42 protein-coding genes and 3 tRNA genes are annotated in these 56,350 nt (G+C 66.0%); 17 read left to right on the top strand and 28 right to left on the bottom strand.

The window, feature by feature from the left end; translation table 11 throughout:
* Positions 1-220: 220 nt before the first annotated feature.
* From ntrC to dusB, 3 genes are read right to left on the bottom strand one after another with little or no spacing between them, the layout of a single operon-like run.
* On the bottom strand, positions 221-1,663 hold the full coding sequence (ntrC, locus tag D4Q52_RS20065) for a nitrogen regulation protein NR(I) (RefSeq protein WP_119858336.1): 1,443 nt from the start codon (positions 1,661-1,663) through the stop codon (positions 221-223).
* Between the two features lie 10 nt (positions 1,664-1,673).
* Positions 1,674-2,843 (bottom strand): two-component system sensor histidine kinase NtrB, encoded by a 1,170-nt coding sequence (locus D4Q52_RS20060; RefSeq protein ID WP_119858335.1) that lies wholly within the window; start codon positions 2,841-2,843, stop codon positions 1,674-1,676.
* Positions 2,840-3,841: a tRNA dihydrouridine synthase DusB gene (gene dusB, locus D4Q52_RS20055; RefSeq protein WP_119858334.1), complete on the bottom strand. Its 1,002-nt coding sequence runs from the start codon at positions 3,839-3,841 to the stop codon at positions 2,840-2,842. Before dusB ends, D4Q52_RS20060 begins: the two co-directional genes overlap by 4 nt.
* A gap of 263 nt (positions 3,842-4,104) precedes the next feature.
* On the opposite strand from dusB, the gene D4Q52_RS20050 reads away from it, so the two are divergent.
* Together D4Q52_RS20050 and D4Q52_RS20045 are read left to right on the top strand one after the other, a co-directional pair.
* Positions 4,105-5,301, top strand: coding sequence for a bifunctional 2-C-methyl-D-erythritol 4-phosphate cytidylyltransferase/2-C-methyl-D-erythritol 2,4-cyclodiphosphate synthase (locus tag D4Q52_RS20050; protein ID WP_119858333.1), 1,197 nt, complete (start codon positions 4,105-4,107; stop codon positions 5,299-5,301).
* A gap of 1 nt (position 5,302) precedes the next feature.
* Positions 5,303-5,926 carry a CinA family protein gene (locus tag D4Q52_RS20045; protein WP_119858332.1) on the top strand — a complete coding sequence of 208 codons (624 nt, stop codon included), beginning with the start codon at positions 5,303-5,305 and terminating at the stop codon, positions 5,924-5,926.
* Between the two features lie 316 nt (positions 5,927-6,242).
* On the opposite strand, the gene D4Q52_RS20040 is transcribed toward D4Q52_RS20045, so the two are convergent.
* Positions 6,243-6,716 carry a type II toxin-antitoxin system RatA family toxin gene (locus D4Q52_RS20040; protein WP_119858331.1) on the bottom strand — a complete coding sequence of 158 codons (474 nt, stop codon included), beginning with the start codon at positions 6,714-6,716 and terminating at the stop codon, positions 6,243-6,245.
* Positions 6,717-6,723: 7 nt separating this feature from the next.
* Positions 6,724-7,683: a lipoyl synthase gene (gene lipA, locus D4Q52_RS20035; protein WP_119858330.1), complete on the bottom strand. Its 960-nt coding sequence runs from the start codon at positions 7,681-7,683 to the stop codon at positions 6,724-6,726.
* Between the two features lie 152 nt (positions 7,684-7,835).
* On the opposite strand from lipA, the gene D4Q52_RS20030 reads away from it, so the two are divergent.
* A complete protein-coding gene (locus D4Q52_RS20030) occupies positions 7,836-8,450 on the top strand; it encodes a DNA-3-methyladenine glycosylase (RefSeq protein WP_119858350.1) in 615 nt (204 codons plus the stop codon).
* 167 nt (positions 8,451-8,617) lie between these two features.
* On the opposite strand, the gene D4Q52_RS20025 is transcribed toward D4Q52_RS20030, so the two are convergent.
* From D4Q52_RS20025 to D4Q52_RS20010, 4 genes are all read right to left on the bottom strand, one after another.
* Positions 8,618-11,488, bottom strand: coding sequence for a valine--tRNA ligase (locus D4Q52_RS20025; RefSeq protein WP_119858349.1), 2,871 nt, complete (start codon positions 11,486-11,488; stop codon positions 8,618-8,620).
* 178 nt (positions 11,489-11,666) lie between these two features.
* Entirely contained in the window at positions 11,667-12,473 is an 807-nt protein-coding gene (locus D4Q52_RS20020) for a PopZ family protein (protein WP_119858329.1), read from the bottom strand.
* A gap of 353 nt (positions 12,474-12,826) precedes the next feature.
* Entirely contained in the window at positions 12,827-14,218 is a 1,392-nt protein-coding gene (locus D4Q52_RS20015) for a TolC family outer membrane protein (RefSeq protein WP_119858328.1), read from the bottom strand.
* A gap of 271 nt (positions 14,219-14,489) precedes the next feature.
* Entirely contained in the window at positions 14,490-15,155 is a 666-nt protein-coding gene (locus D4Q52_RS20010; RefSeq protein ID WP_119858348.1) for a protein-L-isoaspartate O-methyltransferase family protein, read from the bottom strand.
* Positions 15,156-15,397: 242 nt separating this feature from the next.
* Between D4Q52_RS20010 and D4Q52_RS20005 the strand changes: the two genes are divergently transcribed.
* Positions 15,398-15,472: transfer RNA gene (locus tag D4Q52_RS20005), tRNA-Asn, on the top strand.
* A 231-nt stretch (positions 15,473-15,703) separates the two neighbouring features.
* On the opposite strand, the gene D4Q52_RS20000 is transcribed toward D4Q52_RS20005, so the two are convergent.
* Both D4Q52_RS20000 and D4Q52_RS19995 read right to left on the bottom strand, forming a co-directional pair.
* Complete coding sequence (locus D4Q52_RS20000; RefSeq protein ID WP_234831264.1) at positions 15,704-16,717, bottom strand: RlpA-like double-psi beta-barrel domain-containing protein; 1,014 nt, start codon at positions 16,715-16,717, stop codon at positions 15,704-15,706.
* Positions 16,718-16,881: 164 nt separating this feature from the next.
* Positions 16,882-18,087 (bottom strand): hypothetical protein, encoded by a 1,206-nt coding sequence (locus D4Q52_RS19995; RefSeq protein ID WP_119858326.1) that lies wholly within the window; start codon positions 18,085-18,087, stop codon positions 16,882-16,884.
* Between the two features lie 552 nt (positions 18,088-18,639).
* Between D4Q52_RS19995 and D4Q52_RS19985 the strand changes: the two genes are divergently transcribed.
* The 5 genes from D4Q52_RS19985 (at position 18,640) to D4Q52_RS19970 (ending at position 21,219) form a co-directional block, all read left to right on the top strand.
* A complete protein-coding gene (locus tag D4Q52_RS19985) occupies positions 18,640-19,080 on the top strand; it encodes a hypothetical protein (RefSeq protein WP_119858347.1) in 441 nt (146 codons plus the stop codon).
* Between the two features lie 271 nt (positions 19,081-19,351).
* Positions 19,352-19,525 carry a hypothetical protein gene (locus D4Q52_RS26555; protein ID WP_182915375.1) on the top strand — a complete coding sequence of 58 codons (174 nt, stop codon included), beginning with the start codon at positions 19,352-19,354 and terminating at the stop codon, positions 19,523-19,525.
* Between the two features lie 113 nt (positions 19,526-19,638).
* Positions 19,639-19,712: transfer RNA gene (locus D4Q52_RS19980), tRNA-Cys, on the top strand.
* A gap of 158 nt (positions 19,713-19,870) precedes the next feature.
* Complete coding sequence (locus D4Q52_RS19975; protein ID WP_119858346.1) at positions 19,871-20,875, top strand: L,D-transpeptidase; 1,005 nt, start codon at positions 19,871-19,873, stop codon at positions 20,873-20,875.
* Positions 20,875-21,219, top strand: coding sequence for a hypothetical protein (locus D4Q52_RS19970; RefSeq protein WP_119858324.1), 345 nt, complete (start codon positions 20,875-20,877; stop codon positions 21,217-21,219). Before D4Q52_RS19975 ends, D4Q52_RS19970 begins: the two co-directional genes overlap by 1 nt.
* A 131-nt stretch (positions 21,220-21,350) precedes the next feature.
* On the opposite strand, the gene D4Q52_RS19965 is transcribed toward D4Q52_RS19970, so the two are convergent.
* From D4Q52_RS19965 to D4Q52_RS19945, 5 genes are read right to left on the bottom strand one after another with little or no spacing between them, the layout of a single operon-like run.
* A complete protein-coding gene (locus D4Q52_RS19965; RefSeq protein ID WP_119858323.1) occupies positions 21,351-22,079 on the bottom strand; it encodes a tRNA-uridine aminocarboxypropyltransferase in 729 nt (242 codons plus the stop codon).
* 5 nt (positions 22,080-22,084) lie between these two features.
* Complete coding sequence (locus D4Q52_RS19960; RefSeq protein WP_119858322.1) at positions 22,085-25,189, bottom strand: efflux RND transporter permease subunit; 3,105 nt, start codon at positions 25,187-25,189, stop codon at positions 22,085-22,087.
* Positions 25,189-28,320, bottom strand: a complete 3,132-nt coding sequence (locus D4Q52_RS19955; protein ID WP_119858321.1) for an efflux RND transporter permease subunit — start codon at positions 28,318-28,320, stop codon at positions 25,189-25,191. Before D4Q52_RS19955 ends, D4Q52_RS19960 begins: the two co-directional genes overlap by 1 nt.
* A 52-nt stretch (positions 28,321-28,372) precedes the next feature.
* Complete coding sequence (locus tag D4Q52_RS19950) at positions 28,373-29,773, bottom strand: efflux RND transporter periplasmic adaptor subunit (RefSeq protein WP_119858320.1); 1,401 nt, start codon at positions 29,771-29,773, stop codon at positions 28,373-28,375.
* A complete protein-coding gene (locus tag D4Q52_RS19945; RefSeq protein ID WP_119858319.1) occupies positions 29,763-31,211 on the bottom strand; it encodes an efflux transporter outer membrane subunit in 1,449 nt (482 codons plus the stop codon). Before D4Q52_RS19945 ends, D4Q52_RS19950 begins: the two co-directional genes overlap by 11 nt.
* Positions 31,212-31,620: 409 nt before the next feature.
* Between D4Q52_RS19945 and D4Q52_RS19940 the strand changes: the two genes are divergently transcribed.
* The 5 genes from D4Q52_RS19940 (at position 31,621) to D4Q52_RS19920 (ending at position 36,991) form a co-directional block, all read left to right on the top strand.
* Positions 31,621-32,934 (top strand): NAD(P)/FAD-dependent oxidoreductase, encoded by a 1,314-nt coding sequence (locus D4Q52_RS19940; RefSeq protein ID WP_119858318.1) that lies wholly within the window; start codon positions 31,621-31,623, stop codon positions 32,932-32,934.
* Between the two features lie 2 nt (positions 32,935-32,936).
* Positions 32,937-33,773 (top strand): DUF1365 domain-containing protein, encoded by an 837-nt coding sequence (locus D4Q52_RS19935; protein ID WP_119858317.1) that lies wholly within the window; start codon positions 32,937-32,939, stop codon positions 33,771-33,773.
* 54 nt (positions 33,774-33,827) lie between these two features.
* Entirely contained in the window at positions 33,828-35,057 is a 1,230-nt protein-coding gene (locus D4Q52_RS19930) for an SAM-dependent methyltransferase (protein ID WP_119858316.1), read from the top strand.
* A 116-nt stretch (positions 35,058-35,173) separates the two neighbouring features.
* The gene (locus D4Q52_RS19925) at positions 35,174-36,211 is read left to right on the top strand and encodes a cysteine synthase A (RefSeq protein ID WP_119858315.1); all 1,038 of its coding nucleotides are present in this window, start codon (positions 35,174-35,176) and stop codon (positions 36,209-36,211) included.
* Positions 36,212-36,712: 501 nt separating this feature from the next.
* On the top strand, positions 36,713-36,991 hold the full coding sequence (locus tag D4Q52_RS19920; protein WP_119858314.1) for a hypothetical protein: 279 nt from the start codon (positions 36,713-36,715) through the stop codon (positions 36,989-36,991).
* A 27-nt stretch (positions 36,992-37,018) separates the two neighbouring features.
* On the opposite strand, the gene D4Q52_RS19915 is transcribed toward D4Q52_RS19920, so the two are convergent.
* From D4Q52_RS19915 to D4Q52_RS19900, 4 genes are read right to left on the bottom strand one after another with little or no spacing between them, the layout of a single operon-like run.
* The gene (locus D4Q52_RS19915; protein WP_119858313.1) at positions 37,019-37,759 is read right to left on the bottom strand and encodes an amino acid ABC transporter ATP-binding protein; all 741 of its coding nucleotides are present in this window, start codon (positions 37,757-37,759) and stop codon (positions 37,019-37,021) included.
* A 13-nt stretch (positions 37,760-37,772) separates the two neighbouring features.
* Positions 37,773-39,299: an amino acid ABC transporter permease gene (locus D4Q52_RS19910; RefSeq protein ID WP_119858312.1), complete on the bottom strand. Its 1,527-nt coding sequence runs from the start codon at positions 39,297-39,299 to the stop codon at positions 37,773-37,775.
* Entirely contained in the window at positions 39,296-40,501 is a 1,206-nt protein-coding gene (locus tag D4Q52_RS19905) for an amino acid ABC transporter permease (RefSeq protein ID WP_119858311.1), read from the bottom strand. The genes D4Q52_RS19910 and D4Q52_RS19905 overlap by 4 nt, the downstream gene beginning before the upstream one ends.
* Before the next feature lie 14 nt (positions 40,502-40,515).
* A complete protein-coding gene (locus D4Q52_RS19900; protein WP_119858310.1) occupies positions 40,516-41,529 on the bottom strand; it encodes an amino acid ABC transporter substrate-binding protein in 1,014 nt (337 codons plus the stop codon).
* Positions 41,530-41,860: 331 nt separating this feature from the next.
* Here D4Q52_RS19900 and metC point away from each other — a divergent pair, with 331 nt between their 5' ends.
* Entirely contained in the window at positions 41,861-43,057 is a 1,197-nt protein-coding gene (metC, locus tag D4Q52_RS19895; RefSeq protein WP_119858309.1) for a cystathionine beta-lyase, read from the top strand.
* Between the two features lie 240 nt (positions 43,058-43,297).
* Here the strand turns inward: metC and D4Q52_RS19890 are convergent, their stop codons facing one another.
* The 5 genes from D4Q52_RS19890 to pbpC are packed head-to-tail and all read right to left on the bottom strand — an operon-like array spanning position 43,298 to position 49,032.
* Positions 43,298-43,636 carry a lipid-A-disaccharide synthase N-terminal domain-containing protein gene (locus tag D4Q52_RS19890; RefSeq protein ID WP_119858308.1) on the bottom strand — a complete coding sequence of 113 codons (339 nt, stop codon included), beginning with the start codon at positions 43,634-43,636 and terminating at the stop codon, positions 43,298-43,300.
* Entirely contained in the window at positions 43,636-44,388 is a 753-nt protein-coding gene (locus tag D4Q52_RS19885) for a glycosyltransferase family 2 protein (protein WP_119858307.1), read from the bottom strand. Before D4Q52_RS19885 ends, D4Q52_RS19890 begins: the two co-directional genes overlap by 1 nt.
* Before the next feature lie 59 nt (positions 44,389-44,447).
* Complete coding sequence (locus tag D4Q52_RS19880; protein WP_119858306.1) at positions 44,448-45,290, bottom strand: phosphatase PAP2 family protein; 843 nt, start codon at positions 45,288-45,290, stop codon at positions 44,448-44,450.
* Position 45,291: 1 nt separating this feature from the next.
* Positions 45,292-47,034 carry an ArnT family glycosyltransferase gene (locus tag D4Q52_RS19875; protein WP_119858345.1) on the bottom strand — a complete coding sequence of 581 codons (1,743 nt, stop codon included), beginning with the start codon at positions 47,032-47,034 and terminating at the stop codon, positions 45,292-45,294.
* Between the two features lie 51 nt (positions 47,035-47,085).
* Positions 47,086-49,032 carry a penicillin-binding protein 1C gene (pbpC, locus tag D4Q52_RS19870; protein WP_234831263.1) on the bottom strand — a complete coding sequence of 649 codons (1,947 nt, stop codon included), beginning with the start codon at positions 49,030-49,032 and terminating at the stop codon, positions 47,086-47,088.
* On the opposite strand from pbpC, the gene D4Q52_RS26825 reads away from it, so the two are divergent.
* Positions 49,012-49,245, top strand: coding sequence for a hypothetical protein (locus D4Q52_RS26825; protein WP_234831262.1), 234 nt, complete (start codon positions 49,012-49,014; stop codon positions 49,243-49,245). The two genes, pbpC and D4Q52_RS26825, sit on opposite strands and share 21 nt — an antisense overlap.
* 59 nt (positions 49,246-49,304) lie before the next feature.
* Here D4Q52_RS26825 and D4Q52_RS19865 read toward each other — a convergent pair whose 3' ends face one another.
* On the bottom strand, positions 49,305-54,518 hold the full coding sequence (locus D4Q52_RS19865) for an alpha-2-macroglobulin family protein (RefSeq protein ID WP_119858304.1): 5,214 nt from the start codon (positions 54,516-54,518) through the stop codon (positions 49,305-49,307).
* A 298-nt stretch (positions 54,519-54,816) separates the two neighbouring features.
* On the opposite strand from D4Q52_RS19865, the gene D4Q52_RS19860 reads away from it, so the two are divergent.
* Positions 54,817-54,893, top strand: a tRNA-Arg gene (locus D4Q52_RS19860).
* Positions 54,894-54,898: 5 nt separating this feature from the next.
* Here the strand turns inward: D4Q52_RS19860 and D4Q52_RS19855 are convergent.
* Entirely contained in the window at positions 54,899-55,996 is a 1,098-nt protein-coding gene (locus D4Q52_RS19855; RefSeq protein ID WP_182915374.1) for a tyrosine-type recombinase/integrase, read from the bottom strand.
* A complete protein-coding gene (locus tag D4Q52_RS19850) occupies positions 55,993-56,175 on the bottom strand; it encodes a hypothetical protein (protein ID WP_119858302.1) in 183 nt (60 codons plus the stop codon). The genes D4Q52_RS19855 and D4Q52_RS19850 overlap by 4 nt, the downstream gene beginning before the upstream one ends.
* Positions 56,176-56,350 lie beyond the last annotated feature (175 nt).

Here is a 56,350-nt window from a genome sequence, read left to right as displayed (position 1 = left end):
ATTTGGGGCTTCAATTGGCAAACGTTTTTTCTAAACCGGTAAGCCGGGGCCCTGTTCCGGGGATCCACGCGTTTGTTTCGGAAATTCCTTCAAGGGGTGGTTTGGGGGGTAAATCCTGGCCATTTCGCCCCCCCCCCCCCGAGAACCGCCTCATTTGCAACGCAACTCAGAGCTCACCACTTTCAGGGTGACGCCAGAACGCTATCGGCGGCGGGAACGCTCACCCCCCTGTGCGGTACACCTGAATATCGAGATCCCGGATCTTCTTCCGCAGCGTGTTGCGGTTGAGGCCGAGCAGATCGGCGGCGCGGATCTGGTTGCCGCGGGTGGCGGCCAGCGCGGCGGTCAGCAACGGCACTTCAATCTCGCGCAGCACCCGGTGATAGAGGCCCGGCGGCGGCACGCCGTTGGGGAAGCCGGAGAAGTGCGACGACAGATACATCTCGACCGCACCGCCCAGATTGTCGACGGTGTGTGACACGCTGCCGCCGGAAACCACCGCAGGCGGCGCCAGCTCGCCGTCGATCACCGAGGCGGTGATGACGTCCTGCGGATACAGCGCCGCGAGCCTGCGGGCGAGATTCTCGAGTTCGCGGACGTTGCCGGGCCAGCGATGCTGCTTCATCCGCTCCAGTGCTGCGGCGTCGAGCTTCTTGGCGGGCAGCCCGTCCTTCTCGGCCAGCGAGAAGAAATGCCGCACAAGATCGGGCAGATCCTCGATGTGCTCGCGCAGCGGCGGCAGCCGCAGCGGCACGACGTTGAGCCGGAAGAACAGATCCTCCCGGAACAGCCCCTGCTGGATCAGGATGCGCAGATCCTTGTTGGACGCGGCGACGATGCGCACGTCGGTCTTGATCGGGGTGCGGCCGCCGACCGTGGTGTACTCGCCCTGCTGCAGCACGCGCAGCAGCCGGGTCTGCGCCTCCATCGGCATGTCGCCGATTTCGTCAAGAAACAGCGTGCCGCCTTCGGCTTGCTCGAACCGGCCCGAGGCGCGGGTGTTGGCGCCGGTGAACGCGCCGCGCTCGTGACCGAACAGTTCGGATTCGATCAGGTCGCGCGGGATCGCCGCCATGTTGACCGCCACGAACGGACCGTTGCGGCGCTTGCCGTAGTCGTGCAGCGCACGCGCCACCAGCTCCTTGCCGGTGCCAGACTCGCCGGAGATCATCACCGTGAGATCGGTCTGCATCAGCCGCGCCAGCACGCGGTAGATCTCCTGCATCGCCGGCGAGCGGCCGACCAGCGGGATCGAGTCGAACTCGCCTTCGTCGTTCGAGTTGCTGGCCCGTTCCTTCGGCTCGGCCAGCGCGCGGCCGACGATTGCGATCAACTCCTTGAGGTCGAACGGCTTCGGCAGATATTCGTAAGCGCCCTTCTCCGACGCACGGATCGCCGTCATGAAGGTGTTCTGCGCGCTCATCACGATGACCGGCAGATTGGGCCGCATCTTCTTGATACGTGGCAACAGATCGAACGCGTTTTCGTCCGGCATCACCACGTCGGTGATCACCAGATCGCCCTCGCCCTGGCTGACCCAGCGCCATAGCGTCGCCGCATTGCCGGTCAGCCGCACCTCGTATCCGGCGCGCGACAGCGCCTGATTGAGCACCGTGCGAATGGCGGTGTCGTCGTCCGCGACGAGAATACTACCTGCAGGCATTAGTTAGTCCTCATCTTGCGTTCTGTGAGGGAGACGACGCCGGTTCGTCCTCGCCGTTACTCGAATTCAGGGCTTTCGCCGTGTTGTACATCGGCAGCAGCACGCGGAACGTGGTCTTGCGCGGCTGCGACTCGCATTCGATGATTCCGCCGTGGTCGCCGACGATCTTGGCGACCAGCGCGAGCCCGAGGCCCGAGCCCGATGCCTTGGTGGTGACAAACGGGTCGAACAGGTTCGGCAGCAGGTCTTCCGGTACGCCCGGACCGTTGTCCTTGACGCAGAACTCCAGCGGCAACGACACCCGGGTCTTCTTGCCGGGCACCGACAGCCGCACGCCGGGACGGAACGCCGTGGTGAGCTGGATCTCGCCCTCGGAGCCGAGATCGACCAACGCTTCGGCGGCGTTCTTGACCAGATTCAGAAACACCTGAATCAGCTGATCCTGATTGGCCAAAACCGGCGGCAGCGACGGGTCGTAGTCCTCGACGAATTTGATATTCCGCGCGAAGCCGGACTGCGCCAGCCGCTTCACATGATCGAGCACCGAATGGATGTTGACCGGCCCGCGGGCCACCGGGCGGTCGTCTCCGAACACCTCCATGCGGTCGACGAGCGTGACGATGCGGTCGGCCTCGTCGCAGATCAGCCGCGTCAGCATGCGGTCTTCGGACGACGCCTGCTGTTCGAGCAGTTGCGCGGCGCCGCGGATGCCGGACAGCGGGTTCTTGATCTCGTGAGCCAGCATCGCCGCCAGGGCGATCACCGAGCGCGCGGCGCTGCGATGGGTGAGCTGGCGGTCCATCTTGTCGGCGATGGTGCGCTCCTGCAGCATCACCACGATGTGGCCCGGCCGCTCATTGAGCGGCGCAACGTGCAGGTCGACCTGACGGTCGGCGCCGATCCGCGGCGTGCCGAGATCGACCTTGTACTCGTTGACCGGCGAGTTGCCGCTACGCACCTGCTCGATCAGCGCCAGCAGCGGACTGCCGAACGGCACCAGCTCAGTCAGCGACTGCCGTCGGAGTAACTGCGTCGAGATTTCAAAGAACGATTCCGCCGCCATGTTGGCATCGATGATCTTGCCGTCGGGGCCGACCAGCAGCACCGGATTCGGCAATGCGTTGAGGATCGCATCGCTCTCGTTCGGCTTGGCGGCACGCGGTTCGAGGACGGCGTTCATGCTGCGGCTCTCCAGGCGAAGTCGTCGTAAGCATCGGCGAGCGCGCGATGCACACGGGCCGGATTGGTGTCGGTGAGGATTTCGGTTCTCCAGTGTTTCAGCGTGTCGGCCGGCGCGCCGCTGCTGGCTGCGGCGACGTCGAGCGACCAGCCGAGATGTTTGCGCGCATGGCGCAGGCCGATGCGTTCGCCGTAGAGGCCGAGCACGCCGTCGTAGAGTTCGCGCAAGTAAGCGAGCTGATCGGCGAGCGACGGTACCGCTTCCGGAGCGCCGCCTTCGAGCCGGCGGCCGATCTGGCCGGGCAGCCACGGCTGGCCCTGCGCGCCGCGGCCGATCATCACCGCGTCGGCGCCGGACTGATCCAGCGCCGTGACGGCGTCCTGATAGGTGGTGATATCGCCGTTGACGACGAGCGGGATGCTGATTGCTTCACGCACCGCGCGGACCGCGGCCCAATCGGCTTCGCCCTTATAGAACTGGCAGCGGGTGCGGCCGTGCACCGTCACGAGTTGCACGCCGGCATCCTGCGCGCGCCGCGCCAGCTCCGGCGCGTTGAGCGAAGTGTCGTCCCAGCCGAGCCGCATCTTCAGCGTCACCGGCACGCGCACCGCGCCGATCGTCGCGTCGATCAGCGTCAGGGCGTGATCGAGATCACGCATCAGAGCCGAGCCCGACTGGCCACCAGTGACGTGCCGCGCCGGGCAGCCCATGTTGATGTCGATGATATCGGCGCCGCCGGCTTCGGCGATCCGCGCACCTTCCGCCATCCATTGCGGCGCGCAGCCGGCGAGCTGGACGACATGCGGCCCGCCCTCGATCGCGTCACAGCGGCGGATCGACATCGCACGGCCGTTCACCAGATCCTGGCTGGCAGTCATCTCGGAGACGACCAGTCCGGCACCGAGCGCTGCGACTTGTTTGCGAAAAGGCGCGTCGGTAATCCCGGACATCGGCGCCAGCAGCACCCGATTGGCCACCGCAATATTGCCGATTTTCAAAGGCGGCGAACCTGTTACTGTGGAGCGGGTCACAAGCTGCTCATTTGGTCGCCAGGGCGTCATTGCTCTGGTCTAGCTCAATGTTTGAGCATTATAGGCTATTGCCTACAGTTTAGCCAGTTATAACAGACATGCAAGTGCGTTGCAGCATTGATCCCCATTCGCCTTATGCAGAAGCATACTGAATCGAAGCTGAGGCGTGTTATGGGCTTGCGCGTTTGCCGACGACGCCCCCTGCCCACCACGAGTTGACCCCAACAGCGATGTCGAAATCTCCCCGTACCGCCGCCATCATCGTCGCCGCCGGCCGAGGCCTGCGTGCCGGTGCTGGCGGTCCCAAGCAATACCGCACGCTCGCCGGACGCCCCGTCATTGCGCGGTCTTTGGAGCCTTTCTGCACACATCCAGACATCTTTGCTGTGCAGCCCGTGACCAACCCGGATGATACCGCGCTGTTCAACGAGGCGGTCGCCGGCCTCAATTTCCAGCCCGCGGTCGGCGGTGGCGCCACCCGGCAGGCCTCGGTGCGCGCTGGGCTCGAGGCGCTGGCCGAGCTTGCGCCGGACATCGTCCTGATCCACGACGCGGCGCGTCCCTTTGTCACGCCTGGGCTGATCTCCCGCGCGATCGTCGCCGCCGGCCGGACCGGCGCGGCACTGCCGGTGGTGGCGATTAACGACACGGTCAAGCAGATCAACGCTGCTGGCGAAGTGGAGGCGACGCCAGACCGCGCCACGCTGCGAATCGCCCAGACGCCGCAGGCGTTCCGCTACGACGTCATTCTCGACGCGCATCGCCGTGCGGCGCGCGACGGCCGCGATGACTTCACCGACGATGCCGCGATCGCCGAATGGGCGGGATTGACGGTTGCAACTTTCGAGGGCGATGCTGCCAACATGAAACTGACCACGCCGGACGATTTTGCCCGCGAAGAAAGCCGCCTCACCGCGCTGCTCGGTGATATCCGCACCGGCACCGGCTACGACGTCCATGCCTTCGGCGACGGCGACCACGTCTGGCTGTGCGGACTCAAGGTGCCGCACAATCGCGGCTTCCTGGCGCATTCCGACGGCGACGTCGGGCTTCACGCGCTGGTCGACGCGATCCTCGGCGCGCTGGCCGACGGCGACATCGGATCGCACTTCCCGCCGACCGATCCGCAATGGAAGGGTGCGGCCTCGGACAAATTCCTCAAATACGCAGTCGATCGTGTCGCTGCGCGCGGCGGCCGCATCGCCAATCTCGAAGTCACGATGATCTGCGAGCGGCCGAAGATCGGCCCGCTGCGCGATCCGATGCGTCAGCGCATTGCCGAGATCACCGGCCTGCCGGTGTCGAGGATCGCCGTGAAGGCGACCACCAGCGAGCGGCTCGGCTTCACCGGCCGTGAGGAAGGCATCGCCGCCACTGCCAGCGCCACCATCCGGCTGCCCTGGGGCGCCGACGGATTGGCCGGCTGAGATGAGCAGCAGCAACGCTCGCACCCTCGCCCGCGCGTTGCTCGACCTGTGCCGTTCGCGCAAGCTGATGATCGCGACGGCTGAATCCTGCACCGGCGGTCTGGTCGCCGGCGCCCTCACTGACATCCCCGGCTCGTCCGACGTCATCGACCGCGGCTTCGTCACTTATTCCAATGCCGCCAAGCACGAGCTGCTCGGCGTCGAGACCGCGACGCTGACGACGTTCGGCGCAGTCAGCAAGGAAACCGCGATCGCGATGGCGGTCGGCGCGCTGGAGAAGGCCGACGTCGACCTCGCGGTGTCGATCACCGGCATCGCCGGCCCCGGTGGCGCGGTGCCGGGCAAGCCGGTTGGCCTGGTGCATTTCGGCGCCGCCGCCCGTGACGGCCGCATCATCCACCGCGAACAGCGGTTCGGCGCGATCGGCCGCAGCAATGTGCGTCAGCGCTCGGTGGTCGAAGCGTTGCGAATGCTGCTGGAGCTCGCCCGCGGCCCGAAGCCGCCGGTGAAACCGAAACCCACGCCGGCAACCGGCGTCCACAAACGCGTCGCCCGCACCCCCCGCCGCGCCGCCGCCGGCAAACGCGTCGCGCCGAAGCGGCCGGTGAAGCCGAAGAAGAGTTAGCGACGAAGCTCGTTGCCGCGACTTGAGGTCGTTGCGGCTAAATCAGATGCACTGCGCAGCCCCACCACAGACGTCACCCTCCGCGAAAGCGGAGGGCCCAGTATCCCAGAGCGCTTGTTACTTAGCCGCAGCCGCTCTGGAATACTGGGTCGCCCGGTCGAGCCGGGCGATGACCGCAGCGTGTGTGGATGACCGAGTACACACCCTCACCGTCATTGCGAGCGAAGCGAAGCAATCCAGCGCCGTGCACTGAGCTGGATTGCTTCGTCGCTTCGCTCCTCGCAATGACGCGAAGCTGATGACGGTGAGAAACTAGCTACGCCCGCGACAGCTTCGGCGCGCCGCCATAGACTTGGTCGGCCCGCGTCTCAAACGCGGCGGCGAAGCGGTGGAAGGCGGTGTCGAACATCGCACCCATCAGGGTCGCGAGCATCCGGCTCCTGAATTCGTAAGACAAGAAAAATCCGACCTCGCAGGCGCGCTCGGTCTTCGGCACGAAGGTCCAGCGGTTCTCCAGGTTGGAGAACGGGCCCTTCAAATACTCGACCAGAATTTTCAGATTGGCGCGATCGAGCGTGACGCGGCTGGTGAAGGTCTCCTGCACCAGCTTGAACGACACCGTCATGTCGGCGATCACCACTTCGGTGCCGTCCGGCTGAACGTTGCGCTCGCGGATCCTCAGCGCCTTACACAGCGGCACGAATTGCGGATAGCGCTCGACGTCGGCGACGAGGTCGAACATCTGCTGGGCGCTGTGCGGCACGCGGCGCTTGCTGGAAAACTGCGGCATGGCCAGCTCAGCGCGCGAGCGCGGCGCGGGCCGCCTTCAGCTTGGCAAAGTCCTCGCCGGCGTGATGCGACGAGCGCGTCAGCGGCGTCGCCGACACCATCAGGAAGCCCTTGGCGTAAGCGGTCGTCTGATAGCCGGCGAACTCGTCCGGCGTGACGAAGCGCATCACCGCGTGATGCTTGCGGGTCGGCTGCAGATACTGGCCGATGGTCAGGAAATCGACGTCCGCCGAGCGCAGATCGTCCATCACCTGCAGCACCTCGTGGCGTTCCTCACCGAGCCCGACCATGATGCCGGATTTGGTGAAGATAGTCGGGTCGAGTTCCTTGACCCGCTGCAGCAACCGGATCGAATGGAAGTAGCGCGCGCCCGGCCGCACCGACAGATAGCGCGACGGCACGGTTTCGAGATTGTGGTTGAACACGTCGGGCTTGGCCGCGACGACGACTTCGAGCGCGCCATCCTTGCGCAGGAAGTCGGGCGTCAGGATCTCGATCGTCGTGGTCGGACAGGCCTCGCGCACCGCGCGGATGGTGGCGGCGAAATGCGCCGCGCCGCCATCGGCGAGGTCATCGCGGTCGACCGAGGTGATGACGAGATGCTGCAGGCCAAGCTTACGGGTCGCCTCGGCGACGTAAGCCGGCTCGTTGGCATCGAGCGCGCCGGGCATGCCGGTCTTGACGTTGCAGAACGCGCAGGCCCGGGTGCAGGTATCCCCCATGATCATGAAGGTGGCGTGCTTCTTGTCCCAGCACTCGCCGATATTCGGGCAACCGGCTTCCTCGCACACCGTGACGAGGCCGTTCTCCTTGACGATGCCCCTGGTCTCGCCGTAGCCGCGCGAGGTCGGCGCGCGGACGCGGATCCAGTCCGGCTTCTTCGGCGACAGCGCATCCGGCCGCGCCGCCTTCTCCGGATGCCGGGGACGGACGGGAGTTGCGGAGACGGTATCGACAAGAACGACCATGCGGGCCCCGGATTGGATGCGTCGACCCTACCTAATGCCCCTGCCGACGTCCCGCAACCCGCTGCGCTTGCAGGCGGTTATCCCTTGGAATAATGCTCGATTTGGCGGCAGATGATGCTGCCGACGCCTGCCCGTCCTCGCACAACCGCATCATGGCTCGTCCCCGCCTTCCCGCCGTTGCCGCGGCCCGTCTTGGCAAATTGCTGACCAAGCGCTTCTTCGCCCGCAGCGTCCACGAGGTCGCGCCGGAGCTGATCGGCGCGACGCTGCTTTATGACGGCCTTGGCGGGGTGATCGTCGAGGTCGAGGCCTATCACCACACCGACCCGGCGGCCCATTCGTTCGGCGGGCAGACAGAGCGCAACGCGGTGATGTTCGGTCCGCCCGGCTACGCTTACGTTTATCGCTCTTACGGCATCCACTGGTGCGTGAATTTCGTCTGCGAGGCCGAAGGCTCCGCCAGCGCCGTGCTGATCCGCGCGCTGGAGCCGACTCACGGTCTCGACGCGATGCGGGCGCGGCGCGGGCTCGAGGATCCGCGAATGCTCTGCTCCGGCCCCGGCAAGCTCACCCAGGCGCTCGGCATCACGCTCACCGCCAACGCGTTGCCGCTCGACGCGCCGCCGTTCGCGATCCACCGCCGTCTCGCAGAGCCTGACATCGTCACCGGCCCGCGCATCGGCATCACCAAGGCGGCGGACTATCCGTGGCGGTTCGGGCTGAAGGGCTCACGATTTTTGAGCAAGCCATTTCCGCGATCAATTTGATCGAAGCTGGCCCTCAAAAAAGCCCGTCATCGCCCGGCTCGACCGGGCGACCCAGTATTCCAGAGCGCCGCCGCTAAGTAAGGGACGCTCTGGAATACTGAGCCCTCCGCTTTCGCGGAGGGTGACGTTTGTTAGTTGGGAGAGGCCCGATAAACGCGAAGCAGCGCTTACGACGCGTTCTTGATCCGCAGCAGCGCTTCCAGAATCTTCATCTTGCGGGCGATTGCGGCTTCGCGTTTTTCGCGTTCTTCCTCGACCACTTCCTCGGCGGCGTTGGCGACGAACTTCTCGTTCGCCAGCTTGGCCTCGGCGCGCTTGATGTCGGCTTCGGCCTTGGCGAGTTCCTTTTCGAGCCGTGCCTGTTCGACCGCGAAGTCGATCACGCCCTTCAGCGGCAGCGCCGCGACGTCGCCGCGGACCAGCAGCTGCACAGCGCCCTGCGGCGCGGCATCGGCGAAGCTGATCTCACCGACCCGCGCCAGTCGCTTGATCACGTCGCTCCAGCGCTCGGCGCGGAGCTGAGTCTCAGCGGGCACGCCGGCGAGCACCAGCGGCGTCAGCGTCGATGGCGCGATGTTCATCTCGGCGCGCACCGAGCGGATTGCGGTGACGAGATCGACCACCCAGCCGATCTCCGCTTCTGCTGCGTCATCGGTGAAGTCCGGCTGCTCGGTCGGGATGTTGAGCAGCGCCGGCGCGACCATCGGATCGCTCGCCGCCGAGGCGGTCATCACCGCAAGCTGCTCCTCGCTGATGCCGGCCTTGCGCGGCCATGGCGCCAGCACCAACAGACCGTCGCGCGGTGCCGTCACCGCCCACAGCTCCTCGGTGATGAACGGCATGAACGGATGCAGCAGCTTGAGGATCTCGTCGCGCGCCCACGCCACCATCGCGCGGGTCTCGGCCTTGGCCGGACTCTCCTCGCCCATCAGCACAGGCTTGGCGAGTTCGAGATACCAGTCGCAATACACGTTCCAGACGAACCGATAGGCGGCGCCGGCGGCGTCGTTGAACCGGTAGGTCTCGATCGCTTCTGTCACCTCGCGCACCGCCCGCACCGTCTCGTGCGCGATCCAGCGGTTCAGCGTCTCCTTGGCCGAGGTGTAGTCGAAGCCGGCCGGCGCGGCGCAGCCGTTCATCTCGGCGAAGCGGCAGGCGTTCCACAGCTTGGTGGCGAAGTTGCGATAGCCTTCGACACGGCTCGAGGCGAGCTTGATATCGCGGCCCTGCGCCGCCATCGCGGCCAGCGTGAAACGCAGCGCGTCGGCGCCGTACTGATCGATCAGATTGAGCGGATCGATGACGTTGCCCTTCGACTTCGACATCTTGGCGCCCTTCTCGTCGCGGACGAGGGCGTGGATGTAGACGGTCGGGAACGGCACGTCGTCCATGAAGTGCAGGCCCATCATCATCATCCGGGCGACCCAGAAGAAAATGATATCGAAGCCGGTGACCAGCACGTTTGTCGGGTAGTAGCGCGCGATCTCCGGCGCCTCGTCCGGCCAGCCGAGCGTTGAGAACGGCCACAGCGCGGAGGAGAACCAGGTGTCGAGCACGTCCTCGTCGCGGGTGATGAAGCCCTCGCGCTTGGCCGGATCTTCGGCCATGTCGTGCGCCTGCTCGGGCGTCAGCACTTCCTGCTCGACATAGTAGCCGAGCGCGTTGCCGACCGCCTCTTCCTCGGTCTCGGCGACGAACACCTTGCCGTCCGGGCCGTACCAGGCCGGGATCTGATGGCCCCACCACAGCTGGCGCGAGATGCACCAGGGCTGGATGTTCTCCATCCACTCGAAGTACGTCTTCTCCCAATTCTTCGGCACGAACGTCGTCGCACCCGAGCGCACAGCGGCGATCGCCGGCTGCGCCATGGTCTTGGCGTCGACGTACCATTGGTCGGTCAGGAACGGCTCGATCACCACGCCCGAACGGTCGCCATGCGGCACCATGTGGACGTTGGGCTCGATCTTCTCCAGGAAGCCGAAATCGTCGAGCCGCTGCACGATGATTTTTCGCGCGGCGAAGCGGTCGGTGCCTTCCATCTCGTCGGCGAATTCATGCGCGCCTTCGGGGAGGCCTTCGAGATACGCACTGTTGTCGGCGATCGAGATATTGCCCTCGATGTCGAGCACGCTGATCTGCGGCAGATGGTGACGCTTGCCGACCTCGAAGTCGTTGAAGTCGTGCGCCGGCGTGATCTTCACCGCGCCCGAGCCCTTCTCGGGATCGGAGTACTCGTCGCCGACGATCGGAATCCGGCGGCCGACCAGCGGCAGGATAACGTGCTTGCCGATCAGGTGCGTGTAGCGCTCGTCTTCCGGGTTCACCGCCACCGCGGTGTCGCCCAGCATCGTCTCGGGCCGCGTGGTGGCGACGACGATGAAGCTCGACGGATCGGCCGGATTGAAGGTCTTGCCTTCGATCGGATAGCGCAGGTGCCAGAGATTGCCCTTCACTTCGATCTGCTGAACTTCGAGATCGGAGATCGCAGTCAGCAGCTTCGGGTCCCAATTGACCAGCCGCTTGTCCTTGTAGATCAGGCCCTGGCGGTGCAGCTCGACGAACACCTTGACGACGGCGCGCGACAGCCCCTCGTCCATGGTGAAGCGCTCGCGCGACCAGTCGCACGACGCACCCAGCCGCTTGAGCTGGTTGACGATGACGCCGCCGCTCTCGGCCTTCCACTGCCAGACGCGCTCGAGAAACTTGGCGCGGCCCATATCGCGGCGACCCGGCTCCTGCCGCTCCATCAGCTGGCGCTCGACCACCATCTGGGTGGCGATGCCGGCGTGGTCCGTGCCGGGCTGCCACAGCACGTCGCGGCCTCGCATCCGCTCGAACCGGCACAGGATGTCCTGCAGCGTGTTATTGAGGGCGTGGCCCATGTGCAGCGAGCCGGTGACGTTCGGCGGCGGGATCACGATCGAATACGGTTCGGCATCGCGGCGGTCGGGCCGCCCGGCCTTGAAGGCGTCGGCTTCGTCCCAGGCGCGCGCGATACGGCCTTCGATGTCGGCGGGCTGGTAGGTTTTCTCGATCATGGCCATGCAATCAAAATTGGCGCGTGCCGGCAGCGGACGCGTCTGGTAGCGGCTAGAAACCTTTCGGAGCGCCGCAAGTCAACGGCGCAGGTCAACCGCGCAGGCTCGCAGCACAGGACGAAGCCGCCGGCTGGCCGATGGGCGGCCCCGGCAATCTTCGCAACAGTGACGCTCTCGCCTAGCGGCCGCGCGAAACCCGCTCGATTTCCCGGCGGACAATCCGCTCGACCAAGGTCGGCAGATTGTCGTCGAGCCAGGACTTCAGCATCGGCCGGAGCATCTCCTTGACGAGATCCTCGAGCGTGCGGGCATTGTTGCTGAGCACGGTGTTGGCGAGCGAATTGAAGGCGGATTCGACAGCCGACATGGTGGCGTTCGACATGATCGGGGTCTGTGGCTCCTCGGACCATGCGGCCTGCGGCGAGAGGTTCTGATTCACAGGCTCGGGGGTGCGAGGTTCGGGTTGGCGCTGATCCTGCGGGCGCTGTTCCTGAGCACGCGGCTTCGGCGCGGCTTCGGCGAATTCAAGATCGTCGGCGAGCGGCTTGTGGAATTGCGCGTGCGGCAGCGGCGTCGGCGCGGGAACCGGTTCAGGCTCGGGCAAAGCCATCTCGTCGGTCAATTCCAGCACATCGCCGTCCGGCCGCGGCGGGCGCACCTCTTCTTCCGAGGTTGCCGCATCGAGACCGGCGAGCAGCGCGTCGATATCATCTTGGCTATTGCTTTCGGCAGCCGGCGGCGGAGCGGGCACGGGCTTCGGCGCAGTCGGCTTCGGCGCAACGACTTGCGGGGGGGCTGGTGGTGGGGTCATGGCCGCGGGCTTGCTCGGCGGAGGAGCCGCTTTCGGCGGCTCGGGCTTCGGAGCGACAGCGGCGACCGGCTTCACCGTGTTCGCAGGCTTGGCTTCGTCATCCGCGATGATTCGGCGGATCGACGCGAGAATCTCCTCCATCGAGGGCTCTTGGGCCTTTGCAGGCTGCGACATCTCCGACTCCACATCATCACGCCGTTGTCGGCGTTGTACACCAAGCGCTGCAGGATTGCCCAATTCCGGATCGACGCGCGCGACTTTCAATCACGAACGCCCGAGTTGTCCCCAGCAGAAGTGCCTGCCGCGGACATCCTCGTTCGTCAGCAATTGGCCTGCAATGCGAATGCGCAGTAACGCGAATCGCCCGCAATCATCGATGATACGCTACGGCACAGCGCGAACGGCTGGCAAGGAACGGATAGCTTGAACAAAGAAGTCCGGGACGCCGACGGCAAAACAAACGATGCCGAAAAACCAGCGCAGTTCACCCGGCCGATGCGCCGATCGGCGCATCGCCACCGAACCGATCAGCGGCCGTCCGGCGTGCGCACACCGATCCAGGAGTCGCGGACCTGATGATAGTGGACGCTGGGGTCGTAGACCTCGGTCTTGAGGTTGAGGACCTGCGGCGACAGCCGGCCGACCGCGTTCAGCACCGCGTAGGACGCGACGACACGGTCGTGCTGCGCGGTGACCAGCGATACCCGGGCATTCACCAGGGCCTGCTGCGCGTTCAGCACGTCGAGCGTGGTGCGCTGCCCTGCCCGCGCCTCTTCGCGCACGCCATTGAGCGCGATCTCAGAGGCCTTCACCTGCGCCTGGGCAGAAGCCACCTGCGCGCGGCCGGCCTGCAACTGGCCCCAGGCCTGCACGACCGTGGCGCGAGCCTGATCCCGGACCTGTTCGAGGTTGAGACGCTGCTGTGCCAACGACTCTTTCGACTGCCGGATCAGCGCGTATTCGGCGCCCCCCTGATAGATCGGCACCGTGACCTGGGCGAGCGCCGAAGCGGTGAACTGACGCGGCGTGGTGATGGACTGCTCGTAGCCCTGCTGGGCATTGGCCTGCAGCGTCACCACCGGGAACAGCGCGCCCTCATTGATCTTCACGTTGAGAAAGCTGACGTCGATGCCGAACATTGCCGCGGTGACGTTCGGATTTTGCGTCAGGCCGAGTTCAACGGCCTGCGCCAGAGTGGACGGCAGGAACCGGTCGACCGGCGAACCCGGCGCCAGCGCGGTCGGCTCGCTGCCGATGATGCGCCGGAAGTTTGCCCGCGTGGTGGTGAGATTGGATTCGGCGGTGAGCAGCTGGGTGTTGCCGGCCGCAAGCTGCGCCTGCGACTGCGCGACGTCGGTGCGGGTAACCTCGCCGACATTGAAGCGATCGTTGGTCTGCTTCAGGGTCTGTTCGAGCACGCGGACGTTGGACTTTTGCACCTCGACCGTGGCCGAGTCGCGCAGATAGTCCATGTAGACCGTCGCGGCAGCGAGCAACACCGATTGCTCGAGCACGCGCAACCCCTCACGCGCCGATGACACCTGACTCTCGGCCGCGCGGGTGCGGTTGGCTGTCTGATTGCCGTTGAACAGCGTCTGCGACGCGGTGATGCCGACGGCACGAGGATAGTTGCTGCCGTTGAGATGGATGTTGTTACCGCCGACCACCGAATTGACGTCGGTGTACTGATAGCCGCCGCTCGCTGTGATCGATACCTTCGGCCGATAGCCGGACAGCGCCTGCGGCACCGACTCGTCGGTCGAGCGGACCGAGGCGCGTTGGGCATTGAGTTGCGGATTGGTCTGGTAAGCGCGGATCAGCGCCGCTTCGATGGTATCGGCCAGCACGGGCACCGGTCCCAGACACGCCAGAATAAGCCCGGCGGTGGCGAGGCCCGAGAAGCGCTTCATCCGATTCATACTCGAGGTCCAATCTGCATTTACTAAGCCGAACGGCCTGCGCCATACAACGCGACGTGCAGGGGCCGACGTGAGTCCACGCTCACCATAAGGCAGCCCAAGCGGCTAAGGAACCACCCGCTGGATCAGGATGAGCGAAACTTATTCGCTGGGACCTCTAAGCCACACTTCTGATATGACACGCAAAAATGGCCCCGGCGGAACGCCGTGAGGGTCGTGTTCGGGCGGACTGCCCGAGCCAGGGAGGGCCGCTTGTTGTGGGCGGGCGGCCTTAAAATACGAACGCCGGCGCGCGATGCAGGCCCGGCAACACCGGCACCGATGTGTCAAACAGCACACGAGGACCGAAATCGTGGGGTGACCGGGTGACAACGGTAGCCTTCTGCGGGCGGGTCATTGCGAACACCCCGACCAGGCGACCACCTGGCTTGAGCTGCTCATACAGCCTCACCGGCTCGATCTCGGTCGCACCATTCAGCATGATGACGTCGTACGGGCCGTCAGCGGGAACCCCGTCCGTGTTCGGCGCGACCCGCACGGAAATGTCGCCGAGGCCGAGCGCGTTAAGCGTTTCGCTGGCACGCGCGGCGATCTCCGGGTCGTCGACGGTCGTGACAACCGAGGCGCCGAGCTTAGCCACCAGGGCCGCCATATAGCCGGTCGCGCCGCCCACGATCAGCACACGGTCGCCCTGCGCGATATTCGCTTCCTGCAGCATCCGGGCCGTGACGGTTGGATTGAGGATGACGTGGCGGTAGTCGCCCTTGCCGCCAAGATCGATGTCCTGATCGAGGTAGGCCAGCGACTGCTGCCCCTCACCGACGAACAGCTCGCGCGGAACCAGCCGCATCGCGTCGATGATCCGCCAGTCGGTCACGCTGTGCGGCCGAATCTGACCATCGACCATGTTCAGGCGAGCGCGCGCGAAATCCGACATCAGTGTTTCCTTGGAGTGAAGCCGCGCCATCCATGATGCAACGCGGCTGAAAACGCAACATCCGGGGAGCCCGCGACCACCGTGCTCAATCCCCTTTCTATTCGGCAATCCACGCTGCCCCCGCAAGATATGGTGCCGCGGCCGACAAAGCTGTCGTCCGCCATTCACGAAGCGTGGATTTCCCCTTCCCATCCCCGAATGGCTTTGTTATACGCACCCCGCGAAGCAAGCTTCGCGCTCGTTCCCTGGTAGCTCAGTGGTAGAGCAACCGGCTGTTAACCGGTTGGTCGCTGGTTCGAATCCGGCCCGGGGAGCCATTTAATTTTCGGCCGTCAGCGGCCGGTTCACCTTCCACCTCATTCACATCGAACAATCGCCGGAGATGCGACCAAGTTGTCGCTCGTGCCCGCTGTCGTTCGACCGCTACGCCGTCGCATGGCCGGGCTCGTCCCGGCCGTCCACGTCATTGCAGCACTCCGTCAGCAAGGCTGGGATGCCAGGCACAAGGCCCGGGCATCCCACGCTGAGACGGTGCGCGCCTTCGGCGATTACGGCTGCTTTGCGGAGCTCGACGAGTTCGATTTTGGCAGAGAGGAGACGCGGCACTTGCCGCGTTTGTCGGCGCGGCCCTTGCCGTCGCAGGGCTTGGCGGGCGCCTCGGCGACCTGCTCGGGTCCGAGCAGGATCGCCCGCGCTTCGGCCGGCACCACCACCACGCCGAGCACGGTCGCTTCGCGGGATCCGCTGCGCCAATCCCAGGGCGGGATGAACGCTCCGGCCCACAATCCGGAGCGCGCTTGCCGGGCGACCGCCTCCGGCTTTTCGGCGTGGCGGGTGTGGCGGGTGAACGCCATCGCCCAGCCGGCACCCGCCATCCACTCCTCGACCGTCTCGGACTCGACTTGGCAGGTGGCCAGCTTCTGTCCTTCGTCGTCGGCGCCTGCGACCTTGCAGGTCCAGGACTTGTCGCCGAAACGCCGGGCCAGCTCGTCGCGCGCGGCGATGCCGCAACTGAAGCGATCGCCCTTGGCGTCGAAACAGAGCTGATCGAGCTCGGGGGCGTCGATGCCCAGCAGCCGAAGCTTTGCGCCGCTGATCTCGACCGTGTCGCCGTCCAGCACGCGCGGAACGCCGACGATCTCGACATTGTCCTTGCCGGGCAGGCAGACATATTGCGTGTTGCGCATCCCGAGACACCTTGCGGCGCCCGGGGCGAAGTCGATCTTCACGCCGACCAGCCGCGAGGTGCCATAAGGGCCGCGATCATTGACCCGAATGCCGCAGGTGCGGCCGTTGGCCGGGTTGGTGACCATGACGGTGGTGCCGAGCGGGTAATCGTGCGACGCCGCGGTCAGTTCATGGCGTGTGAGCGGCTCGCCGCTCGCCGTCCGGGTTCCGATCGAATACATCGAGGCGAGAACCTCGGTGCCGAGACCGCATTTGTTGGTCTTGTGCACATAACGATGCACGGTATGCCAACCGCCGGCTTCGGCCTGGCCGCCGACGATACAGACCGCCGCTGCCATCACGGCGCAGCGCATCAGGCCCCATAGACGTCGCATCACATCGATCTCTCCGCGACGCACCCTCTAACACAGTCTTCCGGAGAATTGGACCCCGGCCCGTGCAGCAGCGGCGCGACAAAACAGCGATGCGGAACTGACGCTGAACGCGAGCTGAAAGCGCGCCGCGGTTTCAGTTTCGCAATTCGGCCGACGCCGCCCTCCTACCATTGCCGCCCTGCCCCGAACTGGTCGGTCGCAGCCGGACGGAAATAGCTTTGCGTGACCGCCGAGACCAGATTGATGGCGATGCAGATTGCGATCAGGATGCCGGCGAAGCGGCGCGCCTCGATCCGCGCCGACAGATACAGCACGTAGAATGGCAGCACGAAAATCAGATAGCGCTGCGCCGGCCGACTGAACGACAGCACCAGCACGAACAGCACGATCGCGGCGATCATCGCGTAGTCCCGCAGCCTCTGCGGCTTGTTGCACAGGCTGAGGACGAATACGGCGAACAAAGCGGCGAGACCGACGCCGGACACGCCGCTGCCGATCCAGCGATCGAACGGCCCGAAATTCATCTCGCCGCTGGACGGCGGCAGCACCGCGCCGGCGAGCGCGGCAAGGCCGATGATGGCGAGCTTGACGATGCGGCCCGACGCCGCCGGGGAATTCTGCGACAACGCACTCTGCAGCGAAAACGGCATCGCCAGCAGCGCGAGAAAACCACCATAGTGCACGATGTTAGTAAAGACGTGCCGTGCAGTCAGACCATGCTCGGTCACCCATTTCGGCGACGTCAGCCAGAACCCGAAGGCTCGAAACACCGCGATGTTGTATGCAGCCAAAACGATGCCGGTGATCGCCAGCACGATGCCCAGCATCACGCCCCTGAAGGTGAGCGACTGCCGATCGGTCGGCGCCAGCACGATCAGCGGCAACAACAGCACGGCGTGATACTTGAGCGCCGCTGCGAAGGCGAACACGGCGGCACCTGTGAGCACCATCGCCATGCCCTGCGCGCGCCAGCAGATCGCGATGGCGGCGACCGCAAACGCCAGCGGCGGAAAATCCGCCGTGCCGCGGCCGGCGAATACCCAGATCAGCGGATTGAGCAGGATCACGGCTGGCAGCAACCAGCCGCCGAGCCGCGCCTGCGCGACGATGGCACGTAGCGCCGCGGCCAGCACCGCAAAGCCGATCAGCGACACCAGCCGGCAGCCCCACTCCGTGCCGATGCCGAGCGTTCGGGCCAGGGCCGATCCGACGGCGGATAGCACCAGCGTATTGGCATCCGACTCGAAGAACGCCTGCACCGCAGCGGCGTCGCCGGTTTGGAAGTAATGCGCGGCCGCGTTGAACGCGCTCTCCTGGTTGACGAACGGCAGCCACAGCGTCGCGAGATGCGCGACGACGATGGCGCCCACGACAAGGCTGCCAACGATTCTCGAGGACGACTGGTCTTGCACGGTGCCCGACAGCGACATGAGCTTCGGCTTACCAACTCCGGCCCAGCCGCACAAGTAATCGCCGGGTACCGATGGCCGCCGGTCGCGTCGCGGCGATGATCAGTCGGCGCCGCCGCGGCTCGTTGCCGACGGCCAGCTCTGCTACTTGTTGCGAGCTGTCCCCAGCTGCGATGATTCTGTCGTCAGCATCCTGTCAGCCGTGCGCTGCCAAGATGCGGCGCGAGATCGCGGCGCTCATTCCCGTGGCGCCAGACCTCGCGCCTTCCCGCAACTTCGGCCACCGCGAGGTGGCCGCTTATTTTCTGAGCAGCGCGGCGTTGGCCGGCCACTGATCCTCGCAGTTAAATCGAATTGTCGCGTCGGCGTTGAAGGCGCTGATTTGCTGCAACTACGCGCCTCACGCCGCTGTGATTCAACCATGCTGCGGTGCCGGAACAAGTCTCTGTGGACCACGTTTCGCTGACATCGAATTCGACGTCTGTGGACGTCAAGCACAGGGAGAACTACCCGATGATTCGCACCATTGCTCTTGCCGCCGTGGCGGCCACCGTTGCGTTGTCTGCCGCTTCGCCGGCTTCGGCGCAGCAGCGCGTCAAGCACATGAAGAACACCACCGTCAACTCGCAGATGGATCCGAACTACCGCTACGACGCCCAGGCTCGCTACGTCGAGCGTGACCAGTGGGGCAGCGGTTGGCGCGACAGCAACGCCGCGTTCTGGCCGGCTGATGTCGCCGCCGGCGTGGTCGGCGGTGCGGTTGGCGCCGCCGGCGCCATCGCCACCGCGCCGTTCCGCGCCGCGGCTGACGCGGAGTATGGCTGGAACGAGCCCTATGGCTGGAATCAGCAGTACGGATGGAACCAGCAGACCTACGCGCAGCGCAACGGCTTTGTCTGCCAGCCGGGCACGACCTTCCGCGGCGGTGACGGCCTGATGCATCTCTGCCAGTAACAGCATCGTCGAAGACAATGAAAGCCGCTCCCTTAGGAGCGGCTTTTTTCTTGCGCGTCCGATTCGTTGGCTTGCATGATCGTCCCTCGATCGTACGGGCGCGCGCAGTCGCGCAGGAACTTCGTTTCGTTAAACGGAAAGATGCGCGCCTGACGCGACGAGTTCGGTTCCGACGACCTGCTAAACCGGGGAAAAGCTAAAATTTGAGCGATCGGCTCAACCTGACGCCAAACTGAATACGGCACAGTGCGGCTCGACAGGGAGCCGACCAATGAGTGAAGCCGAGTACAAGCGCCTGCTGGACGACATCAGCGATGCGTTCGCCGAATCCGGCCAGGACAATGAGCGTCAGCCCGCGCTGGTGACGCCAATGCGCCGGGCCGCCAATGACAATCAGATCGAGTGGCCGCTGCTGCCCTTCCCGACCGGCTGGCACGCCTCCTGAGCCGGCCCGGCCGCTTCGTGATGGCGGCTGTGAATTCACGCGATGCGCCATCGGGCGGAAAGAACGCCCCAGTTGCCTAACCGCCGGATCGCCTATAGAAGGTCGCCCGTTGGGGCCACGTGGCGGAGTGGTTACGCAACGGTCTGCAAAACCGTGTACACCAGTTCAATTCTGGTCGTGGCCTCCAACCAGTTTTCGCGCGCCATGCGCGCTTCCCCCCCCCTCCTCAATGAGCTTCCCGGCCGCGTTGGCCGCGTCCTGGACCTGGGCGCGTCGGCGGAACACCTGCCATTAATTCGGGTTGATCCTCGCTGCCATTAGGCGCAAAGAGGTTTCGCCGGCATGATGTTCAACTTTGGATTGCGGATCGGCGCAGCCCTGCTCTTCACCAGCCTTGGTGCTACCTTTGCTACTGCGGCTCCGGCCGCAAAGCTGACCCCCGACGCCATCAATGCGGCGACGCTGACGGGCGCCAAGCTCGAGGGCGACGAGCCGAGCGCGCTCGGCGTCCGCGTTCAGGTGCTGCTCGACCGCGAGCATTTCTCGCCGGGTGAGATCGATGGCCGGCTCGGCGAAAACGCCAAGAAGGCACTGCGCGCCTATGCCGAGGCGCAGCAGCTGCCGAGCAGTGACGCCCTCACCGCCGAGCTGTGGGGCAAGCTGGCGGCCGACAGCCGACCAGTTCTGACGCGCTATACGCTGACCAAGAAGGACGTCGGTGGCCCGTTCCTGAAGAAGCTGCCCGCCAAGATGGAGGCGATGAAGAGCCTGCCGCGGCTCGGCTACACCAGCGCCCGGGAAGCGCTCGCGGAAAAATTCCACATGAGCCAGGGCCTGCTCGCGGCGCTCAATCCCGGCCAGCGCTTCAAGCGCGCCGGCGAGACCATCACGGTGGTCGACGTCGCGCCGGCAACGCCGGACACCGTCGAGGCACAGCGCCTCGAGGTCGACAAGACGCGGCAGACCGTCAAGGCGTTCGACGCCACGGGCCGGCTGATTGCGTTCTATCCGGCGACCGTCGGCAGCGAGGACAAGCCGTCGCCGTCCGGCACGCTGAAGGTCACCGACGTCAGCCCCAACCCGACCTATGGCTACAATCCAGACTACAAGTTCAAAGGCATCAAATCGAAGAAGCCGTTCGAGATCAAGCCAGGGCCGAACAATCCGGTCGGCACGATGTGGATCGGGCTGTCCGAGCAAGGCTACGGCATCCACGGCACGCCGGAGCCGAGCCACGTCTCCAAGGCCGAGTCGCACGGCTGCGTCCGCCTCACCAATTGGGACGCGCAGCGCATCGCCGCACTGGTCGGCAAAGGCACCCCGGTCGAGTTCATCGACGCGCTGCGCTGATGCGCAAGCCGGCGCGGACCTATCCGGTCACGCCCGACGGGCGCTACTTCGTGGTGCGAGGCCGGCTGTGGCGATGCGCCGATCCGTCATTGGCCGAAGACGACAAGGCGGCGCTGGTCTCGGCATTGATGGCCGCACGCCGCGCGGTGAAGACCGCCAAGACCGCCGAAGACCCGGCCGCCGAGGCCAAAGCGCACCGCGCCGTCGACGCCGCCAAGCGCAAGCTCGGCGAGCGCGGCCCGGTGTGGTGGACGGATAGCGCCCCGGACTACAACCGGCACATGGCGAAGAACTCACCGTATGCGGAGTGGTACGCGGCGTTGGCGGCTAACGACGGAACGTGAAAGCGGGCGATTACTATCGATTTTGGCCGGCCTGCATGTAGGCCGTCATTGCGAGGAGCGAAGCGACGAAGCAATCCAGCCCGGTGCACTGGGCCCCTGGATTGCTTCGCTGCGCTCGCAATGACGAGACGCTACCCCCGCTTCTTCCGCCGCCAGTCCTTCTTCTTCGGCTTCGGCGCCAGCGCGGGCAGTTCGGCCTGCACTTCGCGAAAGCGCGCCAGCATGCGGTCAAAGGCGGCGAGCAACACCGTCTCGATGTCCGGGCGTTTCTGCAGCCGGCTGAGCAACAGCGCGGCGGCTTCGAGGGTCGACAGGCCATCGCGGCGCGGCTCTTTGCGCAGCTTGCCGTAGCGGGACGGCGCCTGCGGATCGAGGATCACGCGCTGGCATTTCAGCATCCAGGCGTTCCGCCACCACAGCGCCTTGGCCTGGCTCCAGGTGCCGTCGAGCAGGATGACGCCTTCGATGTCGCGCAGGATGGCGTCCTGATGCGGCTCGGCTTCGCCCTTGCGGTCGATCGCGACGATCTCGCGGTTCTGCGTCAGCTCGGCGGCGCGCGCCGAGCCGAGATACAGCACCGCCCAGCGCGACGGGTCATGCACCGGCCGCCCGAGCGCCTTGGACAGGCTCGGCCAGGACAGCCCGACCTTGACCACCGCATCCTTGAAATGCTGCGCGGTGAGCCGCGCGGTGCCGAGCGCGCGGTCCTGCTCCTGCGGATGCTGCAGGATCAACAGCTGGACCTTGCTTTTGAGCGGCTCGACGCTATCGCAGATGCAGAGCGGCTGCGGCTTGCCGCAACGCGGGCACTCCGGAATGACTTCGCCGAGCGGCGCGTCGTCGGAGACGGGATCGATCATCGTGCTTACTCCGCCGGCTGTGCGACCGGCGCGCGATCGCGCCGCCGCCGCATCCGGTCGATCAACAGATAGATCACCGGCGTCGTGTACAGCGTCAAAATCTGCGACACGAACAGCCCGCCGATGATGGTGATGCCGAGCGGCCGGCGCAGCTCGGTGCCCGGCCCGACCGCCACCACCAGCGGGATCGCGGCGAACAGCGCCGCCAGCGTCGTCATCAGGATCGGCCGGAAGCGGACAATGCAGGCCTCGTAGATCGCGTCCGCGGACGACATGCCGCGCACGCGTTCGGCCTCCAGCGCAAAGTCCACCATCATGATTCCGTTCTTCTTGACGATGCCGATCAGCATGATGATGCCGACGAACGCGATCACCGTCAGCTGCGTGCCGGTCACCTGCAGCGCCAGCAGCGCGCCGAGCCCCGCCGACGGCAACGTCGAAATGATCGTCAGCGGGTGCGCCAGGCTCTCGTAGAGCACGCCGAGCACGATGTACATCGCAATCAGCGCCGCCAGGATCAGCAGCGGCTGCTTGCTCGACGTCGCGCTGAAATCGCCGGCATTGCCGTCGAACGAGCCGCGGATGCCTTCGGGCATGTGCAGCTCGTTGACCGCCTGCTGAATGTTGGCGGTCGCGACCTGCAGCGGCACGTCCGGCATCAGGTTGAACGACACCGTGGTCGAGGGGATCGACTGCGAGTGATACACCGCGAGCGGCGACAGCCCGCGCCTCGCGTGCACCACCGCCGACAGCGGCACCTGCGCGCCGTCATTGCCGGCGACGAAGATGCGCTCGAGATCGGTCGGATCGTTCTGGAATTTCGGGTCGATCTCCAGCACCACCTGATATTGGTTGCGCTGGGTGTAGATCGTGGCGATCTGGCGCTGCGAGAAGGCGTTATTCAGCGCGTTGTCGATGTCCTGCACGGCGACGCCGAGCCGCGACGCCATGTTGCGGTCGATCGACAGCGTCAGCTCGAGGCCGCCATCGTCGCGGTCGCTGGAAATGTCGGTGATGCCCTCGACGGTCTGCATCCGCTTGGCGACGATCGGCGCCCATTTCTGCAACAGATCGAGGTCGGTGCTGGTGATCGTGTACTGATAGTCGGAATCGCTTTGCCGGCCGCCGGCGCGCAGATCCTGCGCGGCGAACATGAACAGGCGGATGCCCGCGACCTTGCCGAGTTCGCGGCGAAGCCGATCGATCACCTGCTGCGTGGTGGCGCCGCGCTCCTCGGTCGGCTTGAGATTGATGAACATCGTGCCGCGATTGGAGCCACCGCCCCCCGGCCCACCGCCGCCGCCCAGCACCGAGCCGACGCCGGCGACCGCCGGATCGGCCATCACGATGTCGGCGATTTGCTCCTGCAGCTTCCGCATCGACTGGAAGGAGACGTCCGCCGACGCCCGCGTCGAGCCGATCACGAAGCCGGAATCGTCGATCGGGAAATAGCCCTTCGGGACCTTGACGTAGAGCGTCACAGTCAGCGCGATGGTGGCGAAGAACACCAGCATGGTCAGCCCGGGAAAACCGAGCACCGCGCGGAGAGTCCAGGCGTAGAAGGCGACCAAGCGGCCGAGCGTGCCTTCGACGACGCGGTCGTACCAGCGCGGCTTGCGCTCGGCGGTCTCGGGTTTGATGAAATGCGCGCAAATCATCGGCGTGACCGTCAGCGACACCACCGTCGACACGGCGATGGCGAAGGTCAGCGTCAGCGAGAATTCGCGCAGCAGCCGGCCGACGATGCCGTCCATGAAGATCAGCGGCGCGAACGCGGCGACCAGCGACAGGCTGATCGACAGCACGGTGAAGCCGATCTGACGCGCGCCGTCGAGCGCCGCCTGCATCGGCGCCATGCCGTGCTCGAGATTGCGATACATGTTCTCGATCATCACGATCGCGTCGTCGACCACGAAGCCGACCGCGATCGCCAACGCCATCAGCGACAGGTTGTTGATCGAGAACCCGACCAGCCACATCCCGGCGCAGGTGCCGGCCAGCGCCAGCGGCACCGAGACGCCGGCCGCGATGGTCGGCGTCAGCCGGCGCAGGAAGGTCAGCACCACCACCATCACCAGCACCGCGGTGGCAAGCAGCGTCCACAGCATGTCGTCGACGCTGGCGCGGATCGTGCCGGTGCGGTCGGTCACCACCGAGATCTCGACCGCGGCCGGCATCCATTTTTTCAGCTCGGGCAGCAGAGCTTTGACCCGGTCGACGGTGTCGATGACGTTGGCGTCGCCCTGCTTGGTGATCTGGATCAGCACCGCCGGCTGCTTGTTGTACCAGGCGATCTGCCGGCTGTTGCGGGTGGCGTCGGAGACGGTGGCGACGTCGGACAATCGCAGCGAATTGCCGTTGGTGCTCTTGATGACGATGTCGCGGAATTCCGCCGCGGTGCGCATCTGCTTGTTGGTCGAGATCGTCTCGCTCTGGCGGCCGCCGTCGAACATCCCGACCGGCCCGAGCGCATTGGCGTTGACGATGGCGGCGCGGACGTCGTCGGTCGCGATTCCGGCATTCGACAGCGCCACCGGATTGAGCGCGATCCGCACCGCAGGCTGGTCGGCGCCCGACACCGTGACGTCGCCGACACCCGGCACCTGCGAGATACGCTGCGCCAGCACGGTGTCGGCGACGTCGTAGATCGCGCTCGCCGGCATCGTCTTAGAGGTCAGCGCCAGGATGTAGACCGGCGCCGCCGCCGAGTTGAACTTGCGGAATTTCGGCAGCGTCGGCAGGTCGGTCGGCAGGTCGCTGATCGACGCGTTGATGGCGGCCTGCACGTCGCGCGCAGCTTTGTCGATGTTGCGGCCGAGCGCGAATTGCAGCTGAATCCGAGTGGTGCCGAGCGAACTGGTCGAGGTGATCTGCGACAGCCCGGCGATCTCGCCGAGCCGCCGCTCCAGCGGCGCCGCCACTGTCGCCGCCATCACCGACGGCGCCGCGCCGGGCCGCGACGCGGTGACCATCACCATCGGGAAATCGACATTGGGGATAGCCGCGACCGGCAGCGCCCCATAGGCGACGAGGCCGAGCAAAAACAGCCCGATCGCCAGCAGCGTGGTGCCGACCGGCCGCCGGATAAACGGCTCGGACATCGACGCCATCAGCGCGCCTCCCCCGGCCCGGCGAGCGGCGGCGACGGCGTTGCCGACGGCACCGGCGGCACCGCGCGTTCGAACCGCCGGTTGATGCGGTCGAGCGCCAGATAGATCACCGGCGTGGTGTACAGCGTCAGCAACTGGCTGAGCAGCAGGCCGCCGATGATCGAGATGCCGAGCGGAAACCGCAGCTCAGAACCGGTGCCGCTCTCCACTGCAAGCGGCAGCGCGCCGAACAGCGCCGCCAGCGTCGTCATCATGATCGGCCGGAAACGGAGCAAGCAAGCTTCGACGATCGCGTCATAGGACGACAGCCCGCGATGACGCTCGGCGTCGAGCGCGAAGTCGATCATCATGATGGCGTTCTTCTTGACGATGCCCATCAAGAGGATGATGCCGATCAATCCGATCACCGACAGGTCCTGCCCGAACAGCATCAGCGCCAGGATGGCGCCGACGCCGGCCGACGGCAGCGTCGACAGGATGGTGATCGGGTGGATGAAGCTCTCGTACAGCACGCCGAGCACGATGTAGATCGTCACCAGCGCAGCCAGGATCAGCCAGGGTTGGCCGGCCAGCGATTTTGAGAACTCCGCGGCGTCTCCATAGAACACACCCGCGATGCTGCCCGGCATGCCGATGCGCTGCTCGATCACCTTGATCTCGTCCACAGCCTCGCCCAATGAGGCGCCCGGCGCGAGGTTGAAACTGAGCGCGACCGAGGGGAATTGTGCCTGGTGCGAGATCGCCAGCGGCGCCGTGGCCCGCTTCAGCTCCGCCACCGCCGAGATCGGAACCTGCGCGCCGCCGGTGCCGGGCACGTAGAGTTTCGACAGGATCGACGGATCCTTCTGATACATCGGCAACGCTTCGAGCACGACGCGATACTGGTTGGCCTGGCCGTAGATCGTGGATATCTGCCGCTGCGCGAAGGCGTCATTGAGGGTGTCGTTGACCGCCTGAACGCTGACGCCGAGCTGCCCGGCGCGCTGCCGGTTGATGTCGAGCGCGGCGCGCAGTCCGCCCTCCTGCGCCTCGGACGACACGTCCCGGAACAGCGGATCGCGGCGCAGTTCGGCGACCAGCTTGTCGGCCCATTGCGACAGCAGCGCCGCATCGGTCGCGGTCAGCGTGTACTGATATTGCGAGCGGCTGGCCTGGGTCGAGATCTGCACGTCCTGCACGGCCTGGAAGTACACGGTCATGCCCGGGATCGACGCCACCCGCTGTTTCAGCCGCTCGATCACGGCGCCGACGTCGTCCTTGCGCTGCCCGCGCGGCTTCAGCGTCATCACCAGCCGGCCGACATTCGGCGTCGGATTGACCGAGCCCGCGCCGACCACCGAAACCACGCCGATGACGTCGGGATCTGCCTTGATCGCAGCGGCGGCCTCGCTCTGCCGCGCCTGCATTTCGGCAAAGGAGACGTCCTGCCCGGCCTGTGTCACCGCGGTGATCGAGGCCGTATCCTGCAGCGGCAGGAAGCCTTTCGGGGCGATCGCATACAAGGCGAGCGTCGCCACGATGGTCAGGAACGTCACCACCAGCGTCGCCGGCTGATGCTTCAGCACCCACAGCAGGCTGCGGTGATAGGCGGCGGCGCCCGCGTCGATCCAGCGGCTGATCGTAGCCATTCCCGGGATCTGCCGCTCTTCATGCGTGTGCTTGAGCAGCCGCGAACACATCATCGGCGTCAGCGTCAGCGACACCACCGCCGACGTCACCACCGCGATGGTCAGCGTCAAGGCGAACTCCCGGAACATGCGGCCGACCAGGCCGGACATGAACAACAGCGGGATGAACACCGCGATCAGCGACATCGTCAGCGAGATCACGGTGAAGCCGATTTCGGAGGCGCCGGACAGCGCCGCCTGCATCGGGCTTTCGCCGTCTTCCATGTGCCGGACGATGTTCTCGATCATCACGATGGCGTCGTCGACCACGAAGCCGGTGCCGATCGTCAGCGCCATCAGCGACAGATTGTCGAGGCTGAAGCCGGCGAAATACATCACGCCGAACGAGGTGATCAGCGACAGCGGCAGCGCCACGCCGGCGATGATGGTGGCCCGCATCGAGCGCAGGAACAGCAAGACGACCAGCGTCACCAGGCCGACGCTGAGCAACAGCGTGAACTGCACGTCGTGAACCGAGGCGCGGATGGTTTCGGTGCGGTCGCTGACCACGGTGAGCTTGACGCCGGCCGGCACCACACGCTGCAGCTTGGGGATCTCGGCGCTGATGCCGCGCACCACCTCGATGACGTTGGCGCCCGGTTGGCGTTGGATATCGAGGATCACGGCCGGTTCGCCCTGATACCAGGCGCCGGTGAACTTGTTCTCCAGTCCATCGATGATTTCGGCGACGTCGCCGATCGTCACCGGGGAGCCGTTGCGGTAGGCGACGATGATCGGCTTGTAGGCGTCCGCCGCGGCGATCTGATCGTTGGCAGCGATGGTATAGGCCTGCTGGGCGCCGTCGAGCGAGCCTTTCGGGCCGGACACGTTGGCACCGGCGATCGCCGTGCGCAGGTCTTCCATCGAGATGCCATAGGCGGCGAGCCGGGCGAGATCGGCCTGCACCCGCACCGCCGGCTTCAACCCGCCCAGCACCGATACGCGGCCGACCCCTGAGATCTGCGCCAGGCGCTGCGCCAGAATGGTGTCGGCAATGTCGCTCATCGCCCGCAGCGACGAGGTCGTCGAGGTCAGCGCTAGCGTGATCACCGGCGCATCCGCCGGGTTCACCTTGGCGTAAACCGGCGGGTACGGCAGGTTCTTCGGCAGGATGCCGGCGGCGGCGTTGATCGCTGCCTGGACGTCCTGGGTGGCGCCGTCGATGTCGCGGTTGAGGTCGAACTGCAGCTGAACCTGACTGACGCCGAAGGACGACGTCGAAGTCATCGCCGTCAGCGACGGAATCTGGCCCAGTTGCCGCTCGAGCGGCGCGGTGATCAGCGACGCCACCACGTCGGGACTGGCGCCCGGCAGCCGCGTCGTCACCTGCACGGTCGGGAAATCGACCTGCGGCAGCGCCGAGACGGGCAGCGACAGATATCCGAGCAAGCCGCCGATCAGCAGCGCCACGCCGAGCAGCGAGGTCGCGATCGGGCGCCGGATGAACGGCTCGGACACGCTCATGGCAGCAACCTCATGGCTGCGGGTTCAAATGTTGTCGGGATCCGGCGGGCGCTCACGGCGCCTTCGCCGACCCCGACGACTCATTGCCGGCCGGGGCGGCGCCTTGGTTGCCTGCACCCTGGCTGGCTCCACCGCCCTCGCCGCGGCGGCGCTTGCCTTGCTCGCCGGCATTATCGCTCTGCTTCTGGCCTTCGGCGCTCGGGCCACGCCGCCGCTTCTGCGGCGCGAGATCGACGCCCGGCACCTGGCTGGCGTCGCCGATCGCGACCTTGGCTCCCTCCGCCAGATTGGCGAAGCCGGTGGTGACGACGCGGTCGGCCGGAGTCAATCCGGTGGCGATCACCGCCTCGGTCTCGTTCTGCTGCGTCACCTTGATGGGCCGCGCGTGCACCACATTTTCCTGATCGATGACGTAGCTGAAGGTACCGGCGGGGCCGCGCTGCACTGCCGCCGTCGGAACCACCACGGCCTGGTTCAGCGTCTCGACCTTGAGACGGACGTTGACGAACTGCCCCGGCCACAGCTGATACTTGGCGTTGGGGAATTCAGCCTTCAACTTCACGGTGCCGGTGGTCTGGTCCACCTGGTTGTCGATTCCCTTCAATGTGCCGGTATCGACGACGGTGACGCCGTCATTGCCGAACACGTCCACCGGCAGCGCGCCTTGCGCCGCGGCGGCGTTGACGCGGACGATCTGCTGCTGCGGCAGGCTGAACCATACAGCGATCGGCTGCAGCTGCGTCAACACCACGATTCCGGTGGTGTCGGCTGCCTTGATGATGTTGCCCTTATCGACCTGGCGCAGGCCGGCGCGGCCGGAAATCGGCGCCACCACCTTGGTGTAGCTCAGCGTTGCTGCGGCGTTGTCGATCGCCGCCTGATCGGAGCGCACCTGCGCCTCGAGCTGTGCCACGGTCGCCTTCTGGGTGTCGGCCTGCTGCTTGGAGCCGGCGTTGGAGGCGGCGAGCTGCTGATAGCGCGTCAGGTCGATGCGGGCGTTGGCGAGTTGCGCCTCGTCCTGCGCCTTTTTGGCGACCGCCTGATCATACGCCGCTTGATAAATTACCGGGTCAATCTCAGCCAGCACGTCGCCGGCCTTGACGTCCTGGCCTTCGGTGAAGTTTACGGCGATCAGCTTGCCGTCGACCTGCGCGCGCACCGTGACCGTATTGAGCGCCCGCACCGAACCGACGCCGTCAAGATACACCGGCACGTCCTGCACCTTCGGCACCGCCGCCAGCACCGGCACCGCCATGTCGGGACGCGGGCCGCCGCGGCCGGTCGCCGCGGGCGGCTTGGTCTGGAAGGCGTTCCAGGCGATGTAGCCCAGTCCGCCGAGAATGATCGCGGTCACCAGCAGCGACACCAGCCGTCGCCGCATCCGCGACCCCACCTTTGGTTTGACGCCGGTGTCCATGCCGGACGCGTCGTTCGTGTCCGGCTTAAAGAGCATTGACCGGTCTTTCCATCCTCGGCTCCCAGCCGCCCCCGAGTGCCTGAAACAGGCTGACGATCGCCAGATAGCGCGCGAGCTGCGTCTGGATCAGCGTATCCTCAGCGGTAAATAGTGTCAGTTGCGTGTTGAGAACAGTGACGATATCGGCTGTGCCGGCGCGTAGTTGCTGCTCGGCGAGATTGAACGCGCGACGCGACGAGGCCACCGCAATGCGCTGCAGCCGCAGCCGCTCGGTGTTCTGCTTGATCGATTCCAGCGCGTTGTCGACATCCGCGAAGGCCGACACCACGGTCTTGCGATAGGTCTGCAGCAATTCATCCTGCTGCGCTTTGGTGAGGTCGAAATTGCCCTGGATGCGGCCGCCGTCGAAGATCGGCTGGGTCAGGCCTGCGGCGAGGCTGGAGAACGTCGCCTGCGGCGTGAAAAGCGAGGCCAGCACGGCGCTCTGATACCCGCCCTGCCCGGTGAGCTGAATGCTGGGAAAAAACTGCGCCCGCGCGCTGCCGACATTGGCGGTCGCGGCCGCGAGTTGCGCCTCCTGGCGGCGGATGTCCGGCCGCTGCGTGAGCAGATCCGACGGCAGCCCAGGCGTCACGCGCGGCGAGCCGAGCCGGTTCAGCGATCCGCCGACGATCTTGGCGCTTTCCGGCGGACGCGCCACCAGCGTCGCCAAGGTGTTCATGTTCTGCGCCAACGTCACCCGCAGCGGCGGCACCGCGGCGCGCTGGTTGGCCAGCACGCTCTCCTGCTGGGCAACGTCGAGATCGCTGCCGGTCCCGGCCGCCAGCCGCTGTTGGATCGCCCCGAGGATGCGCTCGGCGCTGGCGATGTTCTGCTGCGCGGTGCGAATGCGGTCCTGCGACGCCAGCACCTGGAAATACGCGTTGGCGACGCTGGCCATCGTGGTCAGCGCGACGGTGTCGCGGTCGAATCGATTCGCGGTCGCGGTTTCTTCGGCAGCAAGTGCTGCGTCGTGATTCTTCCCCCAGAAGTCGATCTCGTAACTGGCGCTCAGCGACGCCGAATAGGTCGAATAACGCCGCCCGGCGATGGTGGTGTTCTGGATGTTGCTGCCCGAAGTCTTGTTCTGAGACCCGCTGCTGTTGGCGGTGATCGAGGGCAGTAGCGCCGCGCCGGTGATGCGCGCCTGGGCATCGGCCTGCAGGATACGAGCAGTCGCCGCGGCAATGTCGAGATTAACGGTCTGGGCTTCTTCCATCAGCTGCGTCAGCTCGGCCGAGCGGAAGCCGCGCCACCAATCGAGCGCCGGCAGCCGCTCTGAAGCGGTTGTGGCGGCGGCTTTGTAGCGGACCGGCACGTCGAGCGCCGGGTCCGGCAGATCCTTGGTCAGGATGCAGCCGCCCGCCGAGACGGCGAGCGCCGACGCCGCCAGTAACCGCAGGGGAAGGCCGAAGGTGCGCAGCGCTGGGCTCATACAGGGCGCGACCCGTCCCCGGGCGCGGCGTATCGCCACGCACCTCGCGCCGGGATCAGCGGCAAATATTGCTTCCTGCCAGCCACTCGCAAACCACTCACCGAAAATGCTTTCTCAAGTCCATACGTATTGTAGCTGCCCAATCATTCGCCGCACAGGGCCGTCGGGTGACAGAATATTCCTGCCGATCGCCGTTCGCGGCTCGGCACAGACGAGATCGCCTTATTTGACGGGGATTTCCCTAACTTGACGTTCTACAGAGATGCAGCAAAGCTTACAAAGATTTCATCCGATCGTTGCCGCTGTAATTCGGCCCTGCCCGCAAGCGTTGTTCGGCGCAACAGTGCTGAAACTCCAGCGAAGGCCCGTCGTAGCTCGGGAACCAGTGGTGGGCTAAGGGGGCCTGGGAATGCGCGTCGCAGTTGTGGGAACGGGAATCGCCGGCAATGCCGCTGCATGGGCATTGTCATCGCGATACCCGGTGACGGTCTATGAGCGCGAACTGCGGCCCGGAGGCCACAGCCACACCGTCACGGTCGATTACGGCGGCACTGCGATCCCGGTCGACATCGGCTTCATTGTTTACAACCAGCTCAACTATCCCGAGCTCACCGCGCTGTTCACCCATCTCGGCGTCGAAACAGTGGAAAGCTGCATGAGCTTTGCGATGTCGGCCGACGGCGGGCGATTCGAATGGAAGGGCGGCGGCTCGAACTGGCTGGAAACCGCACGCGGCCTGTTCGCCCAGCGGCGCAACCTGCTGTCGCCGTCTTATCTGAAGATGCTGCGGCACATCCTGGTCTTCAATGAGCAGAGCGTCGCTGATTTCAAGTCGGGCGCCCTCGCCGGTCTGTCGCTCGGCGAGTATTTCCGCAGCCGTAAATACGCGCCGCGGTTACTGACCGACTATCTGGCGCCGATGGGCGCTGCGATCTGGTCGGCGCCGGCGCACGAGATCCTGGATTTCCCGGCCGAGAATTTCGTCGCCTTCTTCAACAACCATCGCCTGCTGCACTATGAACGCCCGATCTGGCGCACGGTGAAAGGCGGCAGCGCCCGCTACGTCGAGAAGCTGACCCAGGCTTTCGGCGACCAGCTGCGGCTCGGCGCCGCCGTCACCGGGATCGAGCGTACTGCGAAGGGGGTGATCGTCCGCGACAGCCTCGGCCATACCGACGTCTACGACCACGTCGTGATCGGCGCGCACAGCAACCAGGCGCTGGCCATGCTGAGCGACCCCAGCGAAGATGAGCGCGAAATACTCGGCAGTATCGACTACGCCCCCAACCTCGTCTATCTGCACCGCGATCCGCGGCTGATGCCCAAGCGCAAAAACGCCTGGGCGTCGTGGAATTTTCTGCGCTGGCAGCGCACGGACTCGCCGGTCAATGACGTTGCAGTCACTTATTGGATGAACCGGCTGCAGGGCATCGACCCGGACAAGCCGCTGTTCGTCAGCCTCAACCCGCCGTTCGCGCCGGACCCGGCCTTGACCTTCGGCCGTTACGACTGCGACCATCCGCAATACACCGCCAAGGCGTTCGCGGCGCAGCGCCGGATCGGCGAGATCCAGGGCCAGCGCCGCACCTGGTTCTGCGGCGCCTGGACCGGCTACGGCTTCCACGAGGACGGGCTGCGCTCCGGCCTCGCCGTCGCCGAGAATCTCGGCGCTCCGGTGCCGTGGCGCGGGCCGCCCACCGAGTTCAGCCAGGCGGCGGAATAAGCATGACGACACCCGGCGCCGACACGACCGCAGTGACGCCCGGCGAACCGGCGGCTGCGTTGTATGTCGGCGACGTGATGCATGCGCGGCTGAAGCCGATGGGGCATCGCTTCACCTACCGGGTGATGTCGCTGCTCATCGACCTCGACCGTCTCGCCGAGGCGGACAAAATGAGTCCACTGTTCGGCGTCAATCGCCGCGCGCTGTACAGCTTTGACGAGAAGGATCATGGCGATCGCGACGGCTCGTCGCTGCGCGCCTATGTCGATCGCTGCGCCAGCGCGCAGGATGTCGACCTCACCGGCGGCCGCGTGCTGCTGCTGACCTACCCGCGGCTGCTCGGCTACACTTTCAATCCGCTGTCGGTGTATTTTGCCTATGCGTCAAGCGGCCAGCTGGCGCTGGTGGTGTACGAGGTCCGCAACACCTTTGGGGACATCCACTCGTACGTGCTGCCCGTCCGTCCCGGCGAGCTCTCAGCCGCAGGGCTACGGCAGGCGCAGGACAAGCTGTTCTACGTCTCGCCCTTCATCGAGATGGCGATGCGCTATCACTTCCGCATCAGCCCGCCGGGCGACACGGTGAAGCTGCGCATTCTCGAGACCGACGCCGCCGGCCCTCTGCTCGCCGCCACCTTCAGCGGCCGCCGCCGGCCGCTGTCGACGGCGTCGCTGCTGAGCGCCTTCGCGTCCCTCCCGCTGATGACGCTGAAGGTGATGGCGGCGATCCATTGGGAAGCCTTGCGGCTTTGGATCAAGGGCGCGCGTTTGGTGCCACGTCCCGCTTCGCCGCCCTCAACCGGCTTTGCAGGCCGCGCTCGCGATGCTTATACTCCATAAGTCGTGAGCCCGGCGCTTCCATCCGTGCGGCCTGGGCCCTGGGATGGAACTGCAATGCGCGAGCTGGTGATACTGACCCCCGACAACGTTGACGCCGAGCTCGTGGGCTTGCCCCGCGTGGTGCGAATGGCGCTGGCCTTCGGCGCGCGGCTGCGTCGCGGCACGCTCGACGTCACCTTGCCCGACGGCCGCCGCTTCCGCATGGGCGGCGCCGAGCCGGGGCCGGCGGCGGAAATGCGTCTGCACAATTATGCGTTCGCCACCCGGCTGATCAACGGCGGCGACATCGGCATCGCCGAGGCCTATCTCAACGGAGACTGGGACACGCCGGATCTGACGCAGTTCCTGTATCTGTTCTGCGTCAACCACGAACTGATCCAGGCCATGCTCGGCGACAACCCGCTGATGCGGTTCGTCCAGATGGTCCGGCACTGGTTCAACCGCAACACCAAGCGGCAGGCGCGCAAGAACATCTACGCGCATTACGATATCGGCAACGCGTTCTATTCGGCCTGGCTCGATCCGAGCATGACCTATTCGTCGGCGCTGTTCGAGGATCACACCCACGACCTCACGGCCGCCCAGATCAACAAATATCAGCGGCTGGCGGAAGCGATCGACCTGCGGCCCGGCCAGACCGTGCTCGAAATCGGCTGCGGCTGGGGCGGCTTCGCCGAATACGCCGCCAAGAATTTCGACGCCCGCGTGGTCGGGCTGACGATCAGCAAGGAACAGCGTGACTTCGCCCAGGAGCGGATGCAGCGCGCCGGCCTTGCCGACAAGGTCGAAATCAAGCTGCAGGACTATCGCGACGAACGGGGTCAATACGACCGCATCGCCTCGATCGAGATGATCGAGGCCGTTGGCGAGCAGTTCTGGCCGAAATATTTCTCACAACTGCGCGACCGACTGCTGCCCGGCGGCCTTGTCGGCATCCAGGCCATTACCATCCAGGACCGCTTCTTCGACGCCTATCGCCGCGAGGTCGATTTCATTCAGCGCTACGTGTTCCCCGGCGGCATGCTGCCGTCGCCCGAAATCCTCAAATCGCTCGGCGAAAAATTCGGCGTCCCTGTCATCCGCGAGCGTATTTTTGGAGAAGATTATGCCAAGACGCTCGCGACCTGGAGAGACAATTTTCGTGCCGCCTGGCCGAACCTGACCTCGCAAGGCTTCGACGATCGCTTCCGCCGGCTGTGGGAATACTACCTCGCGTATTGCGAGGCCGGCTTCCTGTCGGGAAACATCGACGTCCGTCAGGTGGTGTTCGCAAAAGCGAACTGATCGCGCGTTCACCACGCTGCGCTCCGACTGCACGGCGATGCGGCAGGCTGCCTTGTCCCGCGCCGCCACCTCTCTTAGGTTGAGTGTCCGCAACCGCCCTCACGCTTTCGGACACCATGATCATCAAGAACGACGTCGTCGACGCGATCGGCAATACCCCCCTCATCAAGCTGAAGCGCGCGTCGGAGCAGACCGGCTGCACCATTCTCGGCAAGGCCGAATTCATGAACCCCGGCCAGTCGGTCAAGGACCGCGCGGCGCTGTTCATCATCAAGGATGCGGTGGCGCGCGGCGCGCTGCGCCCCGGCGGTGTGGTGGTTGAAGGCACTGCGGGCAATACCGGCATCGGGCTGGCGCTGGTCGCCAACGCGCTCGGTTTCCGTACCGTGATCGTGATTCCGAACACGCAGAGCCAGGAAAAGAAGGACATGTTGCGGCTGTGCGGAGCCGAGCTGATCGAAGTGCCGGCCGTGCCCTACGCCAATCCGAACAACTACGTGAAACTGTCGGGCCGGCTCGCCGAGCAACTCGCCAAGACCGAGCCGAACGGCGCGATCTGGGCCAATCAGTTCGACAATGTCGCCAACCGTCAGGCCCATATCGCCACCACGGCGCCGGAAATCTGGCAGCAGACCGACGGCAAGATCGACGGCTTCGTCGCCGCGGTGGGCTCCGGCGGCACGCTCGCCGGCGTCTCGATCGGCCTCAAGCAGTTCGATCCGCGGATCCGCGCCGTGCTGGCCGACCCGATGGGCTCGGCGCTGTACAACTACTACAAGCACGGCGCCCTGAAGTCGGAAGGCAGCTCGATCACCGAGGGCATCGGCCAGGGCCGCGTCACCGCAAATCTCGACGGCGCGATCGTCGACGATGCCTACCAGATCCCCGACGAGGAAGCGGTCGCGATCGTCTACGACCTGCTCGAACACGAAGGCCTCTGCCTCGGCGGCAGTAGCGGCATCAACATCGCCGGCGCCGTCCGCCTCGCCAAGGACCTCGGCCCCGGCCATACCATCGTGACCATCCTGTGCGACTACGGCAGCCGCTATCAGTCAAAACTGTTCAACCCGGATTTCATGCGCAGCAAGAACCTGCCGGTGCCGGAATGGATGGAGACCAAGAGCACGATCAGCCTGCCGTTCGCGGCGGTGTGAGCCCGTCGTAGCCTCGATGAAGCGAAGCGCAATCGAGGGCGAGCGGAGCGAATGGGTCGCTGACGTGTGAACGTCCGCGGACATCGTCCCGGATTTCGCTTCGCTCCATCCGGGCTACGGCGCTGTTCAACCCGGATTTCATGCGCAGCAAGAACCTACCGGTGCCGGAATGGATGGAGACGAAGAGCGCAATCAGCGTGCCGTTCGCGGCGGTGTGAGCCCGTCGTAGCCTCGATGAAGCGAAGCGCAATCGAGGGCGAGCGGAACGAATGGGTAGCTGACGTGTGAACGTCCGCGGGCATCGTCCCGGATTTCGCTCCGCTCCATCCGGGCTACGGCGCTCTCGGTCGAGCGCAGCTTTCGCTCAACGGTCGTTGCCGCCGACCAACGCATTCTCGAAATCCGATTAACTAAGCAGGAACCGCATTTCAAAGACCCGCGACGGCATCAACGCGGCCTTCATGCCTGACGACGTTAGCTTGGTTCAACAAGGAACGCGTCATGCCCGTCTTCAGGTACTTCGTTTGCGTCGGCCCAGCGCTGCTGGCGCTGCTGGTGATCATCGACGCGATCTATGGCGAAGGCCCGCCGCGGTTCAATGACGCCATCTACAACAGCGCCTCGTACGCGCCGCGCGCCGGCTCCCGAAGCATGCGACTGGAGCGCGGCTTCCCCCATGACGTGACGCCGGCTGATCGCGTCAGAGGCGTTTTCGGCCAGTTCCCGGCAAACGACAGCCGACGCATGAAGCGCTACTCGTCCGCGTCCAGCACGATTTGAACCGCCGCGGCACCGCGCGGTCCCGCCTCAGCGCAAGATCTGGCTCAAAAACAGCTTGGTCCGCGCATGCTGCGGATGGGCGAAGAACGCTTCCGGCTCGTTGGCCTCGATGATCTGGCCGGCGTCCATGAACACCACGCGGTTGGCGACTTCGCGGGCAAAACCCATTTCGTGGGTGACGACCAGCATGGTCATGCCCTCCTCCGCGAGGTCGACCATGGTGTCGAGCACCTCCTTGACCATCTCCGGATCGAGCGCCGAGGTCGGCTCGTCGAACAGCATCACCTTCGGGTTCATCGACAGCGCCCGCGCGATCGCGACGCGCTGCTGCTGGCCGCCGGAAATTTGGCCGGGATACTTGTCCGCCTTGTCGGGAATCCTGACCCGCTCGAGATACTTCATCGCGGTGGCTTCGGCGTCCTTCTTCGGGATGTTGCGCACCCAGATCGGCGCCAGCGTGCAGTTCTCCAGCACCGTGAGATGCGGAAACAGATTGAAGCTCTGAAACACCATGCCGACTTCGCGGCGAATGTCGTCGACGTGCTTCAGGCTGGGGCCGAGATCGATGCCGTCGACCACGATCTCGCCTTCCTGAAACTCCTCGAGCGCGTTGATGCAGCGGATCAGCGTCGATTTTCCCGAGCCCGACGGGCCGCAGATCACGATGCGCTCGCCGCGGCCGACGTCGAGGCTGATGTCACGCAGCACGTGGAACTCGCCGTACCACTTGTTCAGCCCCGCGATCGAGACGATCGGTTTCTCGGCCATGAAAGGTCCTCTGTCAGGTGCGCCGATGGGCATTGAGCCGGTGCTCGACGAACAGCGAGTAGCGCGACATGCCGAAGCAGAACACGAAGTAGATCAGCCCGGTGAAGGCGAAGCCGGTGAACAGCGTGGTCGGCGTCGACCAGTTCGGATCGGCGAAGGCGGCGCGGAGCTGGCCCAGGAGATCGAACAGCGCGACGATCGACACCAGCGAAGTATCCTTGAACAGCGCGATGAAGCTGTTGACGAGGCCCGGAATGTTGACGAGGCCCGGAATGACGTGGCGCAGCGCCTGCGGCAGCACGATCAGCCCGGTTGTCTTCCAATACGACAGGCCCAGCGCGCTGGCGGCTTCCGCCTGCCCGCGCGGGATCGCGTTGAGGCCGCCCCGGATGACCTCGGCATTGTAGGCGCCGGCGAACAGCGCGATGCCGATCAGCACCCGCACCAGCCCGTCGACGGTGAAGTTGCCGGGCAGGAACAGCGGCAGCATGTAGGTGGCAAAGAACAGCACCGTAATCAGCGGCACGCCGCGCCAGAACTCGATGAAGGCGACGCAGAACACGCGGATCAGCGGAATCGACGAGCGCCGGCCCAGCGCCAGCGCGATGCCGATCGGCATCGAGCCGACGATGCCGGTCACCGAGACGACGAGCGTGATCAGCAAGCCGCCCCATTGCCGCGTGCCGACGACCGGCAGTCCGCCGCGATCGAGCCGCAGCAGCGCGATCACCACGGCGATCCCGACAAACAACCCGAGCACGACGATCAACGGTCGCGCGCCGTTCCGCAGCCCACCGCTCAGCGCGACCACCAGCGCGACGGCGATGAGCGCCGTCAGCCCGAGATCCGTCCACACCGGTTGGCCAGTCGCGGCGATCCAGTCACGCAGCCAGACCAGCGGCGCGATCAGCCAGGTCAGCGCCGTCGCGAGGCCGAGCACCGGCTTGCCGATGATCATCGCGAATGCACCGCCGCTTGCGAGTTTGCTGCCGGCCTCACTGAGGCTGCCGATCAGCCCGGACAGCAGATCGGTGATCCAGGTCACGGCGAAGCCGTTGATGCCGCCGCCGTGCAGCAAGAAGAACGCGACCACGGGGAATGCGATAAAGAACAGCCCGGCGTTCAGCGTCTTGGCCGGCGCGCGCGGGATCAGCAGCGGCGGCAGCAGCAGCGCGGCGATCGCGAACGTCAGGTCGACGCGCCAGCGCTCCGGCTGCGGATAGAAGCCGTAGACGAACTGCGAGAACTTCGCCTGCACGAACGGCCAGCAGGCGCCGACATCGCGCTGCAGCGTCTCGGCGAGGCAGTCGGTGCGGCTGCTGCCGGTCCACACCGCGTCGACCAGCAGGAATCTCACCAGCGGCACGACGATGAGATACAGCAGCAGCACGCCGAGCAGCGTCAGGATGATGTTGGTCGGCGAGTTGAACAGCCGCGCGCGCATCAGCGCGACGACGCCGGTGGTCCGCACCGGCGCCGGCCGCGCCTGCACCTCCTGGTCGCGGACAAAGGCCGGCGTCACCGATCCGAGCTCGCTCATGCGCCCATGCTCCGGTTGATGCGCCAGCCATACAGGCTCATCAGCCCGCTGGTGATCAGCGAGATCGCCAGATACACGCTCATGGTGATGGCGATCACCTCGATCGCCTGCCCGGTCTGACTCAGCGTGGTGCCGGCGAACACCGAGAACAGATCCGGATAGCCGATCGCTACCGCGAGCGACGAGTTCTTGGTGAGGTTGAGATACTGGTTGGTCAGCGGCGGCAGGATCACACGCATGGCTTGGGGGATCACGATCAGCCGCAGCGTCGCGCCGCGCGATAGACCCAACGAGGCGCCTGCCTCCATCTGCCCCTTGTGCACCGACAGGATGCCCGCGCGGACGATCTCGGCGATGAACGCCGCCGTGTAGGTCGACAGCGCCAGCGTCAGCGCGACGAATTCCGGCGCCAGCCGCGAGCCGCCGGCGAAGTTGAAGCCTTTCAGCACCGGCATCTCGAAGCCGAACGGCCGGCCGAAGATCAGCATCGCGACCAGCGGCAGGCCGATCAGCGCGCCGACGATCCACGGCCACACCGTCATCGGCTTGCCGGTCGCAAACAGCCGGCGGCGCGCGTAGATCGGCAGCACGATCGCCACCACGACGCCGATCAGCAACGCGATCAGAAAGCCGTCGAGACCGGCTTCCCCAACCGGTCGCGGCACCACAATGCCGCGGTTGGACAGGAATACGCTGTCCAGCACTGAAACGCTCTGGCGCGGTCCGGGCAACGCGCCGAGAACGGCGAGGTACCAGAACAGGATCTGGAACAGCAGCGGCAGGTTGCGGATCAGTTCCACATAGCCGCCCGCGATGCGTGAGATCAGCCAGTTCGGCGACAGGCGGCCGAGCGCCACCATGAAACCCAGCAGGGTGGCGAACACAATGCCCACCACCGAGACCAGCAGCGTATTGGCGAGCCCGACCAGAAACACCCGCGTATAGCTGTCGGACTCCGAATACGGGATCAGCGTCTGGCTGACGCCGAAACCCGCGGTCTGCGACATGAAGCCGAAGCCGGAGGCGATCCGCTGGTTGGCGAGGTTGTCGCGCGCGTTGTCGACGATCGCATAGCCGATCCAGCACAGCGCCGCGACGAACAGGACCTGCGCGAGCAGACCTTTCCAGCCGGATCGTCCGCCGAGCGCGTGGCGCAGCTTGGTGCCGAACTGCGCCGGCGGCCGTCGAGGCTCGATCGCCACGGCTGAGCCGCGCGTCAGCGGATCGGCGGCGCGTACATGATGCCACCCTTATTCCACGGCTTGTTCAGGCCGCGAGCGATCTCCAGCTTGGAGCCGGTGCCGACATTGCGCTCGAAGGACTCACCGTAATTGCCGGTGGCCTTGACGATGCGGGCGACCCAGTCCTTGGTCAGGCCGAGCTGTTCCCCGAGATTGCCGTCGGTGCCGAACACCCGCTTCAGTTCCGGCTTGTCGGACTTGGCCTGCTCGGCGACGTTGGCCTGAGTGATGCCGAGTTCCTCCGCGTTGATCATCGCAAACAGCGTCCATTTGACGATGTCGAACCACTGATCGTCGCCGTGGCGGACCAGCGGGCCGAGCGGCTCCTTGGAGATCACTTCCGGCAGCACGACATGGTCGGGCGGCGTCGTCAGCTTCAGCCGCATCGCATAGAGCTGCGAAACGTCGGAGGTGAACACATCGCAGCGCCCGGACTCATAGGCCTTGATCGCCTCGTCGGCATTGGCGAAGGCGATCACCTCGTACTTCATGTTGTTGCCCTTGAAGTAGTCGGCAACGTTCTGCTCGTTGGTAGTGCCGGTCTGCACACAGATCGAGGCGCTGTTCAGCTCCAGCGCCGAATTGACCTTCAGCGCCTTCTTCACCAGGAATCCCTGGCCGTCATAGTAGGTCACCCCGACGAAATTGACGCCGAGCGACGTGTCGCGCGACAGCGTCCAGGTGGTGTTGCGCGACAGAACGTCGATTTCGCCCGACTGCAAAGCGGTGAAGCGATCCTTGGCCGACAGCGGCACGAATTTCACCTTGCTGGGATCATCGAAAATCGCCGCCGCGACGGCGCGGCAGACGTCGACGTCGAGCCCGGTCCAGTTGCCCTTGTCGTCGGGCGACGAGAATCCCGGCAGCCCCTGGCTGACGCCGCAGGACAACAAACCGCGATCCTTCACGGTCTTGAGGGTCTGCGCATCCGCGCTCTGCGCCGCGATGCAGGCGGCGAAGGCGGCGGCGACAAGGGATACGCGTTTCATGGAAGAGCCTTTCGAAGGGTGACCTGCCGCGTCTGTCGGCAATGCTGGGATGTTGGCTGGTTGTGTCCTGCGGCGGAGCAGCCGTTGGATCGGCGCTTCACGTCCGCTGGACCATCGCTGCGGCTCCGTTCGGGACGAACCCCGGGTCGACATCGGCGCGAGTCCCTCCGCACGGCGTCCAGTCAGCGTGGGTTGCATCACAGAACGAGTTGCGCGCCGGGTCAAGGGGTTGACGGCAATCTTCCCAAGCCTGCTATTAGACATATCGTCCGGCAACCGCAGCGCCGATCTTGCGCAGATTCGGCCGCGCCCCCTTATCAGCGAGCCCGTTATGGATTCTTCCGATCACGGCGAGACCACCTCGCCGCTCAGCCCGCAAACCCTGCTGGTCACCTCGGGGCGCGACACCAGAGCGCAGAAGGGCTTCGTCAATCCGCCGGTGGTGCGGGGTTCGACGGTGCTGTATCCGACCGCGGACGATCTGCACGCGCATCGCGGCGAGTTTTCGTACGGCCGTCACGGCACGCCGACCACCAAAGCGCTTCAGCAGGCGTTGATGGCGCTGGAAGGTCCGCAATGCGCCGGCGTCGGCCTGACGCCGTCGGGCGTGTCGGCGATCTCGACCACCCTGCTCTCGGTGCTGAAGGCCGGCGATCATCTTTTGGTGTGCGACAATGCCTATCGGCCGACGCGGCTGTTCTGCGAACAGACACTGAAGCGGTTCGGCATCGAGACAACCTATTTCGATCCGCTGATCGGCGCGGCCGTCGAGAACCTGTTCCAGCCGAACACCGCCGCCGTGATGGTCGAGGCGCCGGGCTCGCAATCATTCGAGATGACCGACATTCCTACGATCGCCGACGTGGCGCAGGCACGTGGCGTGCTGGTGATCGACGACAATACCTGGGCGACGCCGCTGTATCACCGTTCGCTCGAGCAAGGCGTCGACATCTCGATCCAGGCCGGCACCAAATATATCGGCGGTCATTCCGACATCATGTTCGGCACCATCGCGGCGAACGCCAAGACGTGGCCGAGGATCGCCGAGGGCATCCGCCAACTCGGCGTCTGCGCCGGTCCGGACGATGTATTTCTGGCGCTGCGCGGCCTGCGCACGCTCGCCGTCCGGCTCGCCCAGCACCAGCAGTCCGGCCTGGAGATGGCGCACTGGCTGGCGCAACGTCCCGAAGTGCTGCGCGTGCTGCATCCGGCGCTGGAGAGCGATCCGGGTCATGCGATCTGGAAGCGCGACTTCACCGGCGCGTCCGGCCTGTTCTCGATCGTGCTGCAGCCGGCGCCGCAGAAGGCGGTCGATGCGCTGCTCGACACCGTCAAGCTGTTCGGCATGGGCTACTCCTGGGGCGGCTTCGAGAGCCTGGTAATCCCGTTCGACTGCGCCACCTACCGCAGCGCCACCTCCTGGAATCCCGGCGGCCCGACCCTGCGGCTGCACATCGGGCTCGAGAGCACCGACGACCTCAAGGCCGACCTGGACCGCGGCTTCGCAGCGTTCAACGCGGCGCGGTAATCGCCCTCTCCGTCATTGCAAGCGCAGCGAAGCAATCCGGGAGCTCGGTGCACGGCGCCTCCCGAGCGTCATTGCGAGGAGCGAAGCGACGAAGCAATCCACCCCGCGCGCGTGGCGCTGGATTGCTTCGCGGAGCCTGTCATCGGGCGGCGCTTCGCGCCGACCCGTTGGCTCGCAATGACGGGGAGAGTCTCTGCTGGGATCGCCAGCGCCACCATCGTCGCGGCGGTTCGCGAGCAATCAGTTCGGCAGGCTCTCCGAGCCTTTGGCGTGCGACTTGATGATCAGCATGATGTTGCGGATGTAGATCACCGTGGCCATGGCCTGGCCGAGGATGATCACCGGCTCGCGCTTGGCGATGCCGTAGACCAGCGTCATCAGTCCGCCGCCCATCGAGAAGAACCAGAATGCCATCGGCACCACGCTCTTGCCGGCGCGCTCGCTGGAGATCCACTGCACCAGGAAGCGCGCGGTGAACAGCAGCTGCGCCACCAGGCCGAAGGCGAGCCAGAAATCGAACTTGGCGACGAACACGTCGTACAGATAGTCGCCGAGCGCCTGGCCATAAGTAATCAGCATTAGTTCACCTCGGTCGCGGCCGGCACGGCCTTCTTGCGGCGGATCAGCCACCATACTCCGGCCAAGTCCATCAGACCGACCCAGAGCCGATCGAAGAAGCCGTAGTTCGAGACCCCCGACAGCCGCGGCCGATCGGCGACGTCGACATAGGCGACGTCGTAGCCCTCGCGGCGCACCAGCGCCGGCAGAAAGCGATGCAAGCCATCGAAATACGGCAATGCCAAGAACACCTCGCGGCGAAACGCTTTCAGCCCACAGCCGGAATCGCGGGTGCCGTCCTTGAGAATGCCGCCGCGCACCTTATTGGCGACCCGGGACTGCAGCTTCTTGAACCCGGTGTCCTTGCGGCCGACGCGCTGACCGGCGGCCAGCCCGACCCGGTCGCCGCCTTGCTCGATGGCGCGGATCAGGTCCGGAATGAAAGCGGGATTGTTCTGGCCGTCGCCGTCCAGCGTCGCCACGATGGCGCCGCGCGCAGCGCGCACGCCGGTACGCACCGCCGACGACTGGCCACAGGATTTGGCGTGACGAATCTGGCGCAGATTGGCGCGCGCGCGGCGTAGTTCCGCCAGCCGCTGTGGCGTCGCATCGGTTGAGCCGTCGTCGACATAGACGATCTCATAGGCCCACCGTCCGTCGAGCGCCGCGGCAATCTCGGCGATCAGCGGCGCGACATTGTCGGCCTCGTTGCGCACGGGCACCACAATGGACACCGCCGGCGGGGCACCGGATACTGGCAGGATCTCAGACATAATCGGAACAATCCGGGGGCCGGCGGGAACTGGCGGCCGGCGCTGGGCGCGACCGCTTCTTATGGGGCGCGGTGCACCTGGGCAACCCCTTTGAGGCGATCCCACGATGGGCCGGGCAACGGTTCAATGGAGCCGTCGCGGTGGATGGTGAAGCCCAGCCGGCGCGCGGCGAACCAATACCGCACAAACATGGCGCCAACTGTGCCGACCATCGCGCCGGCGACGACGTCGCTGGCATGATGCGCCAGCAGCACCAGCCGCGTCAGCGCAATGATGATCGCATAAGCCAGCATCACCAGCCGCAGCCGCGGGAACAACGCGCCGATCGCAAACGCCAGCGCGAACGCGGTGATGGCATGACCCGACGGCAGGCTGGCATAGGCCTCGCTCCAGGCGAAGGTCGAAAAATTGAACGGATTGGCCGCCCCGCCGACGAACGGCCGGCCGCGGCCGATCACGCCCTTCAGCAGCTCACCGGCGGTCACCGACACCAACACCGACAGAAACACGAACTGAATTCGCGTGCCGATGCCGATCAGCACCACCCGCGACACGCCATTCAGCAGCGGCATCACCAGCGCCACGATCACCATCAGCGCGAGCAGCGTCGACAGCACGTAAGCCGATTTGCCGAAATCGGTGAGGATCCGGAACGGCCATAGGCTCGCGGTGCCGCGGGTCGGCATCAAACCGATTCCGTATTTGTCGATCACCACCATCAGGATCACGACCGCGGCAGCCAGCACCGCCGCGATCAGCAGCGAATGCCGTGCCCAGCGTCGTCCTGCTTCGGCGCGGTGCGAATGGCTCGGCTCGCGCACCAGTCGTGCCAACGACTGACCGATCAGCGTGACGAGCTCCGACGGATAGCTGCGCGGCGCGGCGCGTTTGTCGGTGGCCATGCTACTGCGTTCCTTCCGAGCGGAAGATCGCGATCGAGACCGGCTTGCCCTGCGAGAAATTGTAGCCGTCGATCCGCAGCGCCACGTTGTAGCGCAGCCCGATCGCCTCGGCGCGCGACGCGAAGGCGCGTTCGCTGCGCGCCTCCACCAGCGCGAAGCGGCAGCTGCCGCCGAGCAGGAAGTCTGCGGCGCCGGAGCCGTCGGTCAGCAGCGTATCGGTTCCGACCATGAACACCAGGCTGGGCTCGTGATAGCCGACCGCGGCCGCCTTCGGACCGACGCACACCACCTTGCGCAGCGCACCCGCGATCTCGACGCTGGGAAACACCGGCCGCAGCTTCGGCACCACGACGCCGAGCGTCGCCGTCATCAGAAACAGCGAGGCCAGCGCCGCGTTGAGCAGCGATGCCTCGGCGCGGTTCTCGTCGAACAGCCGCCAGGCGAACAACCCGAAGATCAGCGACGCTGCGATGAACGGCCAGGCCAGGAACACCGGCTGCCGGGTCAGGATGATCGCCCCGACGATCGCCAGCGACAGCACCAGCGCCGGAATTGCGAACCACCACGCCGCACCCTTGGCGAGCCAGGACCGCGACAGCACGCTGCGCTCGATGGCGCCGGCGGTCATGATGGCGATCGCCGGATACAGCGGCAGCACGTAATGCGGCAGCTTGGTGATGACGATCTCGAACACGATCCAGGACGGGATCAGCCAGGCCAGCAGGAACTGTGCGCCAGGCTCGCGGCGGGCCCGCCACACCGCCGGCGCCGCCATCGCGGCGAGCGGCGCGCCCGGCCAGAACGTCACCCAGAACAGCAGGAAGTACATGCCGGGCGGCGCGCCGTGCGACTCCTTCGGGCTGGCGATCTTGCTCAGCATGTCGCCGCCCACCGAGTCGGCGAAGAAGGTGTCGCCCGCGCGCAAAAAGATCGCGATGAACCACGGCAGCACCAGCAGCAGCATCCACGGCACGCCGACCATCGGCCGGAGCCGCCACAGCCATGCCGCCGAGCGGTCGATGATGGCCAATGGGATGACCGTCAGCGCGATGAACATCAGGATCAGCGGGCCTTTGAGCAGAATGCCCGCCGCCAGCGCGGTCCAGAACACGGCCGGGGTGACCCAGGAGGTGGCGCGATCGTCGCCGCGCTGCCAGGCGAGATAAACATGCGCCATCGCGCCCATCGCGGCGGTGACGGTGAACAGCAGGAAGGCGTCGGTCTTGGCCAGCCGCGCCTCGACGCCGAGCAGGACGCAACTACACAGCAGCAGCCCGGCCACGACCGCCCCGCGCCTGCCGACGAACGCCAGCGCGGCCCAATAGGTCATCAGCACCGCGCCGATCGCGCCGAGCATCGATGGCACGCGGTACAGCCAGATCCGCACCTCGGCACGCGGCAGGCCGAGCTTCGACGCGGTGTCGACCACCGCCGCCTGCAGCCAATAGATGCCGACCGGCTTCTTGTAGCGGACCTCGTCCTGGAACCGGATATCGATGAAGTCGCCGCTTTCGACCATCTGCTTGGTGGCCTGGGCGAAACGGGCTTCGTCGCGATCGATCGGCGGAATGTTGAAGAATCCCGGCAGGAAGAACACCAGCCCGACCAACGCCAGAAACAGCACCGCGCGCAGATGGCTGACCGACACGTAGTCCAGCACTGCCACCAGCCCGCGACCGGGGTCCATGGTGGGTTTGGGCTCGCGGGGGGCGCCGAAGCGGGGTGCAGCAGAGGTCTGGATCATCGGCTTCGCATACGCTGAAACCAACAGCCGGACAACCACTTGGCCTCGCTGCTACTGGATTCTCACAACCACTGTGTCTGCAGCGCCGACCGCGTCCATCACGGTGACGCGGACGAACCCCGGACCGGGCGGCGCGACCAGCCGCTGGCGCCGTCCGTCGATCTCGCCGGCCGCGATGCCGTTCACCATCACGGTCATCGGCAGCACCCCGCCGGCGACCTTGACGGGCATCGCCCCGGTCGAGGCCTGGCTGATCGCATCGATCCGTGAGCCGTTCAGTGGGAACTGAATGCGCAGCGCCTGCTCGCTCCCCGTGCGCACCAATTCGCCCGCTGCGCGGAAGCGACGCAGCGGCAGTGGCAGCTGGGCATTGCCGGCGATCAGCGCGCCGCGCGGCGGCTTCGGTAGCGGCGCGCGCAACTGGCCGGTGCGAGCAAAGGCATCGAACAGCACCGGCGCGGCCGCGACGCGGCCGATCAGGCCGGGCACCGGCGCGCCGTCGGGCCGGCCGACCCAGACGCCGATCGTCATCTTGCCGTCGAACCCGACCGACCATGCGTCGCGGTAGCCGTAGCTGGTGCCGGTCTTGAACGCGATCTGGTTGCGCGCGGCGTTCTCCGGCGGCGGCGTGCCGAGCAGGACGTTGCCGACCTGCCAGGCCGCGACCTTATCCATCAGCCGCAGAGTCTCGCGTTCGGCCTTGGAGTCGCTGGCGATTTCCCGCAGCGGCACGACCTCGCCGAGGCGCGCGACGCCGCTGTAGAGCTGCACCAGGTCGGTCAGCCGGATGCCGACGCCGCCGAGACCCATCGCCAGGCCGGGCGCCTCATCTTTCGGCAGGACCAGGGCGGCACCGGCCTGCTTCAGCCGAGACGCCAGCCGGCTCGACCCGACGCGGTCGAGCAGCTCGATTGCTGGCACGTTCAGCGACAGCTGCAGCGCCTTGCGCACCGGCACCGTGCCCTGGAACGTCATATCGAAATTTTCCGGCGCATAGGCGCCGAACCGCACCGGCCGGTCGTCGATCAGGCTTTCCGGATGAACGAAGCCATCCTCGAAGGCGAGGCCGTAGATGAACGGCTTCAGCGTCGAACCGGGCGAGCGCACCGCGCGGGTCATGTCGACCTGTCCGGCGCGGCGGTCGTCGAAATAATCCGCCGAGCCGACATGGGCGAGCAAGTCGCCGCTGTCGTTCTCGACCGCGAGGATGCCGATCGAGATGTCCGGCCCGAGCGCCAGTGCCCGATCCCGCGCCAGCGACTCCAGCGCACGCTGGATGCCGGAATCGAGCGTCAGCCGGATCACCGGCGAGTCTCTCACAAGCGAGGTCGCCTGATCGGCGGAATGCGGCGCCAGGATCGGCATCGGCTTACGCTGGCGCTGCACCGGCACCGCCCTCGCCTGCGCCGCATCCTCGGCGCTGACCACGCCGTCCTCGACCATCCGCGCCAGAACGCGGTCGCGCGCCGCCTGCGCGGCGTCCGGATAGCGATCGAGCCGGCGCGTTTCCGGCGATTGCGGCAGCGCCACCAGCAACGCGGATTCCGACAGCGACAGTCGTTTCGGCTCCTTGCCGAAGTAAGCGATCGAGGCCGCCCGGATGCCTTCGAGATTGCCGCCGTACGGTGCCAGAGCCAGATACAGATCAAGGATCTGCTGCTTGCTGAGCCGACGTTCGAGTTCGATGGCGCGCACCATCTGATGCAGCTTCGCCATCATCGAGCGTTGACGTCGCGGCTCCAGCAGTCGCGCGAGCTGCATAGTGATGGTCGACCCCCCCGACACGATGTGGCCGCGGGTGACGAGCTGCAGCGCGGCGCGGCCGACCGCCAGCGGGTCGACGCCGTGATGCGACCAGAACCGCTTGTCCTCATAGGCCAGCAGTTGCTGCAGGTAGCGCGGATCGACACCGCTCGTCGCATCGACCGGCAACCGCCACCGCCCATCCGCCATCGCATAGGCGCGTAGCAGCTTGCCGTGGCGATCGACGACAGTCACGGATGTTTTGCGCGCCTCGTCGAGCGGGAGCGGACCAAGGGAGACGGCGTAGGCGACGAGGCTGCCGACGGCGACGACAACAAGGGCAGCAGACACAATTGCCGCCATCTTGATGATCGACCGCCCTCTCCGCCCGTCATTGCGAGGAGCGAAGCGACGAAGCAATCCACGCCGCACGCGTGGCGCTGGATTGCTTCGCTGCTCTCGCAATGACGGCGCGGTGGGCGTCACGACCTCTCGCGACGCTGACGGTGTGCTGGTCGGCTCCTCGCTCATTTCGCCTTCGTCACTTCGACGGTGCCGGTGCCGGTGCGGCCGTAGCGCGACGGGTTGTACATGTCCTCGACGCAAGCCTGCGGCAGCACGTATTTGCCGGGCGACACGGCGCGGACCACATAAGCGACGGTGAACACCGCCTTGTCTTCGGCCTTGCGATCGATCGCCGCGGTGAAGCGGTCGTCCCGGAATTCGGTGTTGACCGGCTCCTGGCCGTTTTCGATCCAGTCCAGCGTGCCGGCATCGCCGGACGACACCAGATGCGGGTTGTCGATCTCGAGGCCGGCGGGCAGATAGTCCGCCACCATCACGTGGGCGTATTCCGGCTTGGCCTCGGTGATCGTCAGCACCACGGCGAAGCGGTCGTTCTGCTTGGCCTTGGTGATGTCGGCCGGCTCGCCGGCGAGCGTGAAGTAACTGCGCTCGATCTTGAAGCCGTTGCTGGCGGCCGGCTCCGGCGTCAGCGGCGAGCCGCTGACCGTCACCACCGCCTGCACCGGCGCGTCGCCGGCATTGGCGATCTTCAGCGGCTCGACGCGGACCTCGTCGGCCTTGTAGCTGCGATACAGCGCGGTCTTGATCGCGCTGCCGTTGAGGTCGAGGCTGATCGGCTCCTTGGCGAGTGCCCGCGCTGCCAAGACCAGCCACGCATTCTCCTGCGTCGAGGTGTACGACGTCAGGCCCCGCGCCGCTTCGACGCGCAGCACGGCCGTGGTCAGCGTCCCCTTCGGTGCGCCACCTTCGCTGGCGAGCGACACCAGCGCAGCGGCATCGCGCAGCGCCGAGCCGTAATCGACCCGGCCGAACTGGATCACCGGCTTCGGCGCGAGATCGCCGGCCGCCGCCGCATAGACCCGCTCTGCGCGGGTGCGGTCGCCGACCAGCGCCAGCGCCGCCGCGAGCTGCGACTTGGCGATCGGCGTCGCCAGCTTGTCGAGCTTTGTGTCGGCCAGATAGCGCAGGTCGCCGATCGGCGCGACGCCGTTGCGGGCCAGCACATACAGACCGTAAGCAAGGTTGCGGCCGCCGTCCTTCTCCGGCTCCTCGGCGTTCACCACCGCGTTGCGGATGCGGTCGAGCGCGCTGCGGAACGCGACGTCCGGCACCACGAAGTTCTTCTCGCGCGCCCGCGTCAGAAAGTCGGTGACATAGGCGTCGAGCCAGGCGTCGTCGCCGCCGGTCGACCACAGCCCGAACGAGCCGTTCGAGCCCTGGCGGGCCAGCAGCCGGTCGATCGCGCCCTTGATGCGCTCGTCGGCCGACGCATCCATCGCCAGATGTGCCCCGGCGGCGAGATCATTGACGTAGAGCAGCGGCAGCGCGCGGCTGGTGATCTGCTCGGAGCAGCCGAACGGATAGCGGTCGAGCGCCTTCAGGATGGTGGCGGCGTCGAGCGCGGTGGACTGGCTGACCGACAGCGATACGCTGCCGGTGCCCGGCACCAGATCGGCAAACATGTCGCCGGTCAGCGTCAGGCTCTCCTGCTTGGCGAGCGTGCGGACCGCCCGTCGCGCCAACGTCTGGTTGGCCGGGCGGACGTCGAGCGCGTAGCTGCGGGTCAATGACAGGCCATTCGGCCCGCTGATCGCGACGGCGAGCGCCGCGGTGCCGGCGCCGCCGCCGTCGATGGCTAACGACGCCGAGCCCCGCTGCTTGGCGGCGAGCTTCATCGTTGTCGAGGCCGCCCCCGACAGCTTCACCGGACCGGTCGCGCTGACCGTGATGGCGTAGTCGCCGGGCGCGCCTTCGACATTGTCGAGGTCGAACGCCAGCGTGCCGCGATCGCCGTTGCGCAGGAAGCGCGGCAGCGTCGCGGTCAGCACCACCGGGTCGCGCACGGTGACGTCGGTCGTGGCGCGGCCGACCTTGGTGGCGGTCCACGCCACCGCCATCACCCGCGCGGTGCCGGCGAAGTCCGGAATGTCGAAGCTGATCTCGGCGGAGCCATCGGGCCCGACAGTGACGATGCCGGAATACAGCGCCATCGGCTTCTGCGTCGGCGGACTGCCCTGCAGCTCTGCGCCGGCGGCGTCGCCGCCCGAGCGGATCTGGCCGCGGGTGCCCTGCATGCCGTCGATCAGTTGTCCGTAAAGGTCGCGGATCTCCGACGTCATGCGGCGCTGGCCGAGATAGTAATCGTCCGGCGCCGGCGGCTTATAGCCGGTCAGATTGAGGATGCCGACATCGACCGCGGCGACGACGATCTTGGCGTCCTCGCCCGGATTGAGACCGCCAAGCTTCACCGGCAGCTTCAGCGTCGTCGAGGGCCGTACCAGCGCCGGCGGCGACAGCGTCACCGCGAGCGTGCGCGCGGTCTTGTCAATCGACACCCACTGCACGCCGATGGCGCGTCCGGGCATCCGCTGCGCCTCGGTGTCGAGCGGGCGGCGCAGCGTCGTCACCACATAGGCGCCGGTGCCCCAGTCCTTGCCGACCGGCAGCTTGACCTGCGAGGAGCCCTGCTTGACCGCCACCGATTGCGTTGTCAGCAGCCGGTCGCCGAGCACGTTGACGGTCAACAGGCCCGCGGTCCGCGCGTTGACGGTCACCGTCATGGTGTCGCCGGAGGCGTAGGCGGGCTTGTCGACCGAGGTCTCCAGCAGATCCGGCGTGTCGGCGGAGCCGTCGGAATACCAGCCGACGTCGAATTGCACCGAGGTGATCGGGCCGTCAGCATCGGCGGTCTTGACGTCGAGCCGGTAGCGGCCGGTCTCGGGCTGGAACGACAGCTGGCCGGGCTTGCTTGGCGCAACCGACACGTCGCCGTCGGCAACGCGCTTGGTCGACTTCACCGGCTCATAATCCCACGACGAATTCTGCCGGTACCACTGGTAATGCGACTCGATCTTCAGCAGCTCGTAGCGCAAGCCGGAGCGCGCCAGCGCGGTGCCGTCCGGCGCCACGAAGGCGACCTCGAACTTGGCGTTGTCGCCTTCGGCGACGTTCTTCTCGGTGAACAGCGGCTTGACGCCGATCATCGGCGCCGACGGCGCCACCGGCAGCACCAGCTTGCGCTCGACGGCGCGGCCGCCGGCCTCCCGCATCCGGATGAAGATCTGCGCCTCCTGCGGCCGCGTCGAGGACGGCGGCTTCGGCAGGCTCACCGAGAACGTCGCGCTGCCATTGGCGTCCGCTTCCGGCAAATTCTCCAGCGGCGTGCGCTCGTTGCTGGTGGTCTCCTCGTCGGCAACGCCGAACTGATAGCCCGGGTAGCCGGCACGCCCGTCGGCCGGCGCGACCAGCAGGTCGCCTTCCAGCGCCAGGCCCAAGGCCGGGGCGCCATACAGGAAGCGGCCGTCGACCTTCAGTTCCACAGGAGCATCAGCTTTGATCTGTTTGTCCTTGGTGGAGATATCGAATTCGATCCGGTCCGGGACGTAGTCCTCGACCATGAATGTGGTGTCGCCGATGCTGGCGCCCTTCGGATCGGTGAAGGCGCGCACCCGCCAGGTGCCGGTCGGCACCGCCGAGTTCAGCGCGACGTCGAGGCTGCGGCCGCCGGCGCCCTGGTCGGACAGGACGGCGCGGCGGTATTCGACGCCGTCCGGCCGTTCGACCACCAGCGTCATCGGCCCGCCGACCAGCGCATTGCCCTGGCCGTCGCGCAGCAGCGCGGTGAGATGCACGGTCTCGCCGGAGCGATACACGCCGCGCTCGGCATAGACGAAGGCGTCGGCCCCGGCCGGCACCGCGCGGCCGGAGACGCCGCGGTCGGACAGGTCGAAGGCGCTGCTCTTCAGGCTGAGGAAGGCATAGTCGGCCTTCTCGCCGGTCACCGTCAGCAGCGCCGGCGACATGCCGCCCTCGCCCCGCGCCAGCCCGGCCTCGAACAGCACGTGACCGGCCTCGTCGGTCTTGCGGCTGGCGAGGATCTCGTTGTTGCGGGCGATCAGCCGCACCTCGGCTTTGCCGACCGGATCGGTCGAAGCCAGCGAATTGACGAAGACGTGGATGCCGTCATTGCCCGAGAACGCGGTGACGCCGAGATCGGAGACGATGAACCACTGCGTCGCGAGCTGGCCGTCATCGTCCGCGTTGGCGACCGGCGCCTTCGGCGCAGCCGTCATCACATAGACGCCGGGCTGTAATTCGCCGAGCACCTGATCGACCGCAAACGCGGTGGTGACGTCGGCATTCAGCGCCGCCGGCGCGGTGTCGAGTTCGCCCGACCACACCTGCGCGCCGCGCTGGCTAGCGAGATCGTCGAGCTGATAGCGGCTGAGCGTACGCTGGAAGTCGCTGTCGACCACGGTATTGATCAAGTTCCGATCGCCGATCCGGAACACCTGCACCGACGCGGTCGGGGTGTTGACGCTGACCAGCGGAATGCCGCGCTGGCCGGTGCGCGGCAGCACATAGGCGCGGCCGGTGAACCGCACCAGCGGCTTGCGGTCGCGCACATAGATGTTGAACTCGGCCGATTTCGGCAGCGTCTCCTTGACGGTCGACGGCAGGCCGGCACGCAGATTGATGTTGTAGCGCTCGCCATGCTTGAGCCCCTCGACGCAGAGCTGCTTGTCTTCCGAGGTCAGCGCCGGCTTGTCGGTGCCGGCCAGCGCCAGATACGGCGCGAAATCGGTGCGCTTGGCGAGGTCCTCGGAGAACTGGAAGCACGCCCGCGGCGACGCCGAGTCGGAGTCCACGGTATAATCGAGCAGCCGGAAGCCGTGATCGTCGCGCAGCTTCTCGTAGCGCCCGCGGACATCCGCGACCTCGCGCAAATCGAGCGACATTCGCAACGTATCGAGCGCCGGCCGCCACAGCCGCCGGTCGGCCATCGACCGGCCGAGTACGGCGAGCGCGTCGGCCTCCTCGCCGGCATTGCCGGCGCGCTGGTAGGCGATGTAGGCGGCGGTCGAGGCGCGCTCGAGCAGGAAGGTCTGTTCGGAACTGGTTGGCGCCTTGATCTGGAATACGGTCTTGGCCAGCCGCAGCCAGTTGCTGCCGTCGGCGGGATCGACCGCCGCGATCTGTCCCATGATCTGCAGCCCCGTGCGGTAATCCCCGCGCCGCAGCGCGGCATCGGCATCGGCCTTGAGGCTCGCCGCCGGCTTGGCAACGGCCCCCGCCTCGCCCTTGATCTGCGCCTCCAGCTTGATCGCCGAATCCGCCAGATCGTCCCGCTTGAAAGCCTTGTCGGCGGCCAGTGCGGAGGCGCTGCCGAGCGCCAGCGCCGTGCACAGCGCAATGGTGCGAACCCAACCGATCATGTCGAACTCCCCTGCCGCGAACGAGTGCCGCGTTCCGAGAATGGAGAAAATGCCCGTAAAATGACGCGCTGATGGCACGGCCCGCGACGCGCCCGGCCTGCCGGTCTGCGTCCGAGGCCATGACGGCCCGATGTCGATCGCCACTCCATCAGATTCGCATCTTCGCGTGCAGCGGCGCGGAATACAACGCGCTGCCCCGGTTGGACGCAGCATCGCGGCAAATGGTTCGGATATGGTGTGCGGAGTGTTGTCTCAGGAGCGGATTTTTTGTATCCGCGGTGCTAGAAGCATCCCCGACGGTCCCATAGCTCAACTGGATAGAGTAGCGGATTTCTACTCCGCGGGTTGCAGGTTCGAATCCTGCTGGGATCGCCACCTGCTCATCTGGCCTTCGCCTTTTCAATAGCTTGCGTCTGGTTTTGGCTCACCGGGTCAGCGGGTGAGCCAACAGCTGTTCTGGAAATGAGCTTCGCACCGGCGCTTTCAGCAAGCTTGATGCGGTTCGCTTCCTCGATGTAGCGCTGCGCTTCACCGATCGTTTTCCAGCCGAACCACGCCATCAGTTCCGGCGCAGTTGCACCGTGTAGTGCGTGGTACACGGCTGCAGCTTTGCGCAGTCCGTGCGCCGAACACTGCGGCAGCCCTGCTTGATCGCAGCGCGACCGAAACCAGTTACCAAAGCCGGCCGGGGTGAAGGGCTCGCCTTTCGCATTTGTGAGAAAGGCGAGTTGATCTGACTTCGGCTGCAAGTCGAGCTCTGAGACCAATTCAGGCAGCAGCGGGATGTCGAACTGCACGCCCGTCTTCTGCCGACGCATCGAAAGCTTGCCGCTCTTGGTGTGCTGACGTCCCATCCTGACGACGTCGACGCGGGCGTGGCCTGTTTGCAGCAGTAATTCCATTGCGAGCCGCGCCTTGGTGCCGGATGCGTGGTGCGCCCTGTACTGCGCAACCTCGTCGACCGTCCAGGTATGGAAGCCGCTGGACTTCTTGGTCTTCGCAAGCTTGACGCCAGCGAGAGGATCACGCTGTAGGAATTGGTTCGCGATGCAGTGGTCGACGAAGCCCCGCAGAGCTTTTTTCCAGTTGCGGGCAGCCAGCGGGCTGAAGCCATCCATGATCCGCTGTAAGGCGGCCGTCGGCATGGCTTTAAGCTGCAGCGGACCGCACTTCTCGCGGAATCGCTCGAGGATTGCGCGGCGGCTCTGCCGTGTGCTCGCGGCGAGACTACCGAATGCGCCGCTCTGATAATAGCTGACGATTGCGGCGTTTACTGTTCCCGGAAGTGTTCGGCTTGCACCGATCGGCGGCCGCCTAACCTCGCCAGCCATTGCCGACTCGTACGCGGTCATGAACTCGGGAGACCACGGAAGGCCCGACAGCGCGACCTTCGGTAGGCCCGGCCGTCGCAGGTAGTACCGCGCCTTGCCGTGACGATCCGTGTATTCGTGAACGTGCTTGGGGTTCTTCCGTTTCACCGCACGGAATCCCATTCGTTCGGCCCTGCGGGCTCAACGTCGGCTGGCTGGCCGGCGATCACGACCAACTTGCCTTCTCGGTCGATCTCGAAACGCTGCACAGTAATCCCGGCCGCTGCTGCTGCCTTCAACGCCTTGGTGACGTCGGCCTGCCGGAATGTCTGCGCTCCTCGGGACATCAGGCGGCGCGCTCCTCGACGGCCTGCTCGACGAAGCACTCAGCCGGTTCGAATACGGCCGCACCATTCGGCTGAAGCGTCAGGCGAAACGGCACCCGCTCCCGCTTGCAGGCGCGGATTATCCGCTGCACGTCAGCTTGGTTTACGTTCGAAGGGCGTCGGGGCATCGCATTCA

The organism is Rhodopseudomonas palustris (genome assembly GCF_003591005.1).
Lineage (GTDB): Bacteria > Pseudomonadota > Alphaproteobacteria > Rhizobiales > Xanthobacteraceae > Rhodopseudomonas > Rhodopseudomonas palustris_K.
The sequence above is the reverse complement of the archived record's forward strand: the minus strand, read 5'-3'. Positions and strand labels throughout refer to the sequence as shown.

What these genes read in the sequence shown, in the direction of transcription:
- ntrC (WP_119858336.1), bottom strand. Translation starts at nt 1,663, where the DNA reads ATGCCTGCAGGTAGTATTCTCGTCGCGGACGACGACACCGCCATTCGC.
- D4Q52_RS20060 (WP_119858335.1), bottom strand. Translation starts at nt 2,843, where the DNA reads ATGAACGCCGTCCTCGAACCGCGTGCCGCCAAGCCGAACGAGAGCGAT.
- D4Q52_RS20050 (WP_119858333.1), top strand. Translation starts at nt 4,105, where the DNA reads ATGTCGAAATCTCCCCGTACCGCCGCCATCATCGTCGCCGCCGGCCGA.
- D4Q52_RS20045 (WP_119858332.1), top strand. Translation starts at nt 5,303, where the DNA reads ATGAGCAGCAGCAACGCTCGCACCCTCGCCCGCGCGTTGCTCGACCTG.
- D4Q52_RS20040 (WP_119858331.1), bottom strand. Translation starts at nt 6,716, where the DNA reads ATGCCGCAGTTTTCCAGCAAGCGCCGCGTGCCGCACAGCGCCCAGCAG.
- lipA (WP_119858330.1), bottom strand. Translation starts at nt 7,683, where the DNA reads ATGGTCGTTCTTGTCGATACCGTCTCCGCAACTCCCGTCCGTCCCCGG.
- D4Q52_RS20030 (WP_119858350.1), top strand. Translation starts at nt 7,836, where the DNA reads ATGGCTCGTCCCCGCCTTCCCGCCGTTGCCGCGGCCCGTCTTGGCAAA.
- D4Q52_RS20025 (WP_119858349.1), bottom strand. Translation starts at nt 11,488, where the DNA reads ATGATCGAGAAAACCTACCAGCCCGCCGACATCGAAGGCCGTATCGCG.
- D4Q52_RS20020 (WP_119858329.1), bottom strand. Translation starts at nt 12,473, where the DNA reads ATGTCGCAGCCTGCAAAGGCCCAAGAGCCCTCGATGGAGGAGATTCTC.
- D4Q52_RS20015 (WP_119858328.1), bottom strand. Translation starts at nt 14,218, where the DNA reads ATGAATCGGATGAAGCGCTTCTCGGGCCTCGCCACCGCCGGGCTTATT.
- D4Q52_RS20010 (WP_119858348.1), bottom strand. Translation starts at nt 15,155, where the DNA reads ATGTCGGATTTCGCGCGCGCTCGCCTGAACATGGTCGATGGTCAGATT.
- D4Q52_RS20000 (WP_234831264.1), bottom strand. Translation starts at nt 16,717, where the DNA reads ATGCGACGTCTATGGGGCCTGATGCGCTGCGCCGTGATGGCAGCGGCG.
- D4Q52_RS19985 (WP_119858347.1), top strand. Translation starts at nt 18,640, where the DNA reads ATGATTCGCACCATTGCTCTTGCCGCCGTGGCGGCCACCGTTGCGTTG.
- D4Q52_RS26555 (WP_182915375.1), top strand. Translation starts at nt 19,352, where the DNA reads ATGAGTGAAGCCGAGTACAAGCGCCTGCTGGACGACATCAGCGATGCG.
- D4Q52_RS19975 (WP_119858346.1), top strand. Translation starts at nt 19,871, where the DNA reads ATGTTCAACTTTGGATTGCGGATCGGCGCAGCCCTGCTCTTCACCAGC.
- D4Q52_RS19970 (WP_119858324.1), top strand. Translation starts at nt 20,875, where the DNA reads ATGCGCAAGCCGGCGCGGACCTATCCGGTCACGCCCGACGGGCGCTAC.
- D4Q52_RS19965 (WP_119858323.1), bottom strand. Translation starts at nt 22,079, where the DNA reads ATGATCGATCCCGTCTCCGACGACGCGCCGCTCGGCGAAGTCATTCCG.
- D4Q52_RS19960 (WP_119858322.1), bottom strand. Translation starts at nt 25,189, where the DNA reads ATGGCGTCGATGTCCGAGCCGTTTATCCGGCGGCCGGTCGGCACCACG.
- D4Q52_RS19955 (WP_119858321.1), bottom strand. Translation starts at nt 28,320, where the DNA reads ATGAGCGTGTCCGAGCCGTTCATCCGGCGCCCGATCGCGACCTCGCTG.
- D4Q52_RS19950 (WP_119858320.1), bottom strand. Translation starts at nt 29,773, where the DNA reads ATGCTCTTTAAGCCGGACACGAACGACGCGTCCGGCATGGACACCGGC.
- D4Q52_RS19945 (WP_119858319.1), bottom strand. Translation starts at nt 31,211, where the DNA reads ATGAGCCCAGCGCTGCGCACCTTCGGCCTTCCCCTGCGGTTACTGGCG.
- D4Q52_RS19940 (WP_119858318.1), top strand. Translation starts at nt 31,621, where the DNA reads ATGCGCGTCGCAGTTGTGGGAACGGGAATCGCCGGCAATGCCGCTGCA.
- D4Q52_RS19935 (WP_119858317.1), top strand. Translation starts at nt 32,937, where the DNA reads ATGACGACACCCGGCGCCGACACGACCGCAGTGACGCCCGGCGAACCG.
- D4Q52_RS19930 (WP_119858316.1), top strand. Translation starts at nt 33,828, where the DNA reads ATGCGCGAGCTGGTGATACTGACCCCCGACAACGTTGACGCCGAGCTC.
- D4Q52_RS19925 (WP_119858315.1), top strand. Translation starts at nt 35,174, where the DNA reads ATGATCATCAAGAACGACGTCGTCGACGCGATCGGCAATACCCCCCTC.
- D4Q52_RS19920 (WP_119858314.1), top strand. Translation starts at nt 36,713, where the DNA reads ATGCCCGTCTTCAGGTACTTCGTTTGCGTCGGCCCAGCGCTGCTGGCG.
- D4Q52_RS19915 (WP_119858313.1), bottom strand. Translation starts at nt 37,759, where the DNA reads ATGGCCGAGAAACCGATCGTCTCGATCGCGGGGCTGAACAAGTGGTAC.
- D4Q52_RS19910 (WP_119858312.1), bottom strand. Translation starts at nt 39,299, where the DNA reads ATGAGCGAGCTCGGATCGGTGACGCCGGCCTTTGTCCGCGACCAGGAG.
- D4Q52_RS19900 (WP_119858310.1), bottom strand. Translation starts at nt 41,529, where the DNA reads ATGAAACGCGTATCCCTTGTCGCCGCCGCCTTCGCCGCCTGCATCGCG.
- metC (WP_119858309.1), top strand. Translation starts at nt 41,861, where the DNA reads ATGGATTCTTCCGATCACGGCGAGACCACCTCGCCGCTCAGCCCGCAA.
- D4Q52_RS19890 (WP_119858308.1), bottom strand. Translation starts at nt 43,636, where the DNA reads ATGCTGATTACTTATGGCCAGGCGCTCGGCGACTATCTGTACGACGTG.
- D4Q52_RS19885 (WP_119858307.1), bottom strand. Translation starts at nt 44,388, where the DNA reads ATGTCTGAGATCCTGCCAGTATCCGGTGCCCCGCCGGCGGTGTCCATT.
- D4Q52_RS19880 (WP_119858306.1), bottom strand. Translation starts at nt 45,290, where the DNA reads ATGGCCACCGACAAACGCGCCGCGCCGCGCAGCTATCCGTCGGAGCTC.
- D4Q52_RS19875 (WP_119858345.1), bottom strand. Translation starts at nt 47,034, where the DNA reads ATGATCCAGACCTCTGCTGCACCCCGCTTCGGCGCCCCCCGCGAGCCC.
- D4Q52_RS19865 (WP_119858304.1), bottom strand. Translation starts at nt 54,518, where the DNA reads ATGATCGGTTGGGTTCGCACCATTGCGCTGTGCACGGCGCTGGCGCTC.
- D4Q52_RS19850 (WP_119858302.1), bottom strand. Translation starts at nt 56,175, where the DNA reads ATGTCCCGAGGAGCGCAGACATTCCGGCAGGCCGACGTCACCAAGGCG.